The following is a 57671-nucleotide window of genomic DNA, read 5'->3' as shown; positions in this document are numbered from 1 at the left end:
GGTGCAGGCGCGCGGCGACCCCAGGGATCCCAAGGTCGATCCGATCGACTGGGTCGAGCGCATCCCGCTGTCGGAGACGCGCAACTACGTCCAGCGCGTGATCGAGAACGTGCTGGTCTATCGTGCGAGGTTTGAGGCCAGCAGCGTCGTCGCGGCGAAGTCCGAGCAGCGCGTTACGACGCCGAACAGGGGCGCGATGCCGACGGCATCGGCCGCAGCCGCCGCGCCCTAGCTTCGCGACGCCGGGGCTGGACGCGGCGTGAAGCTGGATGCAGTGACTGCGACCGACCTCTCTGCGCGGGTCCGCATCGTTTGGCGAGCCGTCACCTCCTTCCGTGGTCAGAGGGTTCGTACGCGCGCAGAAATGCTTCCGTCAGCGAGCGCGAGAGCGCGCCCGTCTGTAGAATCCAGTTCCAGCTCGACACCGTGATCGCTTCGAGCGAACTGCGGTAACGCCAGAGCATTTCCACCGCCGTCTGCTGATATCGACGGTAGCAATCATAGTCGCAGTACCGCCGCTCAGCGGGCACATGGCGGACGTAACTCGCGCCCAGCGGCTGCGCGCACGCGCTGCAGGTACCGCCGTGGCGAGGCCCTTCCTGATTGACGAACATGAATCTCATCGCGATGTCCTCTCGCCCGGACGGCAAATCCACCGCCCGTTTCGCCCTCCCTATCCGCTCAAGACGCCGCTCGTGTGCGCCCCTCGATCAGCGGCGCAGCTTCGCCATGAAGCGCGTAACACTCGTAGCCGCAGTAGGGCAGCAGCGTCTTCGCATCGCGCAGATAGCCGCCGCTGATCTCCTCGCAGCACCAGAGGCAGGACGTTTTGCGAAAAGGGGTCCTGCCGTTCACCAATATGAACCTCATGTGGCACCTCCGAGCGCAAAGCAGTAGACCGTGTCGACGAGAGAGGCGGACGGCGGCGGCGCGCAAAGATGGTTGCGGCCATCGGGATTATCCCTGTTTCGCTCGACCTTCTGAGGCGGAATGAGGATGTATTTCCCGTCTTCCCGGCGCAGCGCGTAGATGCTCCCCTCGACCCGCCGTATCTCGGTCGGGTAGCAGTCGGCGTTGTTGCAGCAAGTCAGCACCGGATTGTCCGGCATGTGCCAACTCGAATAGAACTGCTCGTGGAGGAGCAGATCCCGAGGCGGATGACGATGTGCGCCATCCTGTCCGGCCTCGTCCGCCTCCGCTCCAGTCATCAACGAAAGCGGCAGCGTGATCGCCAAGAGGAGCTTGCAACAACGGTTCAACGCGCAGCCTCCCGATACAGAATTGCCGAACGCAGCGGATCCGGTGACTGGTGCTTACGCCGCCTGAGACCGAAACAGCCATCGGCGATCGCGTTCGCGGCGCGCTCTGAAGCGATCGAGACATTTCCGGGAGCAAAGCGGCGCTCGCCAGGAATAATACCGGATCAGGCCGAACTTCCCGCTGCAGACGGCGCAGCTTTTTGCGGCGGAAGGGCGCTCGGAGTGTTCGGGCTTATCGCACATGATCCTCTCCTCCTGGCCTCTGATGGGCGCCTCTGACGGTCGAGGATCCCCACGGGCGCTGATGCACAATCATCACGTTCGTCAACGAAATGCGGCTTCTCAATCGTGACCAGATCATCGGCAAGTCAGCGCCGGCGGAGGCGAAGCTGGCCTCTTGAGTGCACGACCCCGCGCTACTCAACTGTTCAAGCGTTGCGATCGACACCACTGGATTGCCGGTGAGACTAGTCCCCATGTGACGGGCCGCTCAATTGTACGGAGGTAAATGCAGCGTATGACTAGGATTGCGCGACCTATACATAGGTTTGTCCGGTGATTTACCGGAGTTTCGTCCGCTCGCAACGAGACGGCGCAACGCTGGCAAGCTGCACGGAGCCCGCGAACTTTCGATGCGGAATCCTGCTTTGATCAGGGAATTGCCCCTGCTGTCGCAAAGTGCTCTACTCTCCCTGCCCCACGCGGGCCGGGACGCTTGCGATGATGCCTGGCCAGATCGCAAAACTAGGGAATTCGGCCGCGCAATTCCTGCTCGGCGGCCTTGCGGCGCTTCGATCTCTCGGCAATGCGGGGAAAGGCGAGCCCGCGACTGGGGATGGCTGGCGGCAGGACAATGCCGACCTGCGCGACGCCGTGAAGCAATGGCGACAAGTGTTCGAGCACAATCCGGTCATGTATTTCATGGTCGATCCGGCCGGAACGGTGCTCAACGTAAATACATTTGGCGCCGCGCAACTGGGCTACACGGCGGCCGAGTTGACCGGCCAATCTGTGCTGAACGTCTTTTTCGAAGAGGACCGCGATTTCGTCCGTCGCTGTGTCGGGCTGTGCCTGGAAACCGTGGACCAGTCGCACACCTGGGAGATTCGCAAGATCCGGAAGGACGGCTCGGTTCTCTGGGTCCGTGAGAACGCCAAGGCCATGCGACGCGGCGACGGCACGCCGATCGTGCTGGTCGCCTGCGAAAACATCACCCAGCGCAAGGAGGCGGAGGATGCGCTGCGGCAGAGCGAGGCCTACCTTGCCCAAGCGCAGGAGTTGAGCCGCACCGGCAGCTTCGGCCTGAGCCTGGCAACCCGCGAGGCCGTCTGGTCCAGGGAGACCTTTCGCATCTTCCAATGTGACCCGCAGGTCAAACCGACGCTCGATTTCGTTTTCCAGCGCATTCATCCGGAAGATCGCAATGCGGTCAGCAAGACCCTTGATCGGGCCTTCCGTGAGGTCGGCGATTTCGACCATGAGTATCGCCTGCTGATGCCCGATGGAACCATCAAATATCTCCATTCCGTGGCACGCGTGGTGAGACATGGATCCGGCCACATCGAGTTTGTCGGAGCGGTCACTGACGTCACTACGGCAAAGGAAACCGAACAGCGGCTGCGTCGCAGCGAAGCCTATCTGACCGAAGCCCAGCGCCTCAGCCACACGAGCAGCTGGGCCTGGAACGTGCGCAGTCAGGAGTTTGCCTACCGATCGGCCGAACTCTATCGCCTGTTCGGATTCAACCCGGACCAGATCGATCTGTCGGCGCAGGCTTTCCAACAACGGATCCTCGCCGAAGACTTTCGCCGGATCGTCGATGTGGAACGTCAGGCAATCCGGCAAAAGCAGCCTTTCGAAGTTGATTTTCGGATTTTGCGTCCGGACGGTTCCGTACGGCACGTCCATACGGAGGGGCATCCCGTCGTCGGCGGGGACGGCGATGTCACGGAAATCATCGGCACCCACGTCGATGTCACCGAGCAGTTTGCCGCCAGACAAGCGCTGCAAAAAGCCTTTGACGAGCTCAAGCTGTCCGAGCAGCGATTTCGCGACTATGCCGAAACCGCCTCGGACTGGTTTTGGGAGAGCGGGCCGGACCACCGTATCACACGGATTTCGGAACATGCCGACACGGCCGGTCCCGTGCCCACGGGCGTGATCGGTCTCGCCCGTTGGGACATTCCACCCGATGCCGAGCTCGAGCCCGAGAAGTGGGAGCGGCATCGCGCGACGCTCGATGCCCACCTTCCGTTTCGCGACCTGGTCTACCGAAGCAAGGATCGCAACGGATCTCCGATCTACGTGCGCACCAGCGGCAAGCCCTTGCACGACGCGAACGGCAACTTTCTCGGCTATCGTGGCGTCAGCAGCGACGTGACGGCGGCCATCCGCGCCGAGCAGGCCGAAGAAGCGCTGCGCAAGGCGCAAGCCGAACTAGCTCACGTGACGCGTGTCACGATGCTCGGCGAACTTACGGCCTCGATCGCCCACGAGATCAATCAGCCCTTGGCCGCCGTGATCTCCAATGCGGATGCCTGTATCGGATGGCTCGGCCGCGAACCAGCCCAACTGAATGCCGCACGCCGTTCCGTGGAATGGATCGTCGAGGACGCCAATCGCGCCAGCGAGGTGATCCGCCGGATCAGAACGCTTGCGAAGAAGACCGAGATCGAGATGGCTCCGGTCGACATGAACCAGCTCGTCAGGGAGACGGTGGCGCTCGTCCGCCGCGAGCTTGCCACCCATGCCGTGTCGGTACGAATGGAGCTGGCGTCCGCTCTACCCAGCGTTTGCGGCGACCGGATCCAGCTGCAGCAGGTGCTGATCAACCTGGTCATGAACGGGATTGAAGCCATGCACGCCAATGTGGACCGTCCGCGCGAGCTTGCGATCCGCTCCAGCCAGGCGAGCGAGCACGGCGAAGGCCGCATGCTCCTGATCGTGACAGACAGCGGGGTCGGCCTCGGCGACGGCGCGACGGAGCGCATCTTCACACCTTTCTTCACGACAAAGCCGAGCGGCCTGGGGATGGGACTGTCGATCTGCCGATCGATCATCGAGGCTCATGCGGGCCGGCTCTCGGCCTTCCCCAATGACGGAAGCGGAGCAACATTCCAGATTGCCCTGCCCTTGCCGATCGAGGACACGTCGTGACCGACCATCCCAAGGTGGCGACGGTGCAGACGAGTTCCGACGATCCGATCGTCTTGATCGTCGACGACGATCCATCGATGCGCCGTGCGCTCACCAACCTCTTTCAATCCGTCGGCCTCAAGGTCGAGGCTTTCGGCTCCGCGGCGGAGATCATGGAAGCCAAGCCACCGGCGGTCCCCAGCTGCCTTGTGCTCGACATCCGCCTGCCGGGCTCAAGCGGCTTTGACCTGCAGTCGGACCTAGCGAAGGCGAACATTCACACGCCCATTATCTTCATCACCGGTCATGGTGATATTCCGATGACCGTCAGGGCCATGAAGAGCGGCGCCATCGATTTTCTGACCAAGCCGGTGCGCGACCAGGACATGCTGGATGCGGTTCAGGCCGCGATCGAACGGGATCGCAAGCGACGCAATGCCGAGGAGTCGGTCGCGGGAGTGCGGTCCCGATTCGAGGGTTTGAGCGCGCGCCAGCGCGACATCCTCGCCCTGGTGGCGTCCGGCCTGATGAACAAGCAAGTCGCTGCCGAGCTCGGATTGGCTGAGATTACCGTCAAGATCTACCGCGGGCAGATCATGCGGAAAATGGGCGCCAAGTCGTTGGCCGATCTCGTCAGAATGGTGGAGGCGCTCGGAATCTCACGCCCGGGCGGAAAGGTGCAAACCTAAGTATGCTTTTCAAGCTCGCTCCAAGGGCTCACTTTCGTCAAGTGCGGCACCGTGATCGGCGGCTCCCCGATCAGGAGCGATCATCTTGTCAATCCCCTCGGCCATTTCCGTCATCGACGATGATCGATCAGTCCGCCTTGCGACCAATAATCTGCTGACGTCGCGGGGATACACGGTCAACATCTTTCGCTCCGCTGACGAATTTCTTCAATCGGCCGAACTGAAGACGACGTCCTGCGTGATCGCGGATGTGCAGATGTCGTTGATGGGCGGCCTTGAGCTCTTGACGCACATGCGCAGCCTTGGTCACCACACGCCCTTCATTTTCATGACGGCTTTTCCCGACGATGCCGTGCGCGACCGCGCGCTGAAAGCGGGCGCTATCTGCTTTCTGGCGAAGCCGTTCTCCACGCCCGCTCTGCTTGAATGTCTGCGGATGGCCCTGTCCGGCTCCGATCAAACCGAGACGTGATACGCTGGCGCCGAGCCCTGGCGACACGGCGCTCACTCCACCTTGATGTTCGCCGCCTTGATCATTGGCCACCACTTCGCGATCTCCGCCTTCTGGCGGGCGCCCAGGGCCTCGGGCGTGAGCTGATCCTGGGGTGTCATCTCAAGCCCCTGACTTTCGAGCTGCTTCTTCACGCCGGGATCGTTCAGCGCTTCCACGGCAGCGGCATTGAGCTTGGCGACGATCGCCTTTGGCGTGCCCTTCGGCACCCACATGCCGGACCAGAGCGTCATGTTGAAGCCCTTCAGGCCCGCCTCCTCCGCCGTCGGGATGTCGGGCGCCGACGACAGGCGCCTGTCATCGGTGATGGCGTAGGCGCGAATGGTGCCGGCGCGGACCTGGTTGATGGAGTTCGAGGTCTGGTCGACGATGATGTCGATCTGGCCGGCAATGAGATCGTTCAGGGCGGGCGCGGTGCCGCGATACGGTACGTATTGCAGCTTGATGCCGCTGACGCTCTCGAAATAGACCCCGGCGATGTGGCTACCCGAGCCCGCGCCGGCGGTGCCGGCGGTCGGCGGCGACGGTCGCGACTTCAGCCAGTCCAGCAGCTCCTTCAGCGAGGTCGCGGGCACCGCGTTCTTGCTGACGACGATCATCGGATTGCTCGGCAGCAGCACCACCGGCTCCAGGTCCGCGACCAGGTCGTAATTGAGCTTGTAGACGGCGCCGTTGGCGACGTGGGTGCCGAGATGGCCGAACGAGATCGTGTAGCCGTCGGGGGCCGAATGCACGGCGCGGCCGACGCCGATCGAGCCGCCCGCGCCGGTGACGTTCTCGATCACCAGCGGCTGCCCAAGCGATGTCCGCATCCGCTCGGCAAGCACTCGCGCCATCGCATCCGACGGACCGCCGGCGGCGAAGGGAACGATGATGGTGATGGGACGCGAGGGATAGTCGTCGGCGCGCGCGGCGCCTGCAACAGCGAGAATAGCAATCAGCGCAGCCCAGGCGGCCTTCATTGTCTTCTCCCAGCAATGTCATTGTTGTTTTTGTCTCTTCCCGCGTACGGGAAGAGGGATCGTTCGTGAAGGGACGAAATGCCGCGCTAGAACTGCGAATAGTCGATCGGCTTATGACGATCGAGCGTGCGGGTGACCGGCGGCAGCGGGTATTTCAGGCCTGTGGCGCAATTGAACAGCATCACGCGGTCGGACTTGCTGACGCGGCCGTCGGCGAGGCTGTCCTTGTAGGCGGCGTAGGTGGCAGCACCTTCGGGGCAGAGCAACAGCCCCTCCTCGCGCGCGACCTCGCTGAGCGCCGACGAGATCTTGTCGTCGTCGACGGCAATGGCAAAACCGTTGCTCTGCCGCACCGCGCGCAAAATGAGAAAGTCGCCGATCGCCTGCGGCACGCGAATGCCTGACGCGATGGTGTGAGCGTCCTCCCAGCGCGTCGCATGCTCGGTGCCGGCCTCATAGGCGCGCACCATGGGCGCGCAGCCGGAGGCTTGCACCGCGACCATGCGCGGGCGCTTGCTGCCGATGAAGCCGATCTTCTCTAGTTCGTCGAACGCCTTCCACATGCCGATCAGGCCGGTGCCGCCGCCGGTCGGATAGAAGATCACGTCGGGCACGTCCCAGCCGAGCTGCTCGGCGAGTTCGAGCCCCATCGTCTTCTTGCCTTCGATGCGGTACGGCTCCTTCAAGGTCGAGGTGTCGAACCAGCCGACTTTCGCCTTGCCCTCGCCGACGATCTTGCCGCAATCGTCGATATAGCCGTTGACGCGGTAGACGGTGGCGCCCTGCAGCTCGATCTCGCTGACGTTCACCTCCGGCGTATCGGCCGGGCAGAAGATCGTGGTCTTGATGCCGCAGGAGGTCGCATAAGCCGCGAGCGCCGCGCCGGCATTGCCGTTGGTCGGCATCGCCATATGCTTGATGCCGAGCGCCTTGCCCATCGACACCGCCATCACGAGGCCGCGCGCCTTGAACGAGCCGGTCGGCAAGCGCCCCTCGTCCTTGACGATGATCTCGCCGCCGAGGAGTTTTGCACCGAGCTTGGGCAGCCGGATCAGCGGCGTCGTGACCTCGCCGAGCGAGACGATATCCTGACATTTACGCACCGGCAAAAGCTCGCGGTAGCGCCACATGTCGGCGGGGCGCTGGGCGAGCGCGTCTTTCGTCAGTGCCGTCTTCACACCGGCAAGGTCGTAGCGCACCAGCAGCGGCTTGCCGGCCTTGGAGAGGTTGTGGACCTGGTCGGCGGCGTAATGATCGCCCTCCATCGCGCATTCGAGATGGGTGACGAAGGTCGGGCGTTCGATGGTGAGGTTGTCGTTGTCTTGCATGGGGTGATTTCCTTCTTGTTTTGCAAACAGATCCCTCCGCTCGTCATTGCGAGCGCAGCGGAGCAATCCAGAGTCTTTCCGCGGAGGCAGTCTGGATTGCTTCCCTTCGCTCGCAATGACGTGGTGGGCGGCGATGCGCGCCCGTCAAATATTCAGCACCCGTCCATACGCATCCAGCACGGCTTCCTTCATCATCTCCGACAGGGTCGGATGCGGGAACACCGTGTGCATCAGCTCCTCTTCCGTGGTCTCAAGGTTCATGGCGACGACGTAGCCCTGGATCAGCTCGGTGACCTCCGCGCCGATCATGTGGGCGCCAAGCAGCTGGCCGGTCTTCTTGTCGAAGATCACCTTGACCAAGCCCTGGTCCTCGCCGAGCGCGATGGCCTTGCCGTTGCCGACGAAGGGGAAGCGGCCGACGCGGATCTCGCGGCCGTTCTCCTTGGCCTTGGCTTCGGTGAGGCCGACGGAGGCCACCTGCGGCTGACAATAGGTGCAGCCCGGGATCAGGTTCTTGTCCATGGCGTGCGGATGCAGGCCCTTGATCGCCTCGACGCAGATCACGCCTTCATGTTCGGCCTTGTGAGCCAGCATCGGCGGCCCCGCGACATCGCCGATGGCATAGATGCCGGGGATGTTGGTCTTGCCGTAGCCGTCGATCACGATGACGCCGCGATCCGTTTTCACGCCGAGCTTCTCGAGTCCAAGGTTCTCGATGTTGCCGACGACGCCGACCGCCGAGATCACACGCTCGAACTCGGTCGTCACAGGCTTGCCCTTGCCGTCGTCAATGGTAGCGACGACGCTGTCGGCCTTCTTCTCGAGCTTGGTCACCTTGGTCGAGGACAGGATCTTGATGCCCTGCTTCTCGAAACGCTTGCGGGCCAGGCCGGCGATCTCGGCGTCCTCCACCGGCAGGATCTGCGGCAGCACTTCGACCACGGTGACGTCCGAGCCCATGGTGTGGAAGAAGGAGGCGAACTCGATGCCGATCGCGCCGGAGCCGACGACCAGCAGCGATTTCGGCATCCGCTCCGGCACCATCGCCTCGAAATAAGTCCAGATCAGCTTCTTGTCGGGTTCGAGGCCCGGCAGCACCCGCGGCCGCGCGCCGGTCGCGACGATAATGTGTTTGGCCTGATACGTTCCCTCGCCCGGCGCACCCTTGGGGCCCTCGACGTCCGACTTCTTCACGGTGACTTTGCCGGGCGCGTCGATCGAGGCCGCGCCCCAGATCACGCTGACCTTGTTCTTCTTCATCAGGAAGCCGACGCCGTCGTTCAGCCGCTTCGAGACGCCGCGCGAGCGCTGCACCACCGCCTTCGGATCGAACGAGACGTTATCGGCCGACAGGCCGTAATCCTTGGCGTGCTGCATGTAGTGGTAGATCTCGGCCGAGCGCAGCAGCGCCTTGGTCGGGATGCAGCCCCAGTTCAGGCAGATGCCGCCGAGATAGGATTTTTCGACGATCGCGACCTTGAAGCCGAGCTGGGCGGCGCGGATCGCGGTGACATAGCCGCCCGGACCGGAGCCGATGATGATGATGTCGAAGGATGTCTCGGCCATGGCGGCTCCCATTCAACTCAAGAGGCGCCGCGGGCGCGGCGCTTGATCAGAAAAGACCTCACCAGCCATTCGAGCATCGTCGCCAAAGCCATTACGGCCAAGGCGATCAGCACGACCGGCTGGGCGATGTTCCGTGCCAGTTGTTCACCGGCAAAGAACGCGGAGTAAAGAAGATCGAGCCCAATCGGGTTGAGCGCGACGACTGCTCCAAGCAGCAGCGACATCCATGGCCAGCGGGTACGGACATGCAACGGTGCCCCCTCTACCGCGCGTCAGACCATCATCATGACGGGATTTTCGATCAGCTGCTTGAAGGCGCCGATCAGTTCCGCGCCGAGCGCGCCGTCGATGGCGCGGTGATCGCAGGACAGGGTCACGCTCATCATGTTCGCGATCTCGATCTTGCCGCCGCGGACCACAGGCCGCTCCTCGCTGGTGCCGACCGCGAGGATGGTCGCATGCGGCGGATTGATCACGGCAGTGAAGTGGCTGATGCCGAACATGCCGAGGTTCGAGACGGCCGTCGTGCCGCCCTGGTACTCTTCGGGCTTCAGCTTGCGCGAGCGCGCGCGTGCCGCAAAATCCTTCATCTCGTTGGAGATGGTCGACAGCGTCTTGGTCTCGGCCTTGCGGATGATCGGCGTGATCAGGCCGCCCGGCATCGCCACGGCGACGCCGACGTCGGAATGGTGATGCTTGACCATGCCGGATTCGGTCCAGCTCACATTGCAATTCGGGATCTTCTGCAGCGCCACCGCCATCGCCTTGATGACGAAGTCGTTGACCGAGATCTTGTAGAGCGGCTTCTTCTCCTTGTCCTTGGGAGCAGCCGCATTGATCTCCTCGCGCGCGGCGAGCAGCTTGCCGATGTCGCAGTCGATGGTGAGATAGAAGTGCGGGACGTTCTGGATCGACGCGGTCAGACGCTGCGCAATCGTGCGGCGCATTCCGTCATGCGGGACCACCTCGTAGGAGCCCGGCTCGAACAGCGACAGGATCTGCTTGTCCGACATGGTCGGCGCGCTCGAGGGCGCGCCCGACGGCGTCGCCGCGGGAGCCTTGAGGCCCTTGCCGGACTTGGCCTGCTCCACGTCGCGCGCGACCACGCGGCCGTGCGGGCCGGTGCCGGTCACCATCGCAACATCGACGCCAGCTTCCTTGGCGAGCCGGCGCGCCAGCGGCGAGGAGAACACGCGGCCGGCATGGCCGTTGCTCTGCGCAGCCGGTGCTGCGGCCTGCGGTGCAGGTGCTGCGGCGGGCGCCGGCGCGGCCTTGGGCGCAGCAGGCGCAGGAGCCGGCGCAGCAGCGGGAGCTTCAGCAGCTTTCGGAGGTGCGGTGGAAGCACTGGGCTTGGCGGCACCTGCCGCCTTCACGTCCTCGCCCTCGCCGGCCAGCACCGCGATCACATCATTGACCGGGACGTCCTGCGTGCCCTCGGGCACGAGGATCCTGGCGATCGTGCCCTCGTCGATGGCCTCGACCTCCATGGTCGCCTTGTCGGTCTCGATCTCGGCGATGACATCGCCGGATTTGACCTTGTCGCCTTCCTTCTTCAGCCACTTGGCGAGGTTGCCCTTCTCCATCGTCGGCGAAAGAGCGGGCATCAGGATGTTGATGGGCATGCTGACCTCAAGAAGAACTTTGCAAAAATCCGTCTCCGGACCGAAGACGAACAGACCAGGTTAGTTGCCGATGTCGCCCTGCCACAGGCGCTCATTGGCAGGGATGGAACGCCAATTCTTCATCATGGTGATGGAGCGGTCGTCGGCAAGGTCGATCCAGGAGATGCCGAACTTGTCGAGAATGTCCTTGGAGCCCTCGAAGGTGACGGACTCTCCAATCACCACGAGCTTCACCTTGAACAGTGCGAGCGCACCGGCACACATCGCGCATGGCGACAGCGTGGTGTACATGACGGTATCGTGGAACGAAATCGCACCCGCCTCGCGCAGGCAACTCATCTCGCCGTGCAGGATCGGGTTGTTTTCCTGCACGCGGTTGTTGTGGCCGCGGGCGATGACCTTGTTGTCGCGGGTCAGCACGGCGCCGATCGGCAGGCCGCCTTGCGCGATCGAGGCTTCCGCCTCGCGGATCGCCTCCAGCATGAAATCGAAATGATAGGCTTCGATCGCCACGGTCAGTGCCCCTTCCCGCGCGGCGTCGTGGTGCCGGTGTCGGTGGGACGCTCGATCTCGGCCTGGAACATCTCGATGATCCGGTTCAGCGCGTCCTCCTCGGTGTATTCGCTCTCGCGCGCATAGGCGCGCGCGGCGTGACGGGCGAGATCGACGAGCAGCAGGCCCCACATGTCGGGCTCGTCGAAGGCCCGCTGGAACGCCATCGACAGCCCGCCGTCCAGCACGAACACGCGCAGGATCTCGACCGCATCATCGCGGACGAGGACGTCGGGTGGCAATGGCTGCTCCTTCGGACCCGCCATGGTCTACCTGTAGCAGACGGCTTTGGCGGCCTCGACCACTTCGGCAGCCGAAGGCAGCGCGAGCTTTTCCAGGTTCGCGGCATACGGCATCGGCACGTCCTTGCCGGAGACCCGGGTTACAGGCGCATCCAGATAGTCGAAGGCATGCTCCATGATCCGCGCGGCGATCTCGGCGCCGACACCGCTCTGGGCCCAGCCTTCTTCCACCGTGACGGCACGTCCCGTCTTCTTGACGGAGTTGACGATGGTGTCGGTGTCCATCGGACGCAGCGTGCGCAGGTCGATCACTTCGGCCTCGATGCCGTCCTTGGCGAGTTCGTCGGCGGCCTTCAGCGCGTAGCTCATGCCGTTCGACCACGAGATGATCGTGACATGGCTGCCGGAGCGCACGATGCGCGCCTTGCCGATCGGAATGACGAAATCGTCGAGCTTCGGCACCTCGCCAGTGTGGCCGTAGAGCATTTCGTTCTCGAGGAAGATCACCGGATTGGGATCGCGGATCGCAGCCTTGAGCAGGCCCTTGTAATCAGCGGCCGAGAACGGCGCGACGACCTTGAGGCCGGGGACGTTCGAATACCAGGACGAATAATCCTGGCTGTGCTGGGCGGCCACGCGGGAAGCGGCGCCGTTGGGCCCGCGGAATACGATGGAGCAGCCCATCTGGCCGCCGGACATATAGAGCGTCTTGGCCGCGGAGTTGATGATCTGGTCGATCGCCTGCATAGCGAAGTTGAAGGTCATGAACTCGACAATCGGCTTCAACCCGGTCATCGCGGCGCCGACGCCGATGCCGGCAAAGCCGTGCTCCGTGATTGGCGTGTCGATGACGCGCTTGGCGCCGAATTCCTGAAGCAGCCCTTGCGTCACCTTGTAGGCGCCTTGGTATTCGGCAACCTCTTCGCCCATCACGAAGACGTCGGCGTCGCGGCGCATCTCTTCGGCCATAGCATCGCGCAGGGCTTCGCGGATGGTCTGCGTCACCATCTCGGTGCCTGCGGGCACTTCCGGGTCGGGTTCTGCGACGGCCTGCGGCGCCGGCGCAGCCTTGGGAGCTGGAGCCTCGGTCTTCGCGGCGGCAGGGGCTGCGGATTCGGCAGCCTTCTGCTGCTGGGCAGGCGCGGGCGCCTTGGCGAGATCGGCGGCACTTTCGCCATCGGCCAGAATTGTCGCGATCGGTGTGTTCACGGCAACGTCGGCGGTGCCCTCGGGGATCAGGATCTTGCCGAGCGTACCTTCATCGGTCGCCTCGACCTCCATGGTCGCCTTGTCGGTCTCGATCTCGGCGATGACGTCGCCGGACTTGATCGTCTCACCCTCTTTTTTCAGCCATTTGGAGAGGTTGCCCTTCTCCATCGTGGGCGACAACGCGGGCATCAGCACTTGAATTGGCATATCGGCTCCAAAAGAAAGCTTGCGCGCGTTCAGCGGTAAATATCGGTCCAGAGCTCGGCGGCATCCGGCTCGGGATCATGCTGGGCGAAATCGGCGGACGCGTTGACGATGTCGCGCACCTCGGCGTCGATCGCCTTCAGATCCTGCTCGCTGACCTTGGCGGCCAACAGGCGGTTGCGCACCTGCTCGATCGGATCCTGGTCGTGGCGGACTTTTTCGACCTCCTCGCGCGTTCTGTACTTTGCGGGATCGGACATCGAGTGGCCGCGGTAACGGTAGGTCTGCATCTCCAGGATGAAGGGTCCCTTGCCGGCGCGGCACCAGGCCGCCGCCTCGTCGCCGGCGGCCTTCACGGCGCGGACGTCCATGCCGTCGACCTGCTGGCCGGGAATGTTGAAGGAGGCGCCGCGCTTGGAGAAATCCTGCTGCGCCGAGGCGCGCGAGACCGAAGTGCCCATGGCGTAGCGGTTGTTCTCGATGACGTAGATCACCGGCAGCTTCCAGAGCTCCGCCATGTTGAAGCTCTCATAGACCTGGCCCTGGTTGGCCGCGCCGTCGCCGAAATAGGTGACGCTGACATTGTCGTTGTCGCGATAGTGATTGGCGAAAGCGAGCCCGGTGCCGAGCGAGACCTGTGCGCCGACGATGCCGTGGCCGCCGTAAAAGTGCTTCTCCTTGCTGAACATATGCATCGAGCCGCCCTTGCCCTTGGAATAGCCGCCGCGACGGCCGGTGAGCTCGGCCATGACGCCTTTGGCCTCCATGCCGGTGGCGAGCATATGGCCGTGATCGCGATAGCCGGTGATGACCTGATCGCCCGGCTTCAGGGCCATCTGCATCCCGACCACCACGGCCTCCTGGCCGATATAAAGGTGGCAGAAGCCGCCGATCGCGCCCATGCCGTAGAGCTGGCCGGCCTTTTCCTCGAACCGCCGGATCAGGAGCATGTCGCGGAGCGCCTTGAGCTCCTGCTCTCTGGTGAATTCCGGGGGCGAACCGCCGTCGGTCTTGTCCTGTGCAGTACTCGCGGCGGCTTTCTTGGGTGCGGCCATGGGAATTCCGGGTCAGAGAAAACTTCAGCCCTGTCTAACCCAAGTCAAACGCCCTTGGAAAGCACCGCGGCGGCATGGCACGCCTTTCATTATGCCGCACTGCAACGCGATCGTAATATTGCAAAATCTTTGACGCGGATCGGGCAACATTTAGCTCCCCGACTCCCGCATCGTGTGTGGAATACCGATCGCAGACCCGCTCACGTCAGCCGCAGGAAGCAACGGGCTGCTTGCATATCGCAATCGCGCTGGCTCGATGGAGTCAGCGGCAGACCGCAAACCCCGCAAATGGCGCTTGTGCCGCTCGCGTGTCAGTTCGCCGGGATTGTCCGGACGAGATCGCGCGGATTGACGTAGTCGAGCTGGAAGCGCGCCCGCTCGTCCAGCATGTCGGGGTCGATCTTCGCGGAGCGCAGCAGCGAAACGCGCTGCTCGCTCCTGGCGCGCTCGCGCTTGAGCTGCGCCAGTTCGCTGGTCAGCGCCACGATCTCCTGGTCGAGCTCCTGGCGGGCGTTGAGGCCGTATTTGCCGGTATAGGCGTTGACGCCGAAATAGCCGACGATGGCGGCCGCCATCGCATAGAGGGCAAGACCGGTCAGGATCGATTTCAGGCGCGCGCGGGAGACCATCCTGGGAAGATGGGACAGGTTGGTTAAGGGCGTGCTAATTGCCCGCCCGCTTGGCGTTCCAATGCCTGGCTCAGCCGTCATGCTCGGCCTTGTGCCGGGCATCCACGTTCTTCGTCAATTTGGCAAAGACGTGGATGGCCGGGACATCTAGCGCGAAGACGCGCTTCGCGCTTTTGCCCGGCCATGACGGAGACCCGGGGTTCGCGGCCTCAGCCGTGATGCTTCGCGACGTGCACCGCAAACGCGTCGATATAGGCCTGGAGCACCGGCTTCAAGGACTCCTTGGTCAGGTTGCCGTCGGCATCGAACGCGTCGCCCACCCCGTTCAGATAGGCCTCCGGCTGCTGCATGATCGGGCCGGAAATGCCCGGCAGGATGTTCTGGAGCGTCTTGGCGGCACTGACGCCGCCGAGCGGGCCCGGCGAGTTCGCGATGATGCCGACCGGCTTGTCGTTGAACGAGCTCTTGCCATAGGGCCGCGAGGCGACGTCGATGGCGTTCTTCAGCACCCCCGGGATCGCGCGATTGTATTCCGGCGTGACGAAGATGACGCCGTCCGATTTCTGGATTTTTTTCGCGGAAAGACAGCCAATCCGCCGGCGGCGCTCCCTCGAGGTCCTGGTTGAAGAACGAGATGCCGGCCGGCGTGATGACCTCGAGCTTGAGCGAGGCCGGCGCGAGCTTGGCGAGCGCATTGGCGATCTTGAGCGAAAAGCTGTCCTTACGCAGGCTGCCGGCGATCGTGACGATATTGTAGGCCATAGAGTGTCCTCGAAATCTTCAGCGGGAGTGCCGGGTCGGCACTTAAGCGATCTCGACCGATAGATGCAAGTGCATGGACTGGACGGATTTGGAAACGCTGGGTTTCTGAACGGTTGCCCAAACAATCAGGCCGCCAAGTGGCGGCCCGATCCCTGGTACAAATCTGCAAATCGGCTCAGATGGTCGGATTCCACGCCGACGGGATCAGACGATATTTGGCGCCGTCCTTCTCGACATGGCCGACCGAGGGGAAGGTGAAGTGGAAGCCGATCACGGTCGCCTTCTCGGCGGCCGCCATGTCGTAGAATTTGTGGCGGGTTTCCTGCGCCAGCGCTGCATCGGTGTCGAACACCACATGCCAGTTCGGATTGCGCAGGAAGAACTCCGGGATGTTGGTGACGTCGGACTGGATCAGCACCTTGGAATCGCCTGAGGCGACCGCGAACGAGGTGTGCCCCGGGGTGTGACCGGGCGTCGCGATCGAGGTGATGCCCGGTGCGACCTCCTTGCCCCACTCGTACTTCGTCACCTTGGATTCGAGGCCGGCAAAGGTCTTCTTCACGTTGGCGAAGTAGTTCTTCATCATCGCGTTGGACTCGGCCTTGGCGGCGTTGTCCTCGCTGGTCCAGAACTCCCAGTCCTTGCCTGGCACCATGATCTCCGCATTGGGGAAGGCAAGCGCGCCGTCGGCGAGACGAATGCCGTTGGTGTGGTCGGGATGCAGATGCGAGAGCAGCACGACGTCGATGCTCTTGGGGGCGACGCCGGCGGCCTGGAGGTTCTGCAGCGTGCGGCCGACCGCGCCCTTGCTGGGCTCGAGATTGGCGACACCGTTGCCGGTATCGATCAGCACGAGCTTGGAGCCGGTGTTGATGAGCTGCGGGTTGAACGGCACCGTGACCATGCCCTTCGGCATGTAGGCCGCCTCGCCAGCGGCCAGCGCTTCCTCCTTCGGCGCGTTGACGACGAACTTGTCCGGCATCGGGAAAGTGCGCGCACCGTCATTGATGGAGGTGCACTCGTAGCTGCCGACCTTGTAGCGGTAGAAGCCCGGCGCCTGCGTGCCGGCTTGCGGTACTGAGGCATTGGCGGCGGTCGGCCCAAAGCCGGTCACGGCAGCCGCACCGAAGGTGGCGGCGCCTGCAAGCAAATGGCGGCGATTAAGATCGGTCATGAGGTCCCCTTCTGAGCGCCCCGCGGTTTTCCCGCGTGCAAATGGCGGCGGAATAATCCCCGGCTTCGCTCAGAAGGCAAGACCTTCTTTCGGTGACGTGCCGTCGCACGTCCCGATTATTTGTTCGGGTTGATGAGGAATTTTTCGCCAGTGGCGCGTTTGGCGTACACCGCGATGTTGGCGGGATCGAGCGCCTCGGAAAGCGACACCACCTTGGTGTAGTGGCTGGCAAACGTGGTCTTCAGTTCGTCGACGACGCGCTGGCGCAGCCTGGCCCCGTCCGCCTGCCCGATCTTCATCAGGAACGGAAACAGCAGCCAGCCGCCGACGCCCCAGGCCATGCCGAAGCCGCGCGGCAGCTCAATCGGGCGGACATCGAGCGCGCCATAGACATAGACCTGCTTGTGCACGTTGGAGCCGTAGCGGCTGTATTCCTTCGCGGTCTTGTTGATCGCGACTTCCATGCAGTTGAGGATGTCGCCGGCGAGCTTCCCGCCACCGATGGCGTCGAAGGCGATGGTGGCGCCGGTCTCGACCAGCGCATTGGTGAGATCGCCGAGGAAGCTCGGTGCGGTGGAATCGACGACATATTTGGCGCCGATCTTGTGCAGGATGTCGGCCTGCTCCTTGCTGCGCACAATGTTGACCAGCGGGATGCCGTCCTTGATGCAGATCTTGTTCAGCATCTGCCCGAGATTGGATGCGGCCGCAGTGTGCACCAGCGCCTTGTGACCCTCGCGCCGCATGGTCTCGGTCATGCCGAGCGCGGTCAGCGGATTGACGAAGCAGGAGGCTCCTTCGGCCGGCGTGGTGCCTTCCGGCAGCGGCAGGCACTCGCGCACTTTCAACGTGCGATACTGCGTGTACATCGCGCCGCCGATCATGGCGACGGTCTTGCCCATCAGCGCCTTCGCGGCATCCGAGGAGCCGGTCCTGATCACGACTCCCGCGCCTTCGTTACCGACCGGCATGGATTCGTCGAGCCGGCCTGCCATCGCCCGCATCGCGCCTTCCGGCACTTTCGCGGTGATGACGGGAGCTTCTTTGGTGCCCGAAGCCTTTGCCGTGCTCATGTCGGCCGCGCCGATCAAGAGCCCGAGGTCGGACGGGTTGATCGGCGCGGCCTCGACGCGGACGACAACCTCGTCCGCGGCGGGTTCGGGGGTCGGCACGTCGAGCAGCGAGATTTCGAGCTCACCGCTCTTCTTGATCAGCGAACGCAGTTGCAGGCCGTTCTTGCCGTCGCTCATGTCGATCCTCCCCTGTTCTTGTCCGACCGCTGGCTTATGCCAGCGCCTTCAGTGCCGCCTTGCCGCCGTAGAGCGCCTGCTTGCCGAGCTGCTGCTCGATGCGCAGGAGCTGGTTGTATTTGGCGGTGCGATCGGAGCGCGCAAGGGAGCCGGTCTTGATCTGACCGCAATTGGTGGCGACCGCGAGGTCGGCGATGGTAGAATCCTCGGTCTCGCCGGAGCGGTGCGACATCACCGAGGTGTAGCCGGCCTTGTGCGCCATCTCGACGGCGGCGAGCGTCTCGGTCAGCGTGCCGATCTGGTTGACCTTGATCAGGATCGAATTGGCCCGTCCGGCCTTGATGCCTTCGGCGAGGCGCTTGACGTTGGTGACGAAGAGATCGTCACCGACGAGCTGGCACTTCTTGCCGACGAGGTCGGTCAGCTCCTTCCAGCCGTCCATGTCGTCTTCCGACATGCCGTCCTCGATGGTCACGATCGGATAGCGCGAGACGAGATCAGCAAGGTACTTGGCCTGCTCGGAGATCGAGCGGGTCTTGCCCTCGCCCTCGTAGACGTATTTGCCGTCCTTGAAGAACTCGGTCGAGGCGCAGTCGAGGCCAATGACGATGTCGGAGCCCGCCTTGTAGCCGGCCTTGCCGATCGCGTTCATGACGAATTCGAGCGCGGCGTCCGCCGACGGCAGGTTCGGGGCAAAGCCGCCCTCATCGCCGACATTGGTGTTGTGGCCGGCCTTCTTCAATTCGGACTTCAGGGTGTGGAAGACCTCCGCGCCATAGCGCAAGCCCTCGGCAAAGGAGGACGCGCCAACCGGTAGGATCATGAACTCCTGGAAGTCGATCGGATTGTCGGCGTGCATGCCGCCGTTGATGATGTTCATCATCGGCACCGGCAGCAGCCGCGCCGAGGTGCCGCCAACGTAACGATAGAGCGGCATGTCGAGCGAGTTCGCGGCCGCCTTGGCGCAGGCGAGCGACACGCCGAGGATGGCGTTGGCGCCCAGCCGGCTCTTGTTCGGCGTACCGTCGAGGTCGATCATGATCTGGTCGAGCTGGGCCTGCTGCTCGACATCGAGGCCGCTCAGGGCCTCGAAGATTTCGCCGTTGACGGCGCCGACCGCCTTGGTGACGCCCTTGCCGAGATAGCGAGTCTTGTCACCGTCGCGTAGTTCCACCGCCTCATGGGCGCCGGTGGAGGCGCCGGACGGCACGGCAGCACGGCCAAGCGCGCCATCTTCCAGCACGACGTCGACCTCGACGGTGGGATTGCCACGGCTATCGAGAATTTCGCGGCCGATGATGTCGATGATGGCGGTCATGATGTGCACTTCCGTTCGTTAGGGCTGATCGGTGCCGCGGGTCTTACACGGACCGCAAGCAAATGTGAACGCTTGGAGGGTGGGCTTCGACTGACGCGTGAAGCGGCTCGGACTAAGGTTGACCGCATCTGGTCTGCGCGCAAAACCTCAATCTGAAACAGTCGGGGTAACGCCATGAATCGCCGCCAGTTTCTTGCCTCGAGCATCGCCCTCCTCGCGACCCGCCCGAGTTTTGCGCAGGAAGGCCCGTTCCGGACAAAATACTACCCCATTAGCTCCGGCATCGGTCTGCACGACCTCGCTCCCGCTCCCGATGGCACGGTCTGGTTTACGGCCCAGGGCAAGGGCCTGCTCGGCAGGCTCGATCCGAAGGATGGCAGCCATAAGACGGTCAGCCTCGGCCAGGGCGCCGCCCCGCACGGCGTGACCATCGGCCCCGACGGCGCGCCCTGGATCACCGAGGGCGGCCAGAATGCGATCGCCCGCGTCGATCCTTCCGACCTCAAGGTCACCCTGTTCCGCCTGCCCGAGAAGTTCGCCTACGCCAATCTCAACACCGGCGTGTTCGACAAGGACGGCACCTATTGGTTCACCGGCCAGTCCGGCTATTACGGCCGCCTCAAGCCGAACGCGGGCGGGATGGACGTGTTCAGGGCGCCCAAGGGCGTCGGCCCCTACGGAATCACCGTCACGCCCAAGGGCGACGTCTGGTATGCCTCGCTTGCCGGCAGCTATATTGCCAGGATCGATCCGGCGACGGGCAGCGCCAGTGTGGTCGAGCCGCCGACGCCGAGCCAAGGTTCGCGACGGGTTTGGTCGGATTCGAAAAGCCGGATCTGGGTCAGCGAGTGGAACAGTGGCCACGTCTCGGTGCACGATCCCGCGGAAGCCTCCTGGAAGACCTGGAAGCTGCCCGGCGAGCGTCCCCGCACCTACGCGGTCTATGTCGATGACAAGGACAAAGTCTGGCTGACCGATTTCTCCGCCAACGCCATCGTCCGCTTCGATCCCGCCACCGAGCGCTTCAACGTGTTCGCCAGCGACAAGGCTAACGCCAATGTGCGCCAGCTCGACGGGAGGCCGGGCGAGCTCTGGGGCTGCGAATCCGGCAACGACCGGATCATCATGATCCAGACGGTCGCCGCCGGTTGACGACAGCGGCATTTGCGTCCATCCCGGCACGCGGAACAGGATGTGACGACAATGGCGAAGAAATCCCTTCAGCTGGGCCGCGCGGTCGAATGGCCGCACACACCGGAAGAAGCGCAGCTCGACCGCGTGCCGAACCCGCAAAAGGGCACGGACTATCTGGTACGCTTCACCGTGCCGGAATTCACCTCGCTCTGCCCGGTCACGGGACAACCGGATTTCGCACATCTGATGATCGACTACGCCCCCGGCCAATGGTTGCTGGAGTCGAAGTCGCTCAAGCTCTACATCGCGAGCTTCCGCAATCACGGCGCCTTCCACGAGGACTGCACCGTGATGATCGGCAAGCGCATCGCGAGCGAGATCAAGCCGAAGTTCCTGCGCATCGGGGGCTATTGGTATCCGCGCGGCGGCATTCCAATCGACGTGTTCTGGCAGACGGGCCGCGCGCCGAAGGGATTGTGGGTGCCCGAGCAGGGCGTCGCGCCCTATCGCGGCCGGGGCTGAGCTTGAAGAGACCGTTTCTGACTCACCGCGTTCGGTCTCGACCGCGAAGATTTGCTCGCTCGGGGGACGAGGTATAGCGGCTAACAACCATGCCGCTCGAATAAGCCTTGGCCTCGAGTAATTTTAGCTTCCTGAACCCCGACGCCGCGAAGATCCTGACGCCGTCACCCAATACCGCCGGGTTGACGTAGAATTGAAACTCGTCAACGAGACCTTGTTCGATCAGCGCCGCGGCAAACCCCGCGCCACCGAACACGCCAATGTCGCGCCCTCGTTGGCTCTTTAAGGCGCCGACCACCTCGTGCAAATCTCCGCTGACAAGCGTGGTTCGTTCCCACGCCGGCTCCGTTGGCTTATTCGTCGGAACCATTTTGCTCATTTCTGTGATACGCTTAGCGAACGCGTAGAATGGCTCAGTTGGGTAGCGGTTCGCTGCGTTCTCCCAATGCCGTAGATACCCTTCATTCAGCATCTTCCGACTGAGAAGAATCGTGTCGATGCGCTCGAAGTGAGCATTGAAATCGCGCTTCAGTTCATCATCCCAAAAGTTGTTGTCACCCCAACCCCATAGCTGCCAATTTACCGTTCCGTAGGAGCCGACAAAGCCATCGGCTGACACCTGCATCTGAAGGATAAGTTTTCGCATCGGTCTATTCTCTCAGAATCATGCAAGGATCGAAGCTGCGAACGATTCAGCAGCCCATTGTTTGAAGGTCGTTCGAGTTGTGTTTTCTGAAGTTGGCGTGTCGAGTGCCCATCGCTCTTGGCGATTGAAGCTCGCTGGGGTTTCGATCAACGCTTCCGTGAAGCTGGCTGATATCCCGTTTGCGATCATGCTGCTGCGGGCGTCATCGAGCGGGACAGATCGATAAGTCACGTCTTTGCGCAGTTTCCTGCCCAGGAGCTCTGTCACCTTCTGAAATATGTAAAAGCCGCCGCTTGCAACCTGATGGATATCTGCGGGCATTTTCCACCACTCCTCCAGCATTGAGACTTTGTGATTGGTTTACATTTGGAAGCATTGACGCCAGCCTCGAATGATGTCAATAGTAAATCGATTTACAAAGGGAACTACGGATGTCGGGAAGACAGCGATCAGGTTGCCCAATCAGTCTGTCGCTGGAGTTGCTCGGCGATCGCTGGACGCTGCTGATTGTGCGTGACATCGTTTTCGCGGGGAAACAGCACTTCCGGGAATTTCTGCAGTCCGATGAATCGATATCATCGCGGACGCTTGCGGAGCGGCTTCAAACGCTGCAAGAAGGCGGCGTCCTTACCCGTCATGACGACCCCACGCATAAACTGAAGGCGATTTATCGCCTTACGGAGGCGGGCATTGATCTGCTGCCTGTCCTCGCCGAGCTTGGCTTATGGGGCAGCAAATATCGTAATGCTGATCCGGATCTTGGTGCGGTTGCCGAGAGACTATCGGCGGGGGGCCCCAAGATGCTTTCCCAGATGAAGCAAAAACTGAGAAAAGGAGGTTCTAAATGACGATACGCCGCGTCAGGCGCTAGACATCTTTTAGGCGACTGCATCCGATGGCGCCCGCTGTTTCAACAGCCGCGCACAGGCGAAGCCCAGCGCGACCATGATCGCGGCGCTCGCGAACAGGGTCGGCATCTTGCCGCCATGCTGGAGGCCAAGTCCATAGGCGAGCGGCCCCACCGTCTGCCCCATGAAGAAGAAGAACGAATGCAGCGACAACGCGGTTGCGCGCGCCTCGACCGAGAGTTCGCTGGCAAACATCTGAAGGCAGCCATGGGCGATGTAGAAGCCCCATCCCATCACGATGAGATTGAACGCCTGCACTTCCCAGCGCAGGCCGAAGCCGACGGCAACGAGCTGCGAAGCCACCAGCGTCATGCCCGCGATCATCATTCCCTTCATGCCCAGCCATGGCAGCAGGCGCGACACCGTCAGCGTGTAGAACAAGCCGCCGACCGCAAAGCCCGCGATGACGATGCCCGCGATCGAGAGCGAGGTCTGACCGAGCTCGAACAGGAACGAAGCGAAGTAGGGAAACAGGCCGAGCACGCAGCAGCCTTCGATGAACACCGCCGCATAACAGACATAGGCGTTCGGGTTGGTGAAGATGGTGCGATAGCCCGCCTTCAGCGCCGACAGGCTCGTCTTCGGCGGATGCTTGACCTTGGCGCCACGAAAACCGGCGGCGACCGCGATCGAGGCAACGATCACCAGCGCGCCGAGCACCGCCAGCACTCCGCGCCAGCCGAGGAAATCGCCGATCAGGCCGGAGGCCGAGGCGCCGAGGAGATTGCCCGTCATCGCGCCGGCGAGCGTGCGGCTGATCGCGACCTGGCGCTTCTCCGGACCGACGAGATCGCTGGTCAGGCTGAGCGCCACCGGAAACACGCCGCCGGAGCCGATACCGGCGAGGATACGGGTCGCGAACAGAACCGAGAATGAGCTCGAGAGCGCCCCCAGGATGTTGGCAAGGCCGAGCAGCGCGAGGCAGCCGATCATCAGCCGCGTCTTGCCGAACAGATCGGCGGCGGCGCCGACGATCGGCTGGATGATCGAGAAGGTGAAGGCGAACACCGCGGCAAAACCGGCAGCGGTCGCGATGCTGACGCCAAAGTCCTCCGCGACGTGCGGCAGCACCGGATCGAGCGCGCGCGCGGAGAGCGCCGCGGCGAAGCTTGCACCGGAGATGACGTAAAGCGCGGCCGGCAGGCCGTGATCGTGCGCCCGCGCCTCGCCTTGCTGCATCAGCGCGGGTCGGCTTTGGTCGAATCCTTGGCGAGCGCGTCGAACGCCATCAGCCTTCGGATCAGCCCTTCGAACTCGCGCAGCGGCACCATGTTGGGTCCGTCGGACGGCGCGCTGTCAGGATCGGGATGGGTCTCGATGAAGATACCGGCAACACCGACGGCGACGGCTGCGCGTGCGAGCACCGGCACGAATTCGCGCTCCCCTCCGGAAGACGTCCCCTTCCCGCCCGGCTGTTGCACCGAATGAGTCGCGTCGAAGATCACGGGGGCGCCGGTGGTACGCGCCAGGATCGGTAAGGCGCGCATGTCGGAGACCAGGGTGTTGTAGCCGAAGGACGCGCCGCGTTCGGTGACGAGCACGTTGGGATTGTTCGCGCTCGTGATCTTGGACACGACGTTGGCCATGTCCCAGGGCGCAAGAAACTGACCCTTCTTGACGTTGACGACCTTGCCGGTTGCGGCGGCCGCCAGCAGCAGATCGGTCTGGCGACACAGGAAGGCGGGAATCTGCAACACATCCACCGCCTGCGCCACCTCGGCACACTGCCCGGCGTCATGCACGTCGGTCAGGACCGGCAGGCCGAGCGACGATCGGATTTCGGCGAAGATCGGCAGCGATTGTGCAAGTCCGAGGCCACGCGCGGCCGACGCGCTGGTGCGATTGGCCTTGTCGAATGAGGTCTTGTAGACGAGGCCGATCTGCAGTCGCGCGGCGATCTCCTTCAGCGCGGAGGCCACCTCCAGCGCATGCTGGCGGCTTTCGAGCTGACACGGCCCGGCAATGATCGAGATCGGCAGATCATTGCCGAATTTGACCTTGCCAATGGTGACGACCGGAGCCGCTGACGTCGAAGAGCTCAAGGCAAATCCCTCGTTCGGCGCGACCATAGCCGCGATGAAGGGCGGATCAACCCCATTCGGCCTGGGCTCCCAGAATATCAGGGTTGCGCCCAGGCTCCCCGCGACGCCCTCGCGCCGGCCGTCTCTACTTCACCGACGAGAAGGCGGTCGGCGCCAGGATCTGGCTGACGATGTTGCCGACGATCTGGCCGTCCGCCTCGCTCTCGGCGCGCCCTTTCATCCAGTCCGGATCGGTCATGAAGGCGGCCCACTTCTTCTCGCGCTCGGCGAGCGACTCCCAGGCCAGGAAATAGGTCAGCTCCTGGTTGGATTCACCGATCAGGGTCGTGAAGAACCCGGCCTGCTTGATGCCGTGCTTTTCCCACACCTTCAGCGTGACGGTCTCGAACCGCTTGAGCAGTGCCGGCAGGCGGCCGGGCACGCAGCGATAGATGCGCATTTCGTAGATCATTCGTATTCCTCCCTGATCAGGTCCGGCGGTTATAACGGCCGGCCCCGACGGTGTCTTGAGGCCCGCTCGGCCGCCCCGGTAGCGTTCCGTGCATGGCTAGAGCCGCTCAAGCCGCTTCATCGAGAGCCGGTTCCCGCAATGCTGCCGCAATGATACGGCCGCTAGAATGGCGCGATTGAGGTTGAGGTGCGGATCATGCGGATTTTGCTCGTCGAGGACGAGGCCGAAATGGCCGACGCGCTGGCGTCGGCGCTGAAGCGCTACGACATGGTCGTGGACCACGCCCCGACGCTTGCCGAGGCGGAAGAGGCCATTTCTGCCGACGTCCACGCCGCCGTCCTGCTCGATCGCCAGCTTCCCGATGGCGACGGTCTCACCCTGATCCCGAAACTCAGGGCGCGCGCCGACGGCGTGCCGATCATCGTGTTGACGGCGCGCGGCGAACTCGCCGACCGGGTCGCCGGACTGGACTGCGGGGCGGATGATTATCTGTCAAAGCCGTTCGCGGTGGAGGAATTGCTGGCGCGGCTGCGCGCCGTGCTGCGCCGGCCCGCCGGGCTGCATCCCGACATCATGCACGCCGGCCGCCTCGCCTTCGATTTCGGCCATCGCGAGGCAAGCATCGACGGGGCTCCGCTCGAGCTGCCGCGACGCGAGCTCCTCGTGCTGGAAGCCCTGGTCCGCCGCATGGGCCGGACCGTGCTGCGCTCCGCGCTGGAAGAAGCCGTCTACAGTTTCGACGACGAGATCCAGTCGAATGCGCTCGATACGCATGTGTCGCGCCTGCGCCGCAAACTCTCGGAAGCCGATGCGCGCGTGGAGATCCACGGCATCCGCGGCGTCGGCTATCTCCTGAAGAAGCTGCCATGAGCAAGCACCACGAACCCTATTGTCTGCGCTCGCGGCTGAGCTTGCGCCTGCTGTCGCTCCAGGCGGTGCTGCTCACGGCGCTCGTTGCCGTCGTCGTCGGGGCATTGAGCGCGTCGGGATTCGTGATCGCCGGACGCGACGAAGATCGCGTGATCGATATCGTCCAGCGCGCGCTCGGACGCGACGCGCAAGGCGACCTGGTCCTGCGGTCGACGACCGAACTGAAGCAATTGCGCAGCGAGACCCCCGATCTCTGGTTCCTGGTCCGCGACAGGCAGGGACATTCGCTCAGCGAAGGCACCGTGCCGGCCGAATTCGCCGCCATCGGCAGCGGCCTCGACCAGATCAGCCAGGCCCGGCTCGGCTGGCAGCTGTTCGAGGACGATCCGCGCAAGCCCCCGGCGCGGCTGAAGCGGGTCGATACCGACGCCGGCAATGTGCAAATCATCACTGCGACGCAAGGCAAGCTCACCGGCGCCAAGGCGTTGTTCATGACATCGCTTGCATTGCTCGGCATCGCCCTGCCCGGTCTGCTTCTCATGGGAACGGCGACGTTCATCGCCACGCCGATGATCGTGCGGCGCGCCTTCGAGGCGCTCGATGCGACGGCGGACCAGGCGCGGCGCATCGACATCCATCAACGCGGCGCGCGGCTGTCGCTGGACCGGATTCCGCTGGAAGTCGTGCCGCTCGTGACTGCGGTCAACGACGCGCTGGCGCGGCTGGACCAGGGCTATGCCCGCCACAAGCGCTTCGTCGCCGATGCCGCACACGAGTTGCGCACACCGATCGCGATCCTGAACACGCGGCTGGAGTCGCTTCCAGCGGGGCCGGACAAGACCCGGTTGCTGGAGGATTCCGCGCGGCTGGCAACGCTTGCCGAGCAGCTGCTGGACATTCAAAGGCTCGACCGCTGCGGCCATCCCTTCACGCGCGTTGACCTCGTCGCAATCGCGCAAAGCGCGGCCGCAGATCTTGCGCCGCTGGCCATTGCCGCCGGCTACGAGTTGGCGCTCGACGCCCCCTCCACGCCGGTCGAAACGATCGGCGATGCGGCGGCGCTGGAGCGCGCGCTGACCAACCTTGTGCAGAATGCGATCCAGCACGGCCCGCGCCGCGGCACCATAGGCATTCGTGTCAGCAGGCCCGCGAACATCGAGGTCACGGACGAAGGCGCCGGCATTCCGGCCGATCAGCGCGAACAGATATTCGAGCCGTTCTACCGGCTGACACCGCTCGATCGCGGTGCCGGCCTCGGCCTCAACATGGTGCGCGAGATCGTGCTCCTGCATGGCGGCCACATCTCGGTCGCGGACGCAGCGACCGGCGGCGCGTGCTTCAGGATTTCACTGCCGCCAGTCCGGGAGAATTGATGCAATCGGCATGCGGCCCGCAATGCTGTCGCAATGCACTCAAGCGATTCTTCGGCCGCCTCACCTCTGACCTGCGAGGCGCAACCAAGATGCCGGAGTGCGCATGCCCAACGATTTCCTCTCGTTCTTCCTGTCATGGATGTCAGCCCCGCGCCGCGTCGGCGCGATCGCGCCGTCGGGCGCGGCGCTGGCCGATCTCATCACCCGCGAGATCACCGCATCGACCGGCCCTGTTCTCGAGCTCGGCCCCGGCACCGGCGCGTTCACCTACAAGCTGCTCAAACGCGGCGTGCGCCAGCAGGACCTCACGCTGATCGAATACGGCTCCGACTTCATGAAGGTGCTCCAGATGCGTTTTCCGAACGCGCGCGTCTTGTGGATGGATGCAGGGCGGCTCGCAACGGAGCGCCTCTATGACGGCGCGCCCGTCGGCGCGGTCGTGAGCGGCCTGCCGCTGCTCAACATGTCGACGCGCAAGGTGGTCTCGATCGTCGGTGGCGCGTTCAGTCATGTCCGCCCCGGCGGCGCCTTCTACCAGTTCACCTATGGCATGAGTTGTCCGATCCCGCGGCCCGTGCTCGACCGGCTGGGCTTGCGCGCAAAGCTGGTGGATCGTGCCCTGCTGAACGTGCCGCCGGCCGCCGTCTACAAGCTGACGCGACGGCCGCAGATGAAGCTCGTCACGGGATCGCTTGCGCCTGATACGTCAATGCCGGCCGCGCCGGAGCCGATGCATCTTGCAGGTGACTGCACCGCCACGCGCTGAGCGATTACACCAGGCGGCTCTGAACCATTGCCGCGCGAATGAACGACGCGAACAGCGGATGCGGCTCGAACGGTCGCGACTTCAGTTCCGGATGGAACTGGACGCCGATGAACCAGGGGTGATCCTCGTACTCGACGATCTCCGGCAGCACGCCGTCGGGCGACAGGCCCGAGAATTTCAGCCCGTGCTGCTCGAGGCGATCCTTATAGGCGGTGTTGACCTCGTAGCGATGGCGGTGGCGCTCGGAAATCTCGGTCGCGCCGCCATAGACTTCCGAAACGCGGCTGCCGCGATTGAGCGCCGCGGGATAGGCGCCCAAGCGCATCGTGCCGCCGAGATCGCCGGCGTTGGTGCGCTTCTCGAGCTCGTTGCCGCGCAGCCATTCCGTCATCAGGCCGACCAGGGGCTCCTTGGTCGGGCCGAACTCGGTGGAGTTGGCCTCCTCGATCCCGACGAGATTCCGAGCTGCCTCGATCACCGCCATCTGCATGCCGAAGCAGATGCCGAAATACGGCACGTCGCGCTCGCGCGCGAACTGCGCCGCGCGGATCTTGCCTTCGGCGCCGCGCTGGCCGAAGCCGCCGGGCACCAGAATGCCGTTGACGTGCTCGAGGAACGGCGCGGGATCTTCCTTCTCGAAGATCTCGCTTTCGATCCAGTCGAGATTGACCTTCACCTTGTTGGCGATGCCGCCATGGGAGAGCGCCTCGATCAGCGACTTATACGCATCCTTCATGCCGGTATACTTACCAACGATGGCGATGGTGACGTTGCCCTCGGGATTGCGGATGCGCTCGTTGATCTGCTGCCAGCTCCGCAGCTCCGGCGGAATCCGCGAGCCGATGCCGAAGGCGGCAAGCACTTCGTCGTCGAGGCCTGCCGCATGGTAAGCCTGAGGGACAGCGTAGATGCTGTCGGCGTCGCGCGCCTCGATGACGGCGCTCTCGCGCACGTTACAGAACAGCCCGAGCTTGCGCCGTTCCTCCTTCGGGATCTCGCGATCGGTACGGCAGAGCAGGATGTCCGGCTGGATGCCGATCGAGCGCAGCTCCTTGACGGAGTGCTGCGTCGGCTTTGTCTTCAGCTCACCGGCGCTCGGGATGTAAGGCAGCAGCGTCAAATGAATGTAGATGGCGTGATCGCGCGGCAACTCGTTCTTGAGCTGGCGGATCGCCTCGAAGAACGGCAGGCCCTCGATGTCGCCGACGGTGCCACCGATCTCGACCAGCACGAAGTCGTAATCGTCGTTGCCGTCGAGGACGAAATCCTTGATGGCGTTGGTGACATGCGGAACCACCTGGATGGTCGCGCCGAGATAATCGCCGCGCCGCTCCTTGGAGATGATGTCCTGATAAATGCGCCCGGTCGTGATGTTGTCGGCCTTGGTCGCCGGCCGCCCGGTGAAGCGCTCATAGTGACCGAGATCGAGGTCGGTCTCCGCGCCGTCATCGGTCACGAACACTTCGCCGTGCTGATACGGCGACATCGTTCCGGGATCGAGATTGAGATAGGGGTCAAGCTTGCGGAGGCGGACCTTGTAGCCCCGAGCTTGCAACAGGGCACCGAGTGCCGCTGAAGCCAGACCCTTGCCGAGCGAAGAAACCACGCCGCCGGTGATGAATATGTACCGCGCCATGGGGCTTAACCTCTAATCCCTCGAATTCGATTCGCCAAAGCGATTCGTATTCCGCCCCAAACATTTTGCGGGGCTGTGGGTGAGCCAGAACTGAGAGTGGTGACAGAGCCTTGATAGGGATTGTTGATCCAGGACGGTAGAAGCCGCCCTGCATGGCCCCCCTGTTTTATTGCGAACGCGGTACCTGCGGGCCGCTCGGTGCCGGAGCCTGCTGCTGCTCGTCGGCCTTCTTCAGCAGAATCCAGGATGCCACCCGAGGTCGGCGGCGCGATCGGTCCGCCACCGGCCGGCTGTGTCTGCGACGCCGGCGCACCGATGATCGACGACGGCTTGCGGTCGTAGCCGGCATACCAGGACAGGAACAGGCTGGTGAGGAAGAAGCCGACGGCCAGAATCGCGGTGGTCCGCGTCAGAAGGTTCGCCGTGCCGCGGCTCGACATGAAGCCTGCGCCGCCTCCCATGCCGAGGCCCCCGCCTTCCGACTTCTGGAGCAGGACGGCGCCGATCATAACGGTGACGATCATGAGGTGAATGACGATGACAACGGTCTGCATAGTGTCCTTCCGTCACAAGCCGACAGCGCCGAGACGGCGGCCAATCGTGCTTCGCGGGGTTTTCCTGAAGTTGCGCGGTGTTACACGATCGGACGGGGCATTGCCACCCCCGATCAGCCCCGGACCAGTGGTTTGAACCAGCCAGGGACGGCCCTGCCTAATTAGGGCAGCCCTGCGCAATCGCAAGGAAATCGGCCGCCTTCAGACTGGCCCCGCCGACCAGCGCGCCATTGACGTTCTTCACGGCCATCAGCTCGGCCGCGTTCGAGGGCTTGACCGAGCCGCCATAGAGAATGCGCATCCCGGCGCCGTCGGCCTTGAACCTGGAGGTCAGGAATTCCCGGATAAAGCCATGAATCTGCTCGACATCCCGAGACGTCGGGGTCAGGCCGGTGCCGATCGCCCAGACCGGCTCATAGGCCACGACCAGATTGGCGGAGGTCGAGCCATCCGGCAGCGAGCCGGTGAGCTGGCCGCGCAGGATATCCAGGGTCTGGCCCGCATCGCGCTGGCCCTGCGTCTCTCCGATACAGACGATCGCCGTCACCCCGGCGCGCCAGGCGGCCTCTGCCTTCTGCCGGATCAGGGCATCGCCCTCGCCATGGTCGGCGCGGCGCTCGGAATGGCCGACGATGATAGCGGTCGCACCCGAATCCACCAGCATTTCGGCGGCGATGTCGCCGGTATGGGCGCCAGAGGCCTTGGGGTGGCAATCCTGGGCTCCCACCGCGACCTTCTTGCCGCAGGCCTTCTCGGCGAAAGCTGCGATCAGGGTCGCCGGCGGACAAACCAGCAAATCGGCTTTGCCGGCCACTTCTGTCGCACCATTGAGCATGGCGCCGAATTCGGCAGTCGAGGCCTTCAGGCCGTTCATTTTCCAGTTGCCGGCGATCAGGGGGCGGATGGCATCGATCATGTCAAATTCCAGCAAAATTTGGGTTGCGCATGCGCTAGCAGAGGTCCCGTGGCAGTTCCAGAGACCAGGGGCTTTTAACCGCAGGGATCGAAAGCCTGTCGGACCCGAGGTTGCGGGGGGAAAGCCACCACTTTATGATGGTTGATCAATTTGGTGACGCGCTTTTGCGGAATCTGCATTAAGACGCGCTCCCGTTCCCCTCCTGCCAAACAAGTTGGACCAAATGCTTCGAGGAATGCGCAAGGCCTCATCAAACTGGCTCGGCAAGACCATTATGGCCATTGTGATGGGCGTGCTGATCATCAGTTTCGGCGTTTGGGGCATTGCCGACATCTTCAAGGGCTTTGGGCAGTCCACCGTGGCCAAGGTCGGCGGCACCGAGATTTCGTTGAACGAGTTCCGCCAGATTTACACTGATCGCCTCCAGCAGATCAGCCGCCAGTTCGGCCGGCCGCTGTCGCCTGAGCAGGCGCGCGCCTTCGGCCTCGACCGTCAGGTGCTCCAGCAGACGATCGCGGAAGCCGCCCTCGACGAAGAGGCGCGCCGGCTCGGGCTCGGCCAGTCCGACGACCAGATCCGCCAGCTCATCATGAACGACCCGAACTTCAAGGGCGTCGGCGGCAACTTCGATTCGAACCGCTTTCAGTCCGTGATCCGCAATTTCGGCTATACCGAGCAGCGCTACGTTTCGGAGCAGCGCAAGGTCTCACTGCGTCGGCAGATCACCGGCACGATCGGTGCCGGCCTCGAGCCGCCGAAGGCGATGCTAGACGTGCTGACGCGCTTCCAGAACGAGCAGCGCGCCATTGAATTCGTCAGGCTCGACGCAGCTCAGGCAGGCACCATCGACGCGCCATCGCCGGAGGCGCTCGCCGCCTATTTCGAGGATCACAAGGTCCAGTTCCGCGCGCCCGAATATCGCAAGATCGCGTTCGTCGTGATCTCGCCGGAGGAGATCGGCAAGTGGAGCGAGGTGTCGGACGAGGACGCCAAGAAAGCATTCGACCAGCGCAAGGACCGGCTCGGCACGCCGGAGAAGCGCCAGATCCAGCAGATCGTATTCCCCAACGCCGCCGAGGCGCAGGCCGCACGCGAGCGGCTCACCAGCGGGACGTCGTTCGAGGACCTCGGCAAGGAGCGCGGACTGAGCGCGTCTGACGTCGATCTCGGGCTCGTGACCAAATCCTCGCTCGATCCCGCAGTTGGAGACGCTGTCTTCGCGCTTCCCGCCGGTGAAATCAGCCAGCCGATCCAGGGCCGTCTCGGCACGTCGATCGTCAAGGTCGAAAAGATCGAGCCGGGCACTGAGGCGAACTACGCGAGCGTTGCCGCCGACATCAAGCGCGAGATCGCCACCGAGCGTGCGCGCGTCAAGGTCGCCGATCTCCGCGACAAGATGGAAGACGAGCGCGGCGGCGGTGCCAGCGTGATCGACGCGGCGCAGAAGCTCGGCCTCACCGCCGTGACCATCGACGCCGTCGACCGTTCCGGCCGCGCGCCGAGCGGCCAGCCGGTCTCCGGCATTCCGCAGGGCCTCGACGTGGTGTCGCAGGCCTTTAACACCGATGTCGGCGTCGACAACGACTCGATCTCGTTCAAGGGCGGCTATGTCTGGTACGACGTGCTTGCCATCACGCCCTCGCGCGACCGCAATCTCGACGAGGTTCGCGACCAGGTCGAGGTGCGCTGGCGCCAGGACCAGATCGCGACCAAGCTGAAGGCCAAGGCGACCGAGATGGTGCAGAAGCTCGAATCTGGCGGCAAGCTCGCCGACGAAGCAGCCGCGATCGGCGCCAAGGTCGAGACCGCCACCGGCTTCAAGCGGGACGACTCGCCCGCCAGCGTGCCCGCGGCCGTCGTGTCGGCCGCCTTCCGCGTCGCCAAGGACGGCGTCGGGCAGACGGCAGTGACCGGCGGCACCGAGGTGATCGTGTTCCGCGTTACCGAGATCATCGATCCCACCGTCGATGCCGCTTCCGATGCGGTCAAGAAGCTGAAGGACAGTCTCGACCGCGCGCAGACCGAGGAGCAGGTCGCGTCCTACGTCAACAAGCTTGAAACCGACATCGGGACCACGATTAATCAGGCCGCCTTCGCGCAGGTGACCGGCGCGAACCAGTGAGTTGAAAGCACGCGATGGACGACCTGAAATCGATCATTGGAAAAGTGGCGACCGGCGCCAGCCTGTCGCGTGACGAAGCGGCTTCCGCCTTCGACGCCGTGATGTCCGGCGAGGCTACGCCCTCGCAAATGGGCGGCCTCCTGATGGCGCTGCGGGTGCGCGGCGAGACCGTGGACGAGATCACCGGCGCGGTCTCGGCCATGCGCTCCAAGATGCTCACGGTCGATGCGCCCGCGGACGCCGTCGACATTGTCGGCACCGGCGGCGACGGCTCCGGCTCGGTCAATGTCTCGACCTGTGCCTCCTTCATCGTTTCGGGCGCCGGTCTGCCGGTGGCCAAGCACGGCAACCGCGCGCTATCGTCGCGTTCGGGCGCTGCCGACGTGCTGGCTTCGCTGGGGGTGAAGATCGATCTGAGGCCCGAACAGGTCGGCCGCTGCATACGCGAATGCGGCATCGGCTTCATGTTCGCGCCCGCCCATCATCCCGCCATGAAGAACGTCGGCCCGACCCGGGTGGAGCTTGCGACACGCACGATCTTCAACCTGCTCGGTCCGTTGTCCAATCCGGCCGGTGTGAAACGGCAGATGGTCGGCGTGTTCTCCCGGCAATGGGTGCAGCCGCTGGCGCAAGTGCTCAAGAACCTCGGCTCCGAATCCGCCTGGGTCGTGCACGGTTCCGACGGCCTCGACGAAATCACCCTCACCGGCCCGACCTTCGTCTCCGCGCTCCACAATGGCGAGATCCGGAATTTCGAGGTGACGCCGGAGGACGCGGGCCTGCCGTGCTGCGAGGCCGGTGCGCTCAAAGGCGGCGACGCCGACGCCAACGCTATCGCCTTGCAGGGCGTGCTCGACGGCAAGCCGAGCCCCTATCGTGACGTCGCGTTGATCAACGCCGCTGCCGCATTGGTCGTAGCGGGGCGTGCCAGGGATCTCAAGGAAGGTGTCGTGATCGGCGCAAAATCGCTCGACAGCGGCGCGGCGCGCGCGCGGCTGAAACATTTGATCGCGGTCTCGAACGGCTGAGCCTGACATGTCGGACATCTTGACCAAGATCGAAGCCTACAAGCGCGAAGAAATCGCTGCGGCCAAGCGCGCGCAGCCGCTGTCGGCGGTAGAGGCGAAGGCCAAGGCGCAAGCAGCACCGCGCGGCTTCCTGCGCGCGATCAAGGCCAAGCACGCCAATGGCGACTACGCGCTGATCGCGGAGGTCAAGAAGGCGTCGCCGTCAAGGGCCTGATCCGCGCCGATTTCGATCCGCCGCTGTTGGCCAGGGCCTATGAGGCCGGCGGCGCTGCCTGCCTGTCCGTGCTGACGGACACGCCCTCGTTCCAGGGCCATCTCGACTTCATGGTGGCGGCCCGCGCGGCAACGTCACTGCCGGTGCTGCGCAAGGATTTCATGTTCGACATCTATCAGGTGGCGGAGGCCCGGGCGCACGGCGCCGACTGCATCCTGATCATCATGGCGGCGCTCGATGATGCCGCGGCAAAAGAGCTCGAGGATGCCGCCATCGCCCACGGCATGGACGTGCTGATCGAGATCCACGACCGCGTCGAGCTTGACCGCGCGCTGAAGCTGCGTTCGCCGATGATCGGCGTCAACAACCGCAATCTGCGCACCTTCGAAACCACGCTTGCGACCAGCGAAACATTGGCGCCGCTGATCCCCGGCGACCGGTTGATGGTCGGCGAGAGCGGCATCTTCACGCCCGCCGATCTCGCCCGGCTCGAGCGCGTCGGCATGTCGACCTTCCTGGTCGGCGAGAGCCTGATGCGGCAAGCCGATGTTACCGCTGCGACGCGCACATTGCTGGCGCGCGAGACGACGGCGCGCGCGACGGGCACGCGCTGACATGGCCCGCAAGCCGACCGCGACGAAACCAGCCAAGTCCGAGTCCAAGACCCAGTCCAACACCAAGACCGGCCCTGCCCTCACCCATATCGGCGCCTCCGGCGAGGCGCGGATGGTTGACGTGTCGGACAAGCCCGCCAGCGAGCGGCTCGCGGTCGCGGAAGGACGCGTCGTCATGACCAGGGCGACGCTTGACCTGATCGTGTCCGGCAACGCCAAGAAGGGCGACGTGCTCGGCACCGCCCGCATCGCCGGCATCATGGCCGCCAAGCGCACCGCGGAGCTGATCCCGCTCTGCCATCCGCTCGCGCTGTCGAAGGTGACGGTCGAGATCGAGCCAGACGCAACGCTGCCGGGCTGCCTCGTCCGCGCCAGCGTGAAGGTCACGGGCCCGACCGGCGTCGAGATGGAAGCGCTCACCGCCGTCTCGGTCGCCTGCCTCACCATCTACGACATGATCAAGGCGGTGGAGCGCGGCGTGCGCATCGAAGGCATCCATCTGGTCGAGAAGCTCGGCGGCAAGTCCGGCCATTACCGCGTCTGATTGCGGCTGCTACTTCAACGACGCGCTGATCGACCCGAATTTTGAATTGAGCTTGCTGCCCAGGCCGTCCACCACGGCGACGATCGCGAGCGCAATCAGCCCATACTCGATCGCATATTGATTGCTTTTGCGAGGGTCCCTTCACGGCCCATTAACCCAGCTTGCTAACTTCGCCTCCACTCCGTTCCCGTAAACCAACGGATGTTTCCGGGGCCAAGAATTGACCCTGGCGTGTGCACGACAACGATCGATCATGATGACGGGATTCGGCAGTCGCCTTTTTGACCAGGCCTTCGTGCGCAGCGGACCGATCCGCTGGCTGGTGGTGGGCGGCACGCTGTTGATCGCTGCGATCGCCGTCGGCGCGACGCTGATGGCGCAGAATTTCCGCGAACGTGCGCTGCGCAGCTCCGGGCGCGAGCTGGAAAACACCGTGCTGATGCTGGCCCATCATTTCGACCAGCAATTGCAGGATTTCGCGGTCATCCAGAAGGATTTCGTCGACTACGTCCGCGCAAGCGGCATCACCAGTGCGGCGGACTATCGCAAGCGCCTCGCCGGCCAGGACCTCCACCGGATGCTGCGTTCGAAGATCGAGGCACTGCCCTACATGGGCGGCGTCAATATCATCGATGCCGAAGGCAATTTGATCAATTCGTCGGCGGCATGGCCGGCCCCGAACGTGAACGTTGCCGATCGCGCCTATTTCCAGACCTTCCGGTACGATCCCGACGCTCCCGACGTCCTGATCGAGCCACTCTACAGTCGCATCTCCGGCGCATGGACCATCCTGATCGTGCGCAAGGTCGTCGGACCGAACGGCGAATTCATGGGTGTGGTCGGACGCGGCATTGAGCCGGCAAACTTCGAAAAATTCTTCGAGTCCGCCGTGCTCGGCGAAAGCACGACGATCTCGATGCTGCACCGGGACGGCACGATGCTCGCCCGTTATCCCCATTCCAGTGAATTGATGGGACGGAATTTCAAGAACGGTCCGTTCGCGCATCAAAGGGTTTTCGGGCTCGACCATTTTACCGGCCGCTTCATGAGCCCCGTCGACGGCGAGGACCGGCTGATTTCCTCACATGCCCTGCCTCACTTCCCGATCCTGATGATGGCCACCACGACGCGCGCGACGGCCCTGACGGACTGGCGCGAGCAGATCGGCATCCTGATCTCGGTCGCGGCCTCTTCCGCGCTCGCCATCGCGGGCGTGTTGATCGCGATCGTTCGCAAGCTCCTGGAGCAGCATCGTCTTTCGCGGGAACGGCTGACGCTGGAAAAGCAGCGTCTCGACCGCGCCGTCAACAACATGACCCAGGGCCTGCTGCTGTTCGACGCCTCGCAGCAGCTCGTGATCTGCAATCAGCGCTACATCGAGATGTACGGGCTGTCGGCCGAAATCGTGAGACCCGGCTGCAGCTTTCACGACATCATTGCACACCGCAAAGCCACCGGCTCGTTCACCGGCGATGCGGACCAGTATGTCGCACGGGTCCTGCGCGACGTCCACGTGCGCAATTCCATGGTGGTCGAGACCTCCGACGGTCGCTCGATCCAGATCGTGAACGAACCGCTCACGGATGGCGGCTGGGTGGCGACGCATGAGGACATCACGGAGCGCCGGCGTATCGAGGAGCGCATCACCCATCTCGCTCATTACGACGCACTGACCGACCTGCCCAACCGCACCATGTTCCACGAGCATCTGCGTCAGGAACTCGATCTCGTCGCCGGCGGCGAACAACTCGCGGTGCACTACATCGACATCGACGAGTTCAAGGGCGTCAACGACGCGCTCGGGCATCTCGTCGGCGACGAGCTCCTGAAGTCGGTCGCGCAGAGCCTCCACCGCTGTGCGGGGCCGGCGGACTTCGTGGCGCGCCTCGGCGGCGACGAATTTGCCATCGTCCAGAGCGCGGTGACATCGCCGGATCAGGTCAGCGAGCTCGTCGCGCGGGTGTTTGAGGCCATCCGGGCGCCGTTCGACTGCATGGGGCATCATCTTGCCACCGACGCCAGCATCGGCATCGCGCTGGCGCCGCAACATGGAACGGCGCTGGACCAGATCCTGAAGAACGCGGACATGGCGATGTACGCCGCCAAAGCCGCGGGGCGCCGCACCTATCGCTTTTTCGAGTCGGAGATGGACGCCAAGATCCACGAGCGGCGGCAGCTCGAGATCGACCTGCGCCACGCCATCGCTCAAGGCGGGCTCGAAGGCGGCCTTGAGGTGTATTACCAGCCCTGCCTCAGCCTGAAGGACGACCGCATCACCGGCTGCGAGGCGCTGGTGCGCTGGCGCCATCCCGAGCGCGGCATGGTCTCGCCGGCGGAGTTCATCCCGATCGCCGAGGACACCGGCCTGATCAACGAGATCGGCGAATGGGTGCTGGCGACCGCCTGCCGGGATGCGGCGAACTGGCCCGACGACATCCGCCTCGCCGTCAACGTCTCGCCGGTGCAATTCAAGAGCGGCACGCTGGCGCTGAAGATCATGGCGGCGCTTGCCGCCTCCAATTTGTCGGCGAGCCGGCTCGAGCTCGAAATCACCGAGGCGGTGCTGATCCGCGACGACGACACGGCGCTTGCGATCCTGCATCAACTCCGCGCCATCGGCGTCCGCATCGCGCTGGACGATTTCGGCACCGGCTACTCCTCGCTAAGCTATCTGCACCGCTTCCCGTTCGACAAGATCAAGATCGACCGCTGCTTCGTCAACGACATCGCCGGCCCCGACGGCTCCGCCAGCATCGTGCAGGCGGTCGTCAATCTCGCGGCCGCCCGCCGCATGACCACCACGGCCGAGGGCGTCGAGACCGAGGAGCAGCAGCGGTTGCTGCGCGCGCTCGGCTGCTCCGAGATGCAGGGCTATCTGTTCAGCGCCGCAAAGCCCGCCGACAAGGTGCTGGAGCTGTTCGCAGCTCATCGCAGCCGTCTCGCCCGGCGCGGCGGCAACGAAGGCCGCCGCCGCGAGGCAAGCTAGTTCGGACCTCGTGGTCGGCGCAGCGGCATTCCCAGAAGCTCTCCTCGATACACACGACGCAGGTGTCGCGGAGGTCATGCAATTGCTGGAGTTGCGGGTTCATCCCGGCGGCGAGGTCTGGTCGAGCGCGACCGCGCCCGCCGCTGGGCCGAGCGCGATGGCTGCTACGAGGCCACCTTCGCGGCCATGAACCCGAGCTGACACAGCGTCCCGAAACAAGTTCGCCCGGGAACGACTATCCGCTCCCGGGCGATCAACACCTTACCGTCGCGAGCGCCTAGTTCGGCACTGCAGCCTTCGACGCCGGCTTGGCGGCGACCGCATTCGCGGTTTGGCCGTGCAGGAAGTCGTAGGCCGTATGCAGGGCCTTGTCGTCTTTCGCTTCCGGTGGGACATAGGACTGCGACCCGGTCTGCTCGGTGCCGTCGGCTGCCTGGAGATGACCGCGCATCTGGGACTCCGCCATGGTGTCCATCCGGCCCTTCAGCTCGGGCGGCACGTCTTGGAGGATCTCGATGTCGGGCGCGATGCCCTGGGCCTGGATCGAGCGGCCCGAGGGCGTGTAGTAGCGCGCCGTGGTCAGCGCCAGCGCGCCGTTGCCGGTGCCGAGCGGAATGATGGTCTGCACCGAGCCCTTGCCGAACGAGCGCGTGCCGATCAGCGTCGCGCGCTTGTGGTCATGCAGCGCGCCGGCCACGATTTCCGAGGCTGAGGCGGAGCCGCCGTTGACAAGAACCACCAGCGGCTTGCCCTTGGTGAGGTCGCCACCATGGGCGGTAAAGCGCTGGGTCTCTTCCGGATTGCGGCCGCGAGTCGAGACGACCTCGCCACGCTGCAGGAACGCGCTCGACACCGACACGGCCTGGTCGAGCAATCCGCCCGGATTGTTGCGCAGGTCCATCACGTAGCCTACCAGCTTCTCCGGCGGAACCTCCTTGGTGATCGATGCGATCGCCTTCTTCAGGCCATCGGTGGTCTGCTCGTTGAACGAGGTGACGCGGATATAGCCGATATCCCCGTTCTCGACGTGGAAGCGCACGGGACGCACATGGATGATCTCGCGCTTGATCGCGACGTCGAGCGGGGCGTCGGCGCCCTTGCGCACGATCGTGAGCTTGGTCTGGGTCTCGACCGGCCCCTTCATCTTGTTGACGGCCTGCTCGAGCGTCATGCCCTGCACGGCATCGCCGTCGATCTTGCTGATGAGGTCGCCCGACATGATGCCGGCCTTGGATGCCGGCGTGTCGTCGATCGGCGAGACGACCTTGACCAGCCCCTCCTCCATCGTGACCTCGATGCCGAGCCCGCCGAACTCGCCGGAGGTGGTCTCCTGCATCTCGGTCCAGGCCTTGTCGTTCATGTAGCGCGAGTGCGGATCGAGCGAGGTCACCATGCCGGTGATCGCGCCTTCGATCAGCTTGGCATTGTCAGGCTTCTCGACATAGCTCGCCTTCACCCGCTCGAACACTTCGCCGAACAGATTGAGCTTGGAATAGGCGTCATCCGCGCTCGCTGCCGCCCGTGCCGCCCAAACGCCGCCGTGCGGACTGGCTACCAAAAGGGTCAGACACGCTCCGGTGAGCGCGCCCAGTGGAAACAGCAGGGTTTTCCGCATGGATAGGCTGGCCTTTTTGCTTCGCGGTTCGGTGGGCTGGGAGCCGCCATGCAAATGGCGATCCAGCCTGCTTCTCACAATACCATTCTGGTTTCTTCAAGGCCGGGATGCCACGCCGGCGGGTACACCGTAAAAATCGGTTGGTCCGGACCCAAACTTTCGGCAACGTTGCAGGACCGGTTCGTGCGCAGCGGGGGTCGGCCGGCCGGCCCGCGCCTCGCAGCCATGCCATTTTAGGATGGTTTTGGCGCCCCGGACGGGTTAGGCGATCAGGGAAGGCTTCAAATTCTCGGGAGGATAACAATGAACGAAGCACCCCGCATCCAACCGGAAAGGAACGTCGAGCTCGGCGCCAGCACCGAGCCGTTCCAGAATCTGCATGAATTCATCCGGAAAGCCCGCGCCAACCTCAACCAGAATGCATGGGACTATATCGTCGGCGCGGCCGAGACCGAGACCACGATGCGTCGCAACCGCATGGCGCTGGACGAGATCGCTTTCCGCCCGCGCGTGCTGCGCGATGTTCGCAAGGTTACAGGTTCGGTCGAACAGTTCGGCCGCAAGATGCGCCTGCCCGTGGTCCTCGCCCCGGTCGGCGCGCTCCAGATCTTCGATCCGGATGGTGCGGCGAGCGTGGCACGCGCCTGCGGCACTTTCGGTGCGGCGCACATGCTCAGTTCGGTGTCCGAGCCCGGCCTAGAAAAGACCGCCGAAGCTGCGTCCGACGCGCTGCGGCTCTACCAGCTCTATGTGCGCGGCGATGACGCCTTCGTCGCCGACGTCGTCAGCCGGGCCGAGAAGAACGCCTACGCCGCCTTCTGCCTGACCGTCGACACCGCCCACTACAGCCGCCGCGAACGTGACATCGCCAAGCGCTACGTTCGCGAGAGCCGCTTGCGCGCCACCGGGGGCGATTACCAGAAGGGTCTGGAGTGGCGGACGGTGAAGATGATCAAGGACAAGTTCAAGATCCCGCTGATCCTCAAGGGCATCGCGACGCCGGAGGACGCGCTGATCGCGATCGATCACGGCGTCGAATGGATCTACGTCTCCAACCATGGCGGCCGTCAGCTCGATCACGGTCGCGGCGCCATGCACGTGCTGCCCGAGATCGTCGACGCCGTGAACGGCCGCGCCAAGATCATGGTCGATGGCGGTGTCTGTCGCGGCACCGACATCGTCAAGGCGATCGCGGCGGGCGCCGACCTCGTCGGCATCGGCCGGCTGCAATGCTGGGCGCTGGCGGCGGCCGGCGAAGCCGGCGTGGCGCGCATGCTGGAACTGCTCGAGGACGAAGTGCTGCGCTGCCTCGGCCTCTTGGGTGCGACCTCGTTCGCCGAGGTCAACAAATCCTGCCTGCACCAGGCGACCGCAACCAACGCGCCGAGTGTGTTCAGCGCGTTTCCGCTGTTCGACCACGAGCCGTATCGATACTGAGTGAAAGGACGCAGGTGACATCGCTCTCTCCCGGCAGCGCGGATGCGCTCCTGTTCGATCTCGGCCGCGTCGTGCTCGATATCGATTTCTCCAAGGCGATCGCCTGCTGGGCGGGACATGCCGGCTGCAAGCCCGAAGCCATCGTCGCGCGCTATGTGCGGGACAGCGAAGCCTATCGGTTGCACGAGATGGGGAAGATCAGCGATGAGGACTATTTCGCCTCATTGCGAGCCTCGCTCGGAATCGGCATTTCGGATGCGCAGTTCCTGGAAGGCTGGAACGCGATTTTCGCCGGCGAAATGCCTGACATCGCCGAGCTGCTGCCGCGCGCAGCGAAACAGATGCCGCTCTATGCTTTCTCCAACACCAACCGGCCGCACGTGGACCATTTCTCGAGGGAATATGCCGACCTCCTCGGCCATTTCCGCGAGCTGTATTTGTCGTCCAGCATCGGCCTGCGCAAACCGGATGCGGAGGCCTTCGACCACGTCGTTGCGGCGATCGGCGTGCCCGCCGGGCGCATCGTGTTCTTCGACGATCTTGCCGAAAACATCGAGGGAGCGCGCGCGCGCGGCTTGACGGCGGTGCATGTGACCTCGCCGCGTGACGTCGGGAACGCATTGAAGGCATTGGGCATTTGACGACGGTCCGTTGTCGCGAAACCCACGACGGCACGGCCCGACGGACCAATTTTGAAAAATTGAGGAACCGGATCACTTTGTACATTTTTATACAGAGTTCCGGGAACGGAATACCGCCTTCCGGACTCTTAGAGTCCGTTGGGACTTCTACGGACGGATGCATCATCGTGCTGGGCAAAACCTACCTCACCAAGCAGGCCTCTCTTCTTCTTGAATTCGCGAGGACAACTTCAGATTCGGACCTTTCCGCCAAGCTTGTGAGCAAGGCCGCCGACCTGAAATCCCAAGCCGACCCGCTGCCCGACAAGGATCAGGGATCCAAGGCGCCCGACGTAACTCCCGGGCAGGCAGGGAGCTGATCGATTCAGGCCATGGCGCGTTCTCGCCTTGCCATGATTTTCGTCGCTTCCATGACCACTCTCCTGCCGATCTGTGACCTCCTTCGGATCATGCCGCGACGCGCTTGATCCTGCCTTCCGGAACAATGTGAAGGGGCGGGATGACTGTGCCTGCTCAGCCGCTTTTGCCTCTGCGCCTGCGCTCGGCTAGAAGACGTGCGGAACATTCGCCCGAACGTGCCGAGCAGGAGTTTTCGCCGTGGCCTTGATGCCGGTTTCTGACGCGCTTGCCGCGGTGCTGGCGGGTGCAGAGCCGCTGCCGGAAGAAATGATTTCCCTCGACGAGGCCTACCATCGCGTGCTCGCGCGTGACGTCGTGGCGCGGCGCACGCAGCCGCCGCAGGCGATGTCGGCGATGGACGGCTACGCGGTGCGCGCGGCCGATGCCGCGACGATCGATTCGGAGCTCACCGTCATCGGCGAAGTCGCAGCGGGCCGACCGTTCGAGGGGACGGTCGGAGCCGGCGAGGCCGTGCGGATCTTCACCGGCGGCGTCGTTCCCTTTGGCGCGGACGCCGTCGTGATCCAGGAGGACACGGTCGCCGCCGGCAAGCGGATCACGATCAAGGAAGCCGCAATCGCCGGCCGGCACATCCGCCCCGCCGGCGTCGATTTCCGCGAGGGCGACGTGCTCCTGCGCAAGGAAGCCGTTTGACCGAGCGAGACCTCGCGCTCGCCGCCGGGATGGATCATCCGCACCTTGCCGTTGTCAGGCGTCCGAAAGTCGCGATTCTCGCCACCGGCGACGAGCTGGTGATGCCGGGCACCACGCCCGGCCACGGCCAGATCGTCTATTCCAACGGCTACGCCCTGCACGCGCTCGCCCGCAGCGAGGGCGCCGAGACCATCGACCTCGGTATTGCCGCCGACACGCTGGAGGCGACCACCGCCGGCATCCGCCGCGCCCGCGAGAGCGGCGCCGACGTCCTGATCACGACCGGCGGCGCATCGGTCGGCGACCACGATCTGGTCCAGCAGGCACTGCGGGACGAAGGCATCGCGATGGCGTTCTGGAAGATCGCGATGCGGCCAGGCAAGCCAATGATGCACGGGCGACTCGGCGCAATGGGTGTGATCGGCCTGCCGGGCAATCCCGTATCGTCCTACGTGTGCGCTTTCCTGTTCATGGTGCCGCTGATTCGCGCCCTGTCGGGCCGTTCAGTGATTCACCATCGCCGTGAACGCGCCGTGCTCGGCCGCGACGTCGGCGCCAACGACCAGCGCGAGGACTATCTGCGCGCGCATCTTGAGGAGCGTGACGATGGCACACGCGTCGTTGTTCCCGTCAATCATCAGGACTCTTCGCTGCTTGCAGATCTCGCTGCAGCACAGGTACTTCTCGTCCGCGCACCATTCGCGCCGAAGGCCGAAGCCGGCACGGCTTGCGAAGTGTTGCGGCTCCCCGTCTGAGCGCCCCCGCAACGCGCGTTCCGCGCACTTTGCTCTGTTCACGGTAAATTAAGCAGTTGCGGAACATGTATCGAACATATAGTGTCTGTTCATGATTTGTTTCGAGCATGCAGCGGCTTATGGCCGAATTCAGCGTCTCGGAATCGGACGACATCAACCGGGGGACTTTGGTCGAGATGTTAACGCGCAAACAATACGAGCTTCTGCGGTTCATCAGTGAACGTCTGAAGGAAAGCGGCGTGCCGCCCTCCTTCGACGAGATGAAGGATGCGCTCGATCTGCGCTCGAAGTCGGGCATCCATCGCCTGATCACGGCGCTCGAGGAGCGTGGCTTCATCCGACGCCTGCCCAACCGCGCCCGTGCGATTGAAGTCATCAAGCTGCCGGAGCTCCAGGCAGCCGCTGGCAGCCGCCGCGGCTTCACGCCGAGCGTCATCGAGGGCAATCTCGGCAAGGTGCGTGCGAGCGCGAGCCTGCCCGCTGACGAGGGCGAACGTCCCGTCGCGGTGCCGGTGATGGGCCGCATCGCGGCCGGCACGCCGATCGAGGCGTTGCAGACCCGCAGCCATACTATCAGCGTACCGCCTGACATGCTCGGCTCGGGCGAGCATTACGCGCTGGAAGTGCGCGGCGACTCGATGGTCGAAGCCGGCATTCTCGACGGCGACATGGCCCTGATCCAGCGCAACGAGAGCGCCGATACCGGCGACATCGTGGTGGCGCTGATCGACGACGAGGAAGCGACGCTGAAGCGCTTCCGCCGTCGCGGCGCCTCGATCGCGCTCGAGCCCGCCAACGCGGCCTATGAGGTCCGCATCCTGCCGCCCAACCGGGTGAAGATTCAGGGCAAGCTGATCGGGCTTTACCGGAAGTACTGATACCGGGAGTCTTTCTATCGGCAGTACTTCATATCGGAAGCACTTCATGCCGGAGGTGCTTGGCGCCTCGCGCGCTTCCGATCGGCATCGCCGGTCAGAGATTGGAGCGGATCATCGTCCGCTCCGGCTGGATAGCCTTTCTGGTTCTGCACAGACTATCCGGCCCCTCCTCCAACGCTGGCTCCTCGCCACGCCGACGAAGCAGCACCGCTTCAAGCAGCACCGCTTCGCGGCTCGGTTGTTCGAGGAAACAGCGACCAGCGGTCAAGTTCGGCCGTTGCAGCCAAGTTGGCAATGTTCGCGTACGCGCCTCCCGAATGCATCGCGGCGAGCTTTGTTCCTATTGAATTCGGGAAAGATAATGTGATCGCGGCTTGCGGAAGCCAGCCGCAGATTTGCCCACAACCAAGCAGAGCGTTCGTGCTTCCACTCTGATAGAGGCCTGCGCCTCGATAAGAGACGCGGGTTGCTATCCCAGCATGAGGAGCACCCGATGTGTGACTACAGCCTACATGCCGTCGCGTCGCGCCCCGCCGAAGTCGGCGAGACGATCGTCACGACAAGCTTCCGCGGCACCTCGACGCGCGGCTTCGCCTCTGCAGCCGATCCGTCTGTTGCCGTCTGCCTGCTGCCGGGGACGGAGCTCGCCTTCGCCGACGACGTCCGCTACGACAATCGCTGGATCTGGACGCGCACCATCAATTCCCGCGTGGGCAAGTTCGGCAAGATCGATCCGCACGTTCCCGACCGCCATCATGATGCGATCGAATTCCCCGACGGCAAATACGTGCTGGTGACGCAGCTCGTCGAAGGCCAGCGCGCGACGGTGCTGCAACTGCCGGTGACTCAGTCGGTCACCGAGCGCGAGCACAAGGCGCAGATCACCGCCGACAGGCAGCCGACCGTCACGCACCTGCCGATCGGCTGACAGAGCCGCCCTCCGGCTACGAAGTCGGAGGTCAGGATTGAATCGCCATCGCCGGCCGTGGCCGGCGAGATGGTGTGGTTTGCACCCCGCAGATCCGAACGGACGCACCGAACCACTGCGTTGCTCCGCACCATCAGATCAATCGTCGGCTTGCAGATCGGTGTCCGCCGGCGTTGCGTCCTTGATGCGAGGCGCGGTCGACTTTGGCGCGAGGCTGCCGTCGAAATCACCCTCGCCGGCGCCGGCCGGCAACCAGGGGCGGCTCGTGCCTCTCGCCCTCACTGCCTGAACCACAAAACCGTCACCACGCTGCGTCAGCGCCAGCGCGCTCTGGCTGGCGAGCCGCTGCCGATCGACCACCATCGCCGCGCAATCGGGCGGCGCGGGACGTCGTCACCACCAGGGCGGCCCGACTGCAATCGTCTGCGAGAGCGTCGACGCGCAGTGCCAGCGCGACCAGCCTCCCGTCGGCCAGTGGCGTCACGCAGCCGGATTCGTCGCAGGACACGCCATCGGCAAGCGAGGCTCTGCCCGCATCGCGCGGATCGGCGTCGGCAGCGAGCCATTCCTTGAGCAGAAAGCTGTCCTTGTTCGTCCTGATCAGGTGCAGATATCCGTCCCTGCCCCGCACCGCGACGCTGGCGCCATCCCCGGCAATCAGGATGTCGGGCTGCCGCGCCGACAGTCCCCAGAGGATCGCTGCCAGCAGCACCAGGGCGCCGGACCAGCGCAGCGGCGTGCGCAACAAGCCGAGCACAATGATTCCCAGGCTCGCCGCGATCAGCGGCGCGATCCCGAACGCCGGGATGCGGCCCACCGCGCCCGGCAAGGACGCGACCCAGCGCGAGACCGCGACCATCCACTCGATGCCAATCCCCATCACCCACCAGAACACGCTGTCCAGCCCGAACGGCGCAGCAAGCAGCCCCAACAGCCCCGCCGGCATCACCAGCGCAGAGACCACCGGCATCGCGCCGAGATTGGCGAGCACGCCGAACGGCGTGACACGGTGGAAATGAAAGGCGGCATAGGGCGTGGTCGCAAGTCCCGCAATCAGCGAAGCCATGAACAGCATCGCAATCTCGCGCCCACCCCACATCGCAATGCGCGCAGTCGCCGAATTGTCCGGCGAGGCAAACAAATTGGGCATGCCGATCTGCACCAGTGCGACCAAGCCGAGCGTTGCCGCAAACGACATCTGAAAACTCGGATGCACCAGCGCTTCCGGCGCGACCGCCAGCACGATCAGCGCAGCCACAGCAAGCGTGCGGAAGGTGATGGCGCGGCGATCGACCATCACCGCGATCAGCACCACCGCCGTCATGAAGAACGACCTTTGCGTGGCGACCTCCGCGCCCGACAGCAGCAGGTAGAACGCAGCGGCGACCAGCGCGGCGGCGGCCGACCATTTCTTGATGGCGAAGCCGGCCGCCAATCCGGGGATCAGAGCGAGCAGCGCGCGCACCGCGAAGAACACGACGCCGGCAACGACGGCCATGTGATAACCGGAGATCGAGAGCACGTGGCCGAGGCCGGAGATGAACATCGCATCGTTGACGGGCGTGGTGATCGCATCGCGCCGCCCGGTGAGCAGCGCGGTCGCGATCGCCCGATTGTCGCCGTCGAGCGTCGCCCGGATGCGGGCATCGATCGCATCGCGCAGGCCTTGCATGAAGGCCGCGTAACGCAGCCGTAAGCCGCCGGTCTCAGGCGGCGACGCCACCGTGATGGCGCCCATCGCGAAGCCGGAGGCGCCGATGCCCTGGAAGAACATGTCACGCGAAAAGTCGTAGCTGCCGGGCCGCACCGGCGCGAGTGGCGGCATCAGCCGTGCCTTCAGCTGAACGAAGCTACCGACCTCCGGCGCGGTGCCCTTGCGGACCGACAGGCGCACGCGCTCGAGCCTGACGTCGCTGCGCTGCGCCTCCATCGCCGTGACGCGCAGCACGAAACGATCGGTACGCTCGCGGATGTCGCGAGCCTCGACGAAGCCCGACAACGACACCGAATAGAGCGCCCTTGCCAGCACCGGGTGGGCGATGCGCGCCGTCTTCCAGGTTGCGACGGCAAAGCCGGCCGCGACCGCCGCGATCATGATGGCCGGGGCGAACAGCCGGCTCCGCCGCAACAGAGCCGCGCCAAGCAGGAGCGCGATGGCGGTCGTGGCAACGACCCACAGCACCGGCTCATGATCGGCAGAGAAATAAAGCGCGATGCCGCAGCCAAACGCGACGGGCACCCACGGCAACAGCCGCCCGGCGCCCGCCTCGGCGCGCAGCCAGGCGCGGAGGGTCTCGGCCAGCGATGTCCAGAGGTCGAGGCCTGCAGGCGCGAGGCCGCCCGCGGACGCGGCGCGGCCCGCGGGCCACGTCCCCGCGATCCCCTGCGATCGTACCGGCCGGCCCGGCTCGGCCATTCCCTGCACTCGATGATACGCAACGAAGCCAGAAGCTACCGGAACGTGCAGGTGGGCGGATAGCGGTACGGATCAGGAACGAAGGGGCGCGGCCGCTACTTTTCCTCTTCCATCGTCACGGCCACATCCGCCTTGGCCGACAGCCTGACCTTGTTGCCCTCGATATCGGCGACGAGGCCCTTGTCGATGAAGTGATGATGGCCCTTGTGGCTGCCCTCGCCGCTGTCCTTCTTGGTCAGCTTGATGCGATTGCCTTCGACCTTGTCGACGGTGCCGATGTGGACGCCGTCGGCGCCGATCACTTCCATATGCTCTGCGATGTTCTGCATGGTGGGTTCCTTGTTGGACCCACCCCAACGCGCGGGGAGCACGTTCGTTCTCTCACGAGAATGACGAAGCCGTGTGCCCGCTCGTCAGATCAGCGGCGCCTGCGACGAAGCATGGTGATTGACGATCTTCCACTCGCCGTCCTCGCGCATGATGACCCAGCTCATCTTGACCGAGAAATCGGGGCGTTCGCCGGCGAGATCGAACGAGATGGTCGCGGCCATATTGATCAGATCAGGACCTGCCTGCGCCGCCGTCACCTCGGAAAACACCGCGCTCGGCTTGCGCCAGCGCGGCAGGCCGTTGAAATAGTCTGCGACGCCGGCCCTGCCCCGGTAGAGCTTTGGGTTGGAGCCGAAGAAGAAGGCATTCCTCGCATAGAGCGATGAGAGCGCGGCCGCATCGAGCGTGGCGAAGCCGGCGCGCCATTTCGCGATGATGCCGGAAACGATAGCGTCGGCTTCGTTGCTCATTGTGGTCTCGCAGCTCTTTTCAGCCTTTGGCAACTTCCTTCGCGAACGTGTCGCGCAGACCGATAGTCCTGGAAAATACCGGTCTGTCGGACGTCGAGTCCTTGTCGCGCACGAAATAGCCCTGGCGCTCGAACTGCATCGGCTCGGTCGAATTGCTTTCCGCGACCGATGCCTCGACGCGGGCATTAGCGAGAATTTCCAGTGACTGCGGATTGAGGTCGGCGGCGAAGTTCGAGGCGTCCGGGCTCGGTTTGGCAAACAGCTGATTGTAGATGCGGATTTCCGCGGGCACGGATGTCGCCGCCGGCAGCCAGTGCATGGTGGCCTTGACCTTGCGGCCATCGGGCGCGTTGCCGCCCTTGGTCGCGGGATCGTAGGTGCAGCGCAGCTCCACCACCTCGCCGGCATCGTTCTTGATCACGCCGGTGCACTTGACGAAATAGGCGTAGCGCAGCCGCACCTCGTTGCCCGGCGACAGACGGAAGAACTTTTTCGGCGGGTTCTCCATGAAGTCGTCCTGCTCGATATAGAGCTCACGACCGAACGTGATCTTGCGGGTGCCGGCGGAGGGATCATCCGGATGGTTGATCGCCTCGAGCTCCTCGGTCTGCCCCTCGGGATAATTCTCGATCACGACCTTGAGCGGCTTAAGCACCGCCATGCGCCGCTGCGACGTGCGGTTCAATTCCTCGCGGATGCAGAATTCCAGCATGCCGACGTCGACCACGCTATTGGCTTTCGCAACGCCGATGCGCTTGACGAATTCGCGAAGCGCGGCCGGCGGCACGCCGCGGCGGCGCATGCCCGCCATGGTGGGCATGCGCGGGTCGTCCCAGCCCGCGACATGGCCCTCGCGGACGAGCTGGGTCAGCACACGCTTGGACAGCAGCGTGTAGGTCAGGTTCAGCCGCGCGAATTCGTACTGGTGCGGCTTCGAGGGCACCGGCAGCTTCTCGATGAACCAGTCGTAGAGCGGCCGATGGTCCTCGAACTCCAGCGTGCAGATCGAGTGCGTGATGCCTTCGATGGCATCCGACTGGCCGTGGGCATAGTCGTAGCTTGGATAGATGCTCCACTTGGTCCCGGTGCGCGGATGGTGCGCATGCAGGATGCGGTACAGCACGGGGTCGCGCAGATTGATGTTGCCCGCACCCATGTCGATCTTGGCCCGCAGCACGCGCGCGCCGTTCGGGAATTCGCCCGCCTTCATGCGACGGAACAGGTCGAGGTTTTCATCCACGGTGCGATCGCGGAACGGCGAGTTCTTGCCGGGCTCGGTCAGCGTGCCGCGCGCGAGACGAATCTGCTCCTGGGTCTGGTCATCGACATAGGCGAGCCCGTCGCGGATCAGCTGCTCCGCCCATTCGTAGAGGCGGTCGAAATAGTCCGAAGCGAAGAACAGGTTCTTGCCCCAGTCGAAGCCGAGCCAGCGCACGTCGGCCTGGATGGAATCGATATATTCCTGCTCTTCCTTGACCGGATTGGTGTCGTCGAAGCGCAGATGGCAACGGCCCGGAAACTCTTGGGCGATGCCGAAATTGAGCGCGATCGACTTGGCGTGGCCGATATGGAGATAACCGTTCGGCTCCGGCGGGAACCGGGTCACGATCTCCTTGTATTTGGCCTGCTCGAGGTCGGCCTGGATGATGTCACGAATGAAATCGCGCCCAACCTCGTTCGCCACCGGTTCTGTCATTACGAAAATCCTGTAGGGAAATCAGCGGCCCTTCTGCCAAATTCCCTTGGCTGAGCCAAGGGCTTAGGCAAGGTCTCAAGCAACCCCTGGCGGTCCGCTGCCGGGCTTTAGTTATGCTCCGGTCCTGTTATATACCACCGCCTCCAATGCATAGGCCCTGCCAAGAATGACCTCTCCCGTCGTCACCCGTTTCGCTCCTTCGCCGACCGGCTTCCTCCATATCGGGGCGCGCGCACGGCGCTGTTCAACTGGCTCTATGCGAAGAAGCACGGCGGCAAGATGCTGCTCCGGATCGAGGACACCGACCGGGAGCGCTCCACCGAGGCCGCGATCGGCGCCATCCTCGACGGCCTGAAATGGCTGGAGCTCGGCTGGGATGGCGACGTCATCTACCAGTTCAGCCGCGCCGCCCGCCACCGCGAGGTCGCCGAGCAGCTGCTCGCCGACGGCAAGGCCTATCGCTGCTACGCCACCGCCGAGGAGCTCACCGCGATGCGCGAGAAGGCGCGCGCAGAGGGGCGCACGCGCCTCTATGACGGCCTGTGGCGCGACCGCGATCCGGCGACGGCCCCGACCGACGTAAAGCCCACCATCCGGCTCCGTGCGCCCCAGACCGGCGAGACCGTGATCGAGGACCAGGTCCAGGGCCGCGTGGTCTGGCAGAACGAGAATCTGGATGACCTCGTCCTGCTGCGCGGCGATGGCAACCCGACCTACATGCTCGCTGTCGTGGTCGACGACCACGACATGGGCGTCACCCACGTCATCCGCGGCGACGACCATTTGATCAACGCGGCCCGCCAAAAGCAGATCTACGACGCGATGGGCTGGACGCTGCCGAGCATGTCCCACATCCCCCTGATCCATGGCCCGGACGGCTCAAAGCTCTCCAAGAGGCACGGCGCGCTTGGCGTCGATGCCTACCGCGCCATGGGGTACCTCCCGTCCGCGCTCCGCAACTATCTCGTCCGGCTCGGCTGGAGCCATGGCGACCAGGAAATCTTCTCGACGGAGGAGATGATCGCGGCGTTCGATCTTGCCAGCGTCGGCCGCGCAGCAGCGCGCTTCGATTTTGCCAAGCTGGAAAACCTCAACGGCCACTACATCCGCAATGCCGACGATCAATCACTCGTGAAGATGTTCGAGGACGTGCTCGACCACGTCGTGCCCAGCCGCGACGAGCTTAAGGCCAAGTTAAACGACACCACGCGCGCGCAGCTCCTGAAGGCCATGCCGGCCCTGAAGGAGCGCGCCAAGACGCTGATCGAGCTGATCGACAGCGCCTATTTCATTTTCGCGGACCGGCCGCTGGAGCTTGACCCGAAGGCGGCGGCGCTGCTGACGCCTGAGAACCGCAAGCTGATCGGCCAGCTTCATTCCGCGCTGGAGAAAGTCGAGACGTGGAGCGCGGCCAATGCGGAAGCCGCGCTGCGCGCCTTTGCCGAGGAAAATAGTCTCAAGCTCGGCGCGGTCGCCCAGCCGCTGCGGGCCGCGCTGACGGGACGGACGACGTCGCCCGGCATATTCGAGGTTTTGGACGTCTTGGGACGCCAGGAAAGCCTGGGCCGGCTTAAAGATCAGGCCACGGAATAGGCCTAGGACCGCGCTAAGGACCGGGCCCAAGGACCAGGCTACGACGTAAGTCGACCATGCGTGGCGCCATCTTGCAGCGCACACAGCAATAATATACCCATCTCAGCCGTACCTTCTGGAACATCCGGCCTGCCCCGCGATATCTCATCGGGGCCTCCGGGTCCGGCCCGTTTCACCATACATCGGGGACCTCTGATGGACGCAAAACCAAGCAATAAGACCGCCACACTGACGGTCGGAAACAAGAATTTCGATCTTCCGATCCACAGCGGCAGCGTCGGGCCCGACGTCATCGATATCGGCAAGCTCTACGGCCAGTCCGGCCTGTTCACCTACGACCCGGGCTTCACCTCGACCGCGAGCTGCCAGTCCAAGATCACCTATATCGACGGTGACGCGGGCGTGCTGGAATACCGCGGCTATCCGATCGAACAGCTCGCCGAGAATGGCGACTTCCTCGAGACCTGCTATCTGCTGCTGTTCGGGGAGCTTCCGACCGCCGCGCAGAAGAAGGATTTCGACGACCGCGTGATCCATCACACGATGGTGCACGAGCAGATGGCCCGCTTCTTCCAGGGCTTCCGCCGCGACGCCCATCCGATGGCGATCATGGTAGCGGCTGTCGGCGCGCTCGCCGCGTTCTATCACGACTCAACCGACATCAACGATCCGAAGCAGCGCATGATCGCCTCCATGCGCATGATCGCCAAGATCCCGACGTTGGCTGCGATGGCCTACAAATACACGGTCGGCCAGCCCTTCGTGTATCCGAAAAACTCGCTGAAGTTCGCCGAGAACTTCCTGCACATGTGCTTTGCCGTGCCGTGCGAGGACTACAAGATCAACCCGGTGCTGGCTGACGCGCTGGACAAGATCTTCATCCTGCACGCCGACCACGAGCAGAACGCCTCGACCTCAACCGTGCGTATCGCCGGCTCCTCCGGCGCCAACCCGTTCGCCTGCATCGCGGCCGGCATCGCCTGCCTGTGGGGCCCGGCCCATGGCGGCGCCAACGAAGCAGCGCTCGCGATGCTCGCCGAGATCGGCTCGGTCGACAAGATCCCCGAGTTCATCGCCAAGGTGAAGGACAAGAACTCTGAAGTCCGCCTCATGGGCTTCGGTCACCGCGTCTACAAGAACTACGATCCGCGCGCCAAGATCATGCAGAAGATGTGTCACGCCGTGCTCAAGGAGACCGGCCATGGCGACGATCCGATGCTGAAGGTGGCGCTCGAGCTCGAGAAGATCGCGCTCAGCGACCAGTACTTCATCGACCGCAAGCTCTACCCGAACGTCGACTTCTATTCGGGCATCACGCTGAAGGCGATGGGCTTCCCGGTCTCGATGTTCACCGTGCTGTTCGCGGTCGCCCGCACCGTCGGCTGGATCAGCCAGTGGAGCGAAATGATCGAGGATCCGCAGCAGAAGATCGGCCGTCCGCGCCAGCTCTACACCGGCGTCACCCGCCGCGACTACGTCGCGATCAACAACCGGAAGTAAGCTCGAGCCCATCACGGCTTTCGAAGCGGCGCCATCACAAGATGGCGCCGCTTTTGTTTGCGCTGAGACAATCTTGCTGCCGCGCACAACAACAAGTCAGCGCAATGCCTCGGCCGACGCTTGACGTTGAGACGCTTCGCGCGCAAATTCTTACTCTAAGTAAGAATGACGACAGGGATGGAAATGCCGGAGCAGCCGAGAAGTCGGCGGCAGACGCGTGCTGCCATTTTGATTCATCTGCTTCAGTCAGGCGCGTCGTTTCGCCCGCCGCTGGCCAAGGCCGTGCGCCTGTCGGAAGCGAGCCTGTCGCGCATCCTGTTGGATCTGAAGGCCGAAGGCCTGATCGAGGAAGTGCGGCGCCCTGCCCCTTATGTCGGCGGCCCGACGGGCCTCGTGTCACTCGATAAAGCGGTGGCGCTCGCGGCGTTCGAGCTGACCACTCAGCGGCTCAGCGTCGGGGTCGGGGGCCTGTCGGGCGAACTGCACTACACCGGGCATGTGCCGCTGCCGAAGACGCCGACCGTCGCGACGGTCGGCCGGGCGTTTCGCGAAGCGATGACATTGCTGCGCGAGTGGACGCGGCGTCGACGTATCCCCCTCGCACAGATCGGCGTCTCGATCCCGGGTCTCGGCCGGCTGGGCGCGTCAGGCAATCCGATCATTCCCTGCGATGTCGGGCGGATCAGCGAGATGTTCGGCGAGACGCTTCCCGGCGTGCGGGTCGAGTTCACCAATTCGGTCGTCGCGCACGCCATCTTTCACCGTTGCCGCACGGAGCATTATCCATTCAGCGGCGCGCATCTCTTCGTCTTCGTCGGTCAGGGCGTCGCGGGCACCTGGATGGATGACGCGGTCGAGGACGATGCCCTCCAGCCGGTCGAGCTCGGCCACATGGTGTTCGGAGCCGACGGACCAATTTGCCGCTGCGGTCATCATGGCTGCGTCGAGGCTTATACGTCGCTTCCCGCTTTGGCCGAGCTTCTTGGCGTCGCGGAAGCCGAGTTGCTTGAGCTCGGCAGCGAGTGGGTGACCGCGATGCCGCTCTCGTCGCGCGTGCGGCAGGAATTGCGCCGGCGGCTGTTCCGGCTTGGCCTTGCGATCGGCAATACGCTGAACGTGAAGCCATGCAAGGGCGTCGCGATCAGCGGCTGGCCGTCCTCCTCACCGAGGACGATCGCAACGCGCTCGTCGAGGGGATCGACGCCAGCCTGTTGGGCGGCCGCAAACACGCGCAAGTGTCGCTCGCTTTCGTGCCGCCGTCGAACGGCAACGATCCGCGGGCGGCGCTGGCATTCGCATCTTTCTGCCTCGCTTGCCGCGGCGGCATGCCGGCCGCATCGGCCGAGGCCGCCTGACGTACCTGATGCCGCGCGGCTCTCGCGCGAAAGAGTTCACACCGGGAGGAAATTGCCATGCCGATCACGACAACAAGGCGCCAACTGCTCGCCGGATCTGCGGCCGCGCTCGCGCTGCCGGCATTCGCCCGCGCGCAAGGCGCGATCAAGCCGCGTCTGACTGCGATCTCGCAATGGTCCGCAGGTAGCGATGGGGCGGCCATCACGGCACTCGGCAAGAAATTCGAGGAGAAAGGCGGGGTTTGGCAGCACTCGCCCGTCCCCGGCTTCACCACCGAGATGATGAACAAGCTGCGTGCCCAGATCATGGCCGGCGATCCGCCGGCCTGCTCGCAGCTCAAAGGTCCCGAGATCGCGGCCTGGTCCAAGATTGCCCCAACCGTCGATCTCGATGCCGTCGTCGCTGCCGCCGGCTACGAAAAGGTTGTCGCTCCGGATCTTGCAAAATTGCACAAGCCGGGGGGCAAGTGGATTGCACTGCCGTTGCAGATCTACAGCACCAACATGCTGTTTCTCTCCAAACGCGCGATGGACAAGGCCAAGGCCGACAAGGTCCCCGTCACATGGGCTGAGTTCAACGACCTCGCCGAGAAGATGAAAGCAGGCGGCGTCCCCTATCCCATCGCCAACGGTGGCACCCGCCCGGACGACGGCCAGAAATTCGAGGCCGCTTTGGCGGGCATCAGCCCCACCGCTTACCGCGCAGCCATCATGAATCTCGACAAGAAGGCCCTGGAGGGCCCCGAGATAAAGGCTGCCTTCGTACAGGTGCGCAAGATTGCCGACTGGATGGACCCCAACGTCGGCGCCCAGCACTTTTCGACCAACTTGAAGCGCTTTGTCGACGGCGACATGGGGATGATGATCATGGGCGGGTGGGCGCAGGGCGTCTTGCGCAACGCCGGCTTCAAGTTCGAGGACTTCATCATCGCCCCGGGCCCGAGCGACAATAGCAAGCCGGTCTTCCTGTTGAATGCCGATGCCTTCATATTCTGGCAGCGCAAGGAGCCCGACCTGCAGGCCGGCCAGACGCTGATGGCCCAGCTCGTCATGGATCCGGCGATCCAGACTATGTATTCGCAGATCACGGGATCGATCCCCGTGCGCACCGATGTCGATCTCTCCGGCGAAGGCTGGTCGGACGGGCAACGGCGGACCGCAGCAGCCCTGAAAGACGCGATTGCCAGCAATCAGGCCGTCCTCAGCCTTGCGCACAACATGGCGCAGGAAAACGGCATGACCGCAGCGATGATCGACGTGATCACGGAGTACGTGAAGAACAAGACGATCAAGCCGGAGCAAGCGGCCATACGCCTCGCCGAAGCCGTCGAGAGCTCACGTTGACGATCGCCGTCTCGACAACACCGGGCCGGCCGGCAGCCTCTGGCTGGGTACGCCGGCTGCCTGAATATCTGACGATCTGGGTGCCGCTGCTGTTGTCCGCCGCGCATCTCATTGCGTTTACGCTGTGGACGATCTGGATATCGTTCACGCCGTCCACTCTGGTCCCGGTCTCGGGCTGGGTCGGCTTGCGCAACTATTCTGCGGTCGCCGCATCGCGGAACTGGCAGATTGCCTTGGACAATCTGCTGCTGTTTGGCAGCGCCTTCGTGTTGCTGAGCCTGGCGACCGGTCTCATCCTTGCGATCCTGCTCGATCAGCGCATTCGCGGCGAGAACCTGCTGCGGTCCATCTTCCTCTATCCTCTGGCGGTGTCATTCGTGGTCACCGGCACGGTCTGGAGTTGGCTGCTCAATCCCGGCCTCGGGATCCAGAAGCTGGTCCGCGACCTCGGCTGGACCTCCTTCCGGTTCGACTGGCTGATCGACCGCGACATGGCCATTTGGACCATTGTCATCGCTGCGATCTGGCAATCGTCCGGTTTCGCCATGGCGCTGTTCCTCGCCGGCCTTCGCTCCGTCGACGCCGACCTGATCAAGGCCGCGCAGATCGACGGCGCCGGACCGATCCGAATGTACCGGCGTGTCATCCTGCCGACCCTTTGGCCGATCACCATCACCGTCATCGTCATCCAGCTGCAGTTCGCGATTTCGACCTTCGACCTCGTCCGCGCGCTCACCAATGGCGGACCCGGGATCGCCACCCAGCTGCCGGCCCTCGTCGTCTATGACCTGATGTTCCAGCGCAGCCTGCTCGGACGCGGAGCGGCGGCGGCAGTGCTCATGTTGCTCATTCTTCTTGCGGTTTTGC

Annotated in this window: 50 protein-coding genes and 7 pseudogenes (2 of these 57 running past the window's edge); 26 read left to right on the top strand and 31 right to left on the bottom strand. The window is 64.1% G+C overall.

Annotated features, from left to right (window positions below):
- Positions 1–232, top strand: the end of a protein-coding gene (locus AB3L03_RS36585; protein ID WP_368508000.1) for a transglycosylase SLT domain-containing protein. 1958 nt of this gene lie to the left of the window's left edge; only the last 232 of its 2190 coding nucleotides appear in the window; the start codon falls outside the window, past its left edge; the stop codon is at positions 230–232.
- Positions 233–323: 91 nt separating this feature from the next.
- Here AB3L03_RS36585 and AB3L03_RS36580 read toward each other — a convergent pair whose 3' ends face one another.
- From AB3L03_RS36580 to AB3L03_RS36570, 3 genes are read right to left on the bottom strand one after another with little or no spacing between them, the layout of a single operon-like run.
- Entirely contained in the window at positions 324–623 is a 300-nt protein-coding gene (locus AB3L03_RS36580) for a hypothetical protein (RefSeq protein WP_368507999.1), read from the bottom strand.
- 58 nt (positions 624–681) lie between these two features.
- Positions 682–870, bottom strand: a complete 189-nt coding sequence (locus AB3L03_RS36575; protein ID WP_039800268.1) for a hypothetical protein — start codon at positions 868–870, stop codon at positions 682–684.
- Positions 867–1235 (bottom strand): hypothetical protein, encoded by a 369-nt coding sequence (locus AB3L03_RS36570; protein ID WP_231188449.1) that lies wholly within the window; start codon positions 1233–1235, stop codon positions 867–869. Before AB3L03_RS36570 ends, AB3L03_RS36575 begins: the two co-directional genes overlap by 4 nt.
- 744 nt (positions 1236–1979) lie before the next feature.
- On the opposite strand from AB3L03_RS36570, the gene AB3L03_RS36565 reads away from it, so the two are divergent.
- From AB3L03_RS36565 to AB3L03_RS36555, 3 genes are all read left to right on the top strand, one after another.
- The gene (locus AB3L03_RS36565) at positions 1980–4415 is read left to right on the top strand and encodes a PAS domain-containing sensor histidine kinase (RefSeq protein WP_085384619.1); all 2436 of its coding nucleotides are present in this window, start codon (positions 1980–1982) and stop codon (positions 4413–4415) included.
- On the top strand, positions 4412–5083 hold the full coding sequence (locus AB3L03_RS36560; protein ID WP_368507998.1) for a response regulator transcription factor: 672 nt from the start codon (positions 4412–4414) through the stop codon (positions 5081–5083). Before AB3L03_RS36565 ends, AB3L03_RS36560 begins: the two co-directional genes overlap by 4 nt.
- An 85-nt stretch (positions 5084–5168) precedes the next feature.
- Positions 5169–5555 carry a response regulator transcription factor gene (locus AB3L03_RS36555; protein ID WP_018458052.1) on the top strand — a complete coding sequence of 129 codons (387 nt, stop codon included), beginning with the start codon at positions 5169–5171 and terminating at the stop codon, positions 5553–5555.
- 32 nt (positions 5556–5587) lie between these two features.
- Here AB3L03_RS36555 and AB3L03_RS36550 read toward each other — a convergent pair whose 3' ends face one another.
- The 14 genes and pseudogenes from AB3L03_RS36550 to eno all read right to left on the bottom strand — a co-directional run bounded on the left by AB3L03_RS36550 (position 5588) and on the right by eno (position 19467).
- Positions 5588–6556 carry a tripartite tricarboxylate transporter substrate binding protein BugD gene (locus AB3L03_RS36550; RefSeq protein WP_018458053.1) on the bottom strand — a complete coding sequence of 323 codons (969 nt, stop codon included), beginning with the start codon at positions 6554–6556 and terminating at the stop codon, positions 5588–5590.
- A gap of 86 nt (positions 6557–6642) precedes the next feature.
- Positions 6643–7884 carry a threonine synthase gene (locus tag AB3L03_RS36545; protein WP_368507997.1) on the bottom strand — a complete coding sequence of 414 codons (1242 nt, stop codon included), beginning with the start codon at positions 7882–7884 and terminating at the stop codon, positions 6643–6645.
- Between the two features lie 144 nt (positions 7885–8028).
- Positions 8029–9450 (bottom strand): dihydrolipoyl dehydrogenase, encoded by a 1422-nt coding sequence (gene lpdA, locus AB3L03_RS36540; protein ID WP_368507996.1) that lies wholly within the window; start codon positions 9448–9450, stop codon positions 8029–8031.
- 17 nt (positions 9451–9467) lie between these two features.
- A complete protein-coding gene (locus AB3L03_RS36535; RefSeq protein ID WP_018458056.1) occupies positions 9468–9674 on the bottom strand; it encodes a hypothetical protein in 207 nt (68 codons plus the stop codon).
- 48 nt (positions 9675–9722) lie between these two features.
- Positions 9723–11072 (bottom strand): pyruvate dehydrogenase complex dihydrolipoamide acetyltransferase, encoded by a 1350-nt coding sequence (locus AB3L03_RS36530; RefSeq protein ID WP_368507995.1) that lies wholly within the window; start codon positions 11070–11072, stop codon positions 9723–9725.
- Between the two features lie 60 nt (positions 11073–11132).
- Complete coding sequence (locus AB3L03_RS36525) at positions 11133–11585, bottom strand: nucleoside deaminase (protein ID WP_018458058.1); 453 nt, start codon at positions 11583–11585, stop codon at positions 11133–11135.
- A 2-nt stretch (positions 11586–11587) separates the two neighbouring features.
- Positions 11588–11890 carry a DUF5076 domain-containing protein gene (locus AB3L03_RS36520; RefSeq protein WP_007590623.1) on the bottom strand — a complete coding sequence of 101 codons (303 nt, stop codon included), beginning with the start codon at positions 11888–11890 and terminating at the stop codon, positions 11588–11590.
- A gap of 3 nt (positions 11891–11893) precedes the next feature.
- Positions 11894–13282 carry a pyruvate dehydrogenase complex E1 component subunit beta gene (locus tag AB3L03_RS36515; protein ID WP_247369917.1) on the bottom strand — a complete coding sequence of 463 codons (1389 nt, stop codon included), beginning with the start codon at positions 13280–13282 and terminating at the stop codon, positions 11894–11896.
- A gap of 29 nt (positions 13283–13311) precedes the next feature.
- Positions 13312–14334 carry a pyruvate dehydrogenase (acetyl-transferring) E1 component subunit alpha gene (gene pdhA, locus AB3L03_RS36510; protein WP_085353223.1) on the bottom strand — a complete coding sequence of 341 codons (1023 nt, stop codon included), beginning with the start codon at positions 14332–14334 and terminating at the stop codon, positions 13312–13314.
- 311 nt (positions 14335–14645) lie between these two features.
- Positions 14646–14963, bottom strand: a complete 318-nt coding sequence (locus AB3L03_RS36505) for a septum formation initiator family protein (RefSeq protein ID WP_007590617.1) — start codon at positions 14961–14963, stop codon at positions 14646–14648.
- A gap of 209 nt (positions 14964–15172) precedes the next feature.
- Positions 15173–15725 (bottom strand): annotated as a pseudogene (locus tag AB3L03_RS36500) (NADPH-dependent FMN reductase).
- Positions 15726–15900: 175 nt separating this feature from the next.
- A complete protein-coding gene (locus tag AB3L03_RS36495; RefSeq protein WP_368507994.1) occupies positions 15901–16899 on the bottom strand; it encodes an MBL fold metallo-hydrolase in 999 nt (332 codons plus the stop codon).
- 116 nt (positions 16900–17015) lie between these two features.
- Entirely contained in the window at positions 17016–18149 is a 1134-nt protein-coding gene (locus AB3L03_RS36490) for a zinc-binding dehydrogenase (protein ID WP_018458063.1), read from the bottom strand.
- A gap of 34 nt (positions 18150–18183) precedes the next feature.
- Positions 18184–19467, bottom strand: a complete 1284-nt coding sequence (gene eno, locus AB3L03_RS36485) for a phosphopyruvate hydratase (protein ID WP_018458064.1) — start codon at positions 19465–19467, stop codon at positions 18184–18186.
- 174 nt (positions 19468–19641) lie between these two features.
- On the opposite strand from eno, the gene AB3L03_RS36480 reads away from it, so the two are divergent.
- Positions 19642–20619 carry a lyase gene (locus AB3L03_RS36480; protein ID WP_368507993.1) on the top strand — a complete coding sequence of 326 codons (978 nt, stop codon included), beginning with the start codon at positions 19642–19644 and terminating at the stop codon, positions 20617–20619.
- Positions 20620–20670: 51 nt separating this feature from the next.
- Positions 20671–21123, top strand: coding sequence for a preQ(1) synthase (gene queF, locus AB3L03_RS36475; RefSeq protein WP_018458066.1), 453 nt, complete (start codon positions 20671–20673; stop codon positions 21121–21123).
- Positions 21124–21145: 22 nt separating this feature from the next.
- Here the strand turns inward: queF and AB3L03_RS36470 are convergent, their stop codons facing one another.
- Positions 21146–21769 carry a dihydrofolate reductase family protein gene (locus AB3L03_RS36470; RefSeq protein WP_085395044.1) on the bottom strand — a complete coding sequence of 208 codons (624 nt, stop codon included), beginning with the start codon at positions 21767–21769 and terminating at the stop codon, positions 21146–21148.
- 18 nt (positions 21770–21787) lie between these two features.
- A complete protein-coding gene (locus AB3L03_RS36465; RefSeq protein ID WP_143275400.1) occupies positions 21788–22090 on the bottom strand; it encodes a hypothetical protein in 303 nt (100 codons plus the stop codon).
- 110 nt (positions 22091–22200) lie between these two features.
- On the opposite strand from AB3L03_RS36465, the gene AB3L03_RS36460 reads away from it, so the two are divergent.
- Positions 22201–22617: a winged helix-turn-helix transcriptional regulator gene (locus AB3L03_RS36460; protein WP_368507992.1), complete on the top strand. Its 417-nt coding sequence runs from the start codon at positions 22201–22203 to the stop codon at positions 22615–22617.
- A gap of 30 nt (positions 22618–22647) precedes the next feature.
- Here the strand turns inward: AB3L03_RS36460 and AB3L03_RS36455 are convergent, their stop codons facing one another.
- From AB3L03_RS36455 to AB3L03_RS36445, 3 genes are all read right to left on the bottom strand, one after another.
- Positions 22648–23856, bottom strand: coding sequence for an MFS transporter (locus tag AB3L03_RS36455; RefSeq protein WP_368507991.1), 1209 nt, complete (start codon positions 23854–23856; stop codon positions 22648–22650).
- A complete protein-coding gene (gene kdsA / locus AB3L03_RS36450; RefSeq protein WP_018458071.1) occupies positions 23856–24719 on the bottom strand; it encodes a 3-deoxy-8-phosphooctulonate synthase in 864 nt (287 codons plus the stop codon). The genes AB3L03_RS36455 and kdsA overlap by 1 nt, the downstream gene beginning before the upstream one ends.
- Before the next feature lie 124 nt (positions 24720–24843).
- Positions 24844–25170, bottom strand: a complete 327-nt coding sequence (locus tag AB3L03_RS36445) for an NIPSNAP family protein (RefSeq protein WP_247336773.1) — start codon at positions 25168–25170, stop codon at positions 24844–24846.
- Positions 25171–25365: 195 nt separating this feature from the next.
- Here AB3L03_RS36445 and AB3L03_RS36440 point away from each other — a divergent pair, with 195 nt between their 5' ends.
- The 3 genes from AB3L03_RS36440 (at position 25366) to AB3L03_RS36430 (ending at position 28179) form a co-directional block, all read left to right on the top strand.
- Complete coding sequence (locus AB3L03_RS36440) at positions 25366–26040, top strand: response regulator transcription factor (protein WP_085353237.1); 675 nt, start codon at positions 25366–25368, stop codon at positions 26038–26040.
- Positions 26037–27413, top strand: coding sequence for a sensor histidine kinase (locus AB3L03_RS36435; RefSeq protein ID WP_368507990.1), 1377 nt, complete (start codon positions 26037–26039; stop codon positions 27411–27413). The genes AB3L03_RS36440 and AB3L03_RS36435 overlap by 4 nt, the downstream gene beginning before the upstream one ends.
- A 103-nt stretch (positions 27414–27516) precedes the next feature.
- Positions 27517–28179, top strand: a complete 663-nt coding sequence (locus tag AB3L03_RS36430) for a class I SAM-dependent methyltransferase (RefSeq protein WP_018458074.1) — start codon at positions 27517–27519, stop codon at positions 28177–28179.
- 4 nt (positions 28180–28183) lie between these two features.
- Here the strand turns inward: AB3L03_RS36430 and AB3L03_RS36425 are convergent, their stop codons facing one another.
- The 3 genes and pseudogenes from AB3L03_RS36425 to tpiA form a co-directional block, all read right to left on the bottom strand.
- On the bottom strand, positions 28184–29815 hold the full coding sequence (locus AB3L03_RS36425; RefSeq protein ID WP_007590604.1) for a CTP synthase: 1632 nt from the start codon (positions 29813–29815) through the stop codon (positions 28184–28186).
- A gap of 166 nt (positions 29816–29981) precedes the next feature.
- Positions 29982–30369: pseudogene (gene secG, locus AB3L03_RS36420) on the bottom strand (preprotein translocase subunit SecG).
- Between the two features lie 157 nt (positions 30370–30526).
- Positions 30527–31285 (bottom strand): triose-phosphate isomerase, encoded by a 759-nt coding sequence (gene tpiA / locus AB3L03_RS36415; RefSeq protein ID WP_368507989.1) that lies wholly within the window; start codon positions 31283–31285, stop codon positions 30527–30529.
- A 223-nt stretch (positions 31286–31508) separates the two neighbouring features.
- Here tpiA and AB3L03_RS36410 point away from each other — a divergent pair, with 223 nt between their 5' ends.
- From AB3L03_RS36410 to moaC, 4 genes and pseudogenes are all read left to right on the top strand, one after another.
- Positions 31509–33407, top strand: coding sequence for a peptidylprolyl isomerase (locus tag AB3L03_RS36410; protein WP_204511307.1), 1899 nt, complete (start codon positions 31509–31511; stop codon positions 33405–33407).
- A 14-nt stretch (positions 33408–33421) separates the two neighbouring features.
- Positions 33422–34435, top strand: a complete 1014-nt coding sequence (gene trpD, locus AB3L03_RS36405; RefSeq protein ID WP_204511309.1) for an anthranilate phosphoribosyltransferase — start codon at positions 33422–33424, stop codon at positions 34433–34435.
- A gap of 7 nt (positions 34436–34442) precedes the next feature.
- Positions 34443–35263 (top strand): annotated as a pseudogene (gene trpC, locus AB3L03_RS36400) (indole-3-glycerol phosphate synthase TrpC).
- A 1-nt stretch (position 35264) separates the two neighbouring features.
- Complete coding sequence (gene moaC / locus AB3L03_RS36395; RefSeq protein WP_018458079.1) at positions 35265–35807, top strand: cyclic pyranopterin monophosphate synthase MoaC; 543 nt, start codon at positions 35265–35267, stop codon at positions 35805–35807.
- Between the two features lie 9 nt (positions 35808–35816).
- Here moaC and AB3L03_RS36390 read toward each other — a convergent pair whose 3' ends face one another.
- A complete protein-coding gene (locus tag AB3L03_RS36390) occupies positions 35817–35918 on the bottom strand; it encodes a Flp family type IVb pilin (RefSeq protein ID WP_085353576.1) in 102 nt (33 codons plus the stop codon).
- A 142-nt stretch (positions 35919–36060) separates the two neighbouring features.
- Here AB3L03_RS36390 and AB3L03_RS36385 point away from each other — a divergent pair, with 142 nt between their 5' ends.
- On the top strand, positions 36061–38793 hold the full coding sequence (locus AB3L03_RS36385) for an EAL domain-containing protein (protein WP_204511311.1): 2733 nt from the start codon (positions 36061–36063) through the stop codon (positions 38791–38793).
- 277 nt (positions 38794–39070) lie between these two features.
- On the opposite strand, the gene AB3L03_RS36380 is transcribed toward AB3L03_RS36385, so the two are convergent.
- A complete protein-coding gene (locus AB3L03_RS36380; RefSeq protein WP_026233497.1) occupies positions 39071–40408 on the bottom strand; it encodes a S41 family peptidase in 1338 nt (445 codons plus the stop codon).
- Positions 40409–40711: 303 nt separating this feature from the next.
- Between AB3L03_RS36380 and AB3L03_RS36375 the strand changes: the two genes are divergently transcribed.
- The 6 genes and pseudogenes from AB3L03_RS36375 (at position 40712) to AB3L03_RS36350 (ending at position 46100) form a co-directional block, all read left to right on the top strand.
- Positions 40712–41845, top strand: a complete 1134-nt coding sequence (locus AB3L03_RS36375; protein WP_368507988.1) for an alpha-hydroxy acid oxidase — start codon at positions 40712–40714, stop codon at positions 41843–41845.
- Between the two features lie 14 nt (positions 41846–41859).
- Positions 41860–42486, top strand: a complete 627-nt coding sequence (locus AB3L03_RS36370; RefSeq protein WP_085395035.1) for an HAD family phosphatase — start codon at positions 41860–41862, stop codon at positions 42484–42486.
- A 167-nt stretch (positions 42487–42653) separates the two neighbouring features.
- The gene (locus AB3L03_RS36365) at positions 42654–42845 is read left to right on the top strand and encodes a hypothetical protein (RefSeq protein ID WP_026233498.1); all 192 of its coding nucleotides are present in this window, start codon (positions 42654–42656) and stop codon (positions 42843–42845) included.
- 238 nt (positions 42846–43083) lie between these two features.
- Positions 43084–44294, top strand: a pseudogene (gene glp / locus AB3L03_RS36360) (gephyrin-like molybdotransferase Glp).
- 176 nt (positions 44295–44470) lie between these two features.
- The gene (lexA, locus tag AB3L03_RS36355) at positions 44471–45172 is read left to right on the top strand and encodes a transcriptional repressor LexA (RefSeq protein WP_026233499.1); all 702 of its coding nucleotides are present in this window, start codon (positions 44471–44473) and stop codon (positions 45170–45172) included.
- A gap of 493 nt (positions 45173–45665) precedes the next feature.
- Entirely contained in the window at positions 45666–46100 is a 435-nt protein-coding gene (locus AB3L03_RS36350; protein WP_018458088.1) for a hypothetical protein, read from the top strand.
- Positions 46101–46238: 138 nt separating this feature from the next.
- Here the strand turns inward: AB3L03_RS36350 and AB3L03_RS36345 are convergent.
- From AB3L03_RS36345 to AB3L03_RS36330, 4 genes and pseudogenes are all read right to left on the bottom strand, one after another.
- A pseudogene (locus tag AB3L03_RS36345) lies at positions 46239–48516 on the bottom strand (ComEC/Rec2 family competence protein).
- Positions 48517–48611: 95 nt separating this feature from the next.
- Positions 48612–48845, bottom strand: a complete 234-nt coding sequence (locus tag AB3L03_RS36340; RefSeq protein ID WP_007610829.1) for a DUF2171 domain-containing protein — start codon at positions 48843–48845, stop codon at positions 48612–48614.
- A gap of 84 nt (positions 48846–48929) precedes the next feature.
- Positions 48930–49316 carry a nuclear transport factor 2 family protein gene (locus AB3L03_RS36335; protein ID WP_018458090.1) on the bottom strand — a complete coding sequence of 129 codons (387 nt, stop codon included), beginning with the start codon at positions 49314–49316 and terminating at the stop codon, positions 48930–48932.
- Positions 49317–49335: 19 nt separating this feature from the next.
- Positions 49336–51012 (bottom strand): glutamine--tRNA ligase/YqeY domain fusion protein, encoded by a 1677-nt coding sequence (locus AB3L03_RS36330; RefSeq protein WP_018458091.1) that lies wholly within the window; start codon positions 51010–51012, stop codon positions 49336–49338.
- Positions 51013–51178: 166 nt separating this feature from the next.
- On the opposite strand from AB3L03_RS36330, the pseudogene gltX reads away from it, so the two are divergent.
- The 5 genes and pseudogenes from gltX to AB3L03_RS36305 all read left to right on the top strand — a co-directional run.
- Positions 51179–52605 (top strand): annotated as a pseudogene (gene gltX / locus AB3L03_RS36325) (glutamate--tRNA ligase).
- A 195-nt stretch (positions 52606–52800) separates the two neighbouring features.
- Positions 52801–54105: a citrate synthase gene (gltA, locus tag AB3L03_RS36320; RefSeq protein ID WP_018458093.1), complete on the top strand. Its 1305-nt coding sequence runs from the start codon at positions 52801–52803 to the stop codon at positions 54103–54105.
- Between the two features lie 177 nt (positions 54106–54282).
- Positions 54283–55460, top strand: a pseudogene (locus AB3L03_RS36315) (ROK family transcriptional regulator).
- A gap of 57 nt (positions 55461–55517) precedes the next feature.
- The gene (locus AB3L03_RS36310) at positions 55518–56804 is read left to right on the top strand and encodes an ABC transporter substrate-binding protein (RefSeq protein ID WP_085353258.1); all 1287 of its coding nucleotides are present in this window, start codon (positions 55518–55520) and stop codon (positions 56802–56804) included.
- Positions 56801–57671, top strand: partial view of a carbohydrate ABC transporter permease gene (locus tag AB3L03_RS36305; RefSeq protein ID WP_085362119.1) — the 5' portion only. It continues 53 nt past the right edge of the window; the window shows 871 of its 924 coding nt (coding positions 1–871); it begins with the start codon at positions 56801–56803; the stop codon falls past the right edge of the window. Before AB3L03_RS36310 ends, AB3L03_RS36305 begins: the two co-directional genes overlap by 4 nt.

The sequence above is a fragment of the Bradyrhizobium lupini genome, assembly GCF_040939785.1.
GTDB classification, from domain to species: domain Bacteria; phylum Pseudomonadota; class Alphaproteobacteria; order Rhizobiales; family Xanthobacteraceae; genus Bradyrhizobium; species Bradyrhizobium canariense_D.
The sequence above is the reverse complement of the archived record's forward strand: the minus strand, read 5'-3'. Positions and strand labels throughout refer to the sequence as shown.

Coding starts and splice junctions, on each gene's coding strand:
- AB3L03_RS36340 (WP_007610829.1), bottom strand. CDS start 48,845: ATGCAGAACATCGCAGAGCATATGGAAGTGATCGGCGCCGACGGCGTC.
- AB3L03_RS36505 (WP_007590617.1), bottom strand. CDS start 14,963: ATGGTCTCCCGCGCGCGCCTGAAATCGATCCTGACCGGTCTTGCCCTC.
- AB3L03_RS36530 (WP_368507995.1), bottom strand. CDS start 11,072: ATGCCCATCAACATCCTGATGCCCGCTCTTTCGCCGACGATGGAGAAG.
- AB3L03_RS36330 (WP_018458091.1), bottom strand. CDS start 51,012: ATGACAGAACCGGTGGCGAACGAGGTTGGGCGCGATTTCATTCGTGAC.
- moaC (WP_018458079.1), top strand. CDS start 35,265: ATGGCCCGCAAGCCGACCGCGACGAAACCAGCCAAGTCCGAGTCCAAG.
- AB3L03_RS36375 (WP_368507988.1), top strand. CDS start 40,712: ATGAACGAAGCACCCCGCATCCAACCGGAAAGGAACGTCGAGCTCGGC.
- AB3L03_RS36550 (WP_018458053.1), bottom strand. CDS start 6,556: ATGAAGGCCGCCTGGGCTGCGCTGATTGCTATTCTCGCTGTTGCAGGC.
- AB3L03_RS36380 (WP_026233497.1), bottom strand. CDS start 40,408: ATGCGGAAAACCCTGCTGTTTCCACTGGGCGCGCTCACCGGAGCGTGT.
- queF (WP_018458066.1), top strand. CDS start 20,671: ATGGCGAAGAAATCCCTTCAGCTGGGCCGCGCGGTCGAATGGCCGCAC.
- AB3L03_RS36460 (WP_368507992.1), top strand. CDS start 22,201: ATGTCGGGAAGACAGCGATCAGGTTGCCCAATCAGTCTGTCGCTGGAG.
- AB3L03_RS36495 (WP_368507994.1), bottom strand. CDS start 16,899: ATGACCGATCTTAATCGCCGCCATTTGCTTGCAGGCGCCGCCACCTTC.
- AB3L03_RS36335 (WP_018458090.1), bottom strand. CDS start 49,316: ATGAGCAACGAAGCCGACGCTATCGTTTCCGGCATCATCGCGAAATGG.
- pdhA (WP_085353223.1), bottom strand. CDS start 14,334: ATGGCCGCACCCAAGAAAGCCGCCGCGAGTACTGCACAGGACAAGACC.
- AB3L03_RS36430 (WP_018458074.1), top strand. CDS start 27,517: ATGCCCAACGATTTCCTCTCGTTCTTCCTGTCATGGATGTCAGCCCCG.
- trpD (WP_204511309.1), top strand. CDS start 33,422: ATGGACGACCTGAAATCGATCATTGGAAAAGTGGCGACCGGCGCCAGC.
- AB3L03_RS36310 (WP_085353258.1), top strand. CDS start 55,518: ATGCCGATCACGACAACAAGGCGCCAACTGCTCGCCGGATCTGCGGCC.
- AB3L03_RS36470 (WP_085395044.1), bottom strand. CDS start 21,769: ATGCGAAAACTTATCCTTCAGATGCAGGTGTCAGCCGATGGCTTTGTC.
- lpdA (WP_368507996.1), bottom strand. CDS start 9,450: ATGGCCGAGACATCCTTCGACATCATCATCATCGGCTCCGGTCCGGGC.
- AB3L03_RS36410 (WP_204511307.1), top strand. CDS start 31,509: ATGCTTCGAGGAATGCGCAAGGCCTCATCAAACTGGCTCGGCAAGACC.
- gltA (WP_018458093.1), top strand. CDS start 52,801: ATGGACGCAAAACCAAGCAATAAGACCGCCACACTGACGGTCGGAAAC.
- AB3L03_RS36575 (WP_039800268.1), bottom strand. CDS start 870: ATGAGGTTCATATTGGTGAACGGCAGGACCCCTTTTCGCAAAACGTCC.
- AB3L03_RS36440 (WP_085353237.1), top strand. CDS start 25,366: ATGCGGATTTTGCTCGTCGAGGACGAGGCCGAAATGGCCGACGCGCTG.
- lexA (WP_026233499.1), top strand. CDS start 44,471: ATGTTAACGCGCAAACAATACGAGCTTCTGCGGTTCATCAGTGAACGT.
- AB3L03_RS36565 (WP_085384619.1), top strand. CDS start 1,980: ATGATGCCTGGCCAGATCGCAAAACTAGGGAATTCGGCCGCGCAATTC.
- AB3L03_RS36445 (WP_247336773.1), bottom strand. CDS start 25,170: ATGATCTACGAAATGCGCATCTATCGCTGCGTGCCCGGCCGCCTGCCG.
- tpiA (WP_368507989.1), bottom strand. CDS start 31,285: ATGATCGATGCCATCCGCCCCCTGATCGCCGGCAACTGGAAAATGAAC.
- AB3L03_RS36515 (WP_247369917.1), bottom strand. CDS start 13,282: ATGCCAATTCAAGTGCTGATGCCCGCGTTGTCGCCCACGATGGAGAAG.
- AB3L03_RS36425 (WP_007590604.1), bottom strand. CDS start 29,815: ATGGCGCGGTACATATTCATCACCGGCGGCGTGGTTTCTTCGCTCGGC.
- AB3L03_RS36535 (WP_018458056.1), bottom strand. CDS start 9,674: ATGTCGCTGCTGCTTGGAGCAGTCGTCGCGCTCAACCCGATTGGGCTC.
- AB3L03_RS36580 (WP_368507999.1), bottom strand. CDS start 623: ATGAGATTCATGTTCGTCAATCAGGAAGGGCCTCGCCACGGCGGTACC.
- AB3L03_RS36545 (WP_368507997.1), bottom strand. CDS start 7,884: ATGCAAGACAACGACAACCTCACCATCGAACGCCCGACCTTCGTCACC.
- AB3L03_RS36455 (WP_368507991.1), bottom strand. CDS start 23,856: ATGCAGCAAGGCGAGGCGCGGGCGCACGATCACGGCCTGCCGGCCGCG.
- AB3L03_RS36520 (WP_007590623.1), bottom strand. CDS start 11,890: ATGGCGGGTCCGAAGGAGCAGCCATTGCCACCCGACGTCCTCGTCCGC.
- AB3L03_RS36480 (WP_368507993.1), top strand. CDS start 19,642: ATGAATCGCCGCCAGTTTCTTGCCTCGAGCATCGCCCTCCTCGCGACC.
- AB3L03_RS36490 (WP_018458063.1), bottom strand. CDS start 18,149: ATGAGCGACGGCAAGAACGGCCTGCAACTGCGTTCGCTGATCAAGAAG.
- AB3L03_RS36350 (WP_018458088.1), top strand. CDS start 45,666: ATGTGTGACTACAGCCTACATGCCGTCGCGTCGCGCCCCGCCGAAGTC.
- AB3L03_RS36465 (WP_143275400.1), bottom strand. CDS start 22,090: ATGCCCGCAGATATCCATCAGGTTGCAAGCGGCGGCTTTTACATATTT.
- eno (WP_018458064.1), bottom strand. CDS start 19,467: ATGACCGCCATCATCGACATCATCGGCCGCGAAATTCTCGATAGCCGT.
- AB3L03_RS36435 (WP_368507990.1), top strand. CDS start 26,037: ATGAGCAAGCACCACGAACCCTATTGTCTGCGCTCGCGGCTGAGCTTG.
- AB3L03_RS36385 (WP_204511311.1), top strand. CDS start 36,061: ATGATGACGGGATTCGGCAGTCGCCTTTTTGACCAGGCCTTCGTGCGC.